Genomic DNA, 57,671 nt, shown 5'->3' with positions numbered 1-57,671 from the left:
GCATCCTAAGGCTATTGCTGAAGCCATGTCCAAAGCGGGGCTTTCATGTCTGTTAACTTCGCTAACAACAATGGTTGCGTTTTTGTCACTGTATTTGGTTAAACCGAATATCCATACGGCAATATTCGGTTTATTTACTACCTTGGGATTGGGTATAGCTTTCGTGCTTTCTGTCGTCTTGTTGCCGCTCCTGCTGGATATTTGGCGTCCCTCCTTTAAAAAGGTGCTGCTTAAAGATGTTGGCGACGACCAGCGTGGTAAGGGTTTTTACTCAGCGGTACCTGTTTGGGTCTGCAAAAGACCTATATTCACCTTATGTGTGTTTTTTAGTGTAGTAGTTCCAGTTTCAGCGGGTATCTATTTCCTGAAAGTTGATTCGAACCCGCTCGAATCGTTTGATGAATCCACCTATATCCGGCAAGCGGCAGAAGTGGCTGATCGCCATATGGGCGGCACACAAAATATTGATTTTATGGTAAACACGGGCAGCGTTGACGCGCTTTACGACGCCCGAGTACTGCATACTATTGATCGTCTGCAACTTCGCATGCGCGAGCATTTTTCGGATCTAGTGCTAACGGATACCTCAATTGTTAATGTACTCAAAAGAATTAATCAGCAGTTTCATGGAGACGATCCTGAATTTTATATTCTGCCGGAAAGTAACGCTGAGCTCGGTCAACTACTGTTTTTGTTCAATACAGCTTCACCTGAAGAACGCAGGAAATTGGTGAGCGAAGATTTTGATTCTGCGAAAATCATGTTCGGCCTCAAAAACGGCGGATCCACCGACTACATCGATCTGGTCAACACGGCCAATCTATGGGGCGCCGAGATGTTCGATGAACTAAAGCAGGAGTATCCTGATTTGGAAGTGATCACTGCCGGCGGCGTGGTCATGTTCATGACGTTATTCGAACGCATAGCTACATCTCAACTAGTATCATTTTTAATTACATTGTTCGTTGTTACCCTTACGTTGCTGTTCCTGTTTCGGTCAGTAAAAATTGGGCTTCTTGCTATGATTCCAAATGTGTTGCCGGTGGCAGTGACTTTTGGAGTTATGGGGTGGATGGGTATAACACTGAACAATGTGACCATGATAATTGCGCCGATAATCCTCGGAATTGCAGTAGACGATACTATCCATTTTATAAATCGTTTTAGAAACTTGCTTGACAAGGCCGATAGCGTGGATACGGCACTTAAACAAACCTTTATCACAGTGGGAAAGGCAATTACCTATACAACAGTTATTTTATCGGCCGGACTTTTAACGCTTCTTTACAGCTCAAATTCAGAATTTCAAGCATTTGCTTACCTAAGTGCTATTGCTTTCTCAACAGCTTTGGCTGCTGAATTCTTTGTTACCCCTGCGTTGTTAAAGCTTTTTTACAAAAATAAGCAAACCGTGCAGCAATACGAAGTGCAGTCGTATGAAACACCTGTGGAACTGGCAGGTAAGTAGCACCAAAAACGTACAGCGGATTATGCGTCTGCTGCCAAATAATACCTGCTTTGAGAACGACTGCTACTGGCATGGTAATTACTGAAAATAAAGTGTAAATATTTAAAGTTTTGTCCCAGTTTCAAAATAATAAAATTTATCCAGGTAATAGAGTTAGATAACCACACTTGGTTAACTTGCTTTTGACGGCGTAAAAGGATGATAGCTAATAACTGATACCTTACATCGTGTAGTTCGGTGGGCTTGGATACCACAGCTACATACTTATGTGAACCATATTCTCCCCAAATAACTGATATATCAAACAACAGACCTGTTTCTGCTCTCTTCAATAGTGCATCGAAACGTCAGGGAAATATACGGGCGACAACTATGAATGATATGACGTTAAGTAACCCTCTTCGAGATGTAGCATCTTCTATTGGTGACACCGCAGAGCGACATCGAATACGTTGTTCCTCAGCTTTGCTTGAATATGAACTAGCATTCTGCCTGGCTAGCTGGCACGCCTTACTGCATTCAGTTACTGCAAAAGCTGTGGTGATATCCACGCGTACAGAATTATTTGGTTCGAATGATATTGCAGAGAATAAGAACGAAACTGGCACGCCCGGAGAAGCCACAAAATCCTGCTTAAATTTAAGCAGTGAGCTAACCGGAGATTCGACTTTTAATAGTCTTTTACAAGACATCGAAAAGCAGTATCGGTGCTTATTACTTGGGGTTAATTCTGTATCGCCTCGGGAGAATAAGGAAAGTTTCGAAGCTGACGATGCTGCGGGTCATGTCATCTATCTTATCGATGATGACAGCAGCGATGCCAGGGCAGATTTAAGTAGTGTCGAAATCGCACTTATTCGCGAGCCGGATGGCTGGTATCTGGATTACGCATCGGCACTATACAGTCCTGAATATATTGCGAATATCGCGGCACTTTGGTTACGGATTGCTCGTCAGGTTGGTGAAGAACCTGAAATGCTGATCTCATCAATTTCAATGTTAGATCAAGATATTGAGTTTAGAGCTGAAATGGAGGGACCGACACAGCCTGTCAGTGGCAATCTGGTTAGTCGGTTCTGCGGCGTTGCGCGTTCATTTCCGAATAAAATTGCAGTAAAAGATGGTTCTCAAACGCTGACATACGAGTGCGTGGATAAGCTCAGCAATTATTATTCAGCGATACTGCTTGACGCAGGTATAGAAAAAGGTGACTGCGTAGGAGTGAGCTTTAATCGCAACGTGAAAATGATTGTTGCTCAGATTGCTGTGTTAAAGGCCGGTGGCGTTTTTGTCCCAATGGATGCTGAGCAACCATCGGAACGGTTACAGGCGATCACAGAAGACGCTTCAATTCGTTTAGTGCTAACAGAGAAAGATTGTGTTTCGCTGCTAAATCAATCTCTTTCGGATATCAAGCTGATCGAAATTAATTCGATAGATTACATCGGTACTGAATCGAGCGGACACAATAAGGATTTCTCGGATTTGCTCGATCAGAATGATATTGCCTACGTTATTTTTACTTCGGGTTCCACTGGTAGGCCTAAGGGCGTACGTGTCAGTCATGGAAACTTGCTGAATTTTATCGAACATATAGACGCGCATATCCAGTCCATTGATGTTGCAACCCAGTTTGCGCCATTCACTTTCGATGCGTCCGTTGCGGAAATCCACGTAACCTTATTACATGGCGGAACCTTGGTGTTACTGCCGAAATCGCTGATCGATGATCCTCTAGCTCTCCAGGCATACATGTGCGAGGAAAGGGTTAGTTTTGCTGCGTTTCCACCGCAATATGCGAAGCATCTCTCACCAGAAAATTTACCCTGTTTGAAAGTTTTGCTCACCGCCGGCTCTGCACCAGATCGTGAGCTAATTGCTCGGTGGCAGCCGCATGTGCGTTATTTAAATGCCTATGGCCCGACGGAAACCACGATTCTCTCAACCGCCTGGGAAGCGGATAGGGTACCGGGAGTAAACGAACCTATTGCTATGGGTTTGCCGATTCTTAACACTTCGGTAAGGGTGGTAAACCGGTTTGGTCAGGTACTTCCAGAGGGTATAGTCGGTGAATTGGTGATTGGAGGGGCAGGCGTTGCGCACGGATACTTAAAACAGGCGCAACTTTCTGCACGTAACTTTCTCGAGTTCGACAATAAGCGCTGGTATAAAAGCGGCGATTTATCTTGCCTCAACGCGAAAGATGGGCTTATTTTTGTCGGTCGTATAGACGATCAAATTAAATTGCGAGGTCATCGTCTTGAGCTCGGGGAGATAGAAACAGCGATCTTGACTCTCCCATTTGTTGATGGAGTTGCGGCGGTTGCCCATAAAGTCGAAGGTGACTATCGGCTTACAATCTTTTGTCAGGGAAGGCAGCAGGAAGAAACCGCTATGCGAGAATCTCTGCGTACTGTGATCCCGGCGTGGGCCATGCCAAACCGAATTCATTGGCTCGATTCACTCCCCACAACCACCAACGGGAAAACCGATTACAAATTACTCAAGCGGCAACTTCGGCAATTTGAGGAATCGCAGCTTCCCCAAGGTATCGATTGCGCTAATTCGGCTGATTCACTGGATGCATCTGTAGCTGCCGTTTGGCAAAAAGTGCTTAAATCTCAAAATCTGGACGTTGATGCGAATTTTATCCATCTGGGTGGTGATTCACTCACAGCTATGGTAGTTGCTTCTTCATTGCGTCAACTCGGCTTCAATATCAACTCTGCCCACGTGCTTAGCCGCCCGGTGCTAAGTGATTTTTGTCGTTGGCTATCAACTCAACCCCGCATACGTAACGCTAATTTCGAGCCGTGGGAGGGCGCTGCCGTAATTCATCCCATGCAAGCATGGTTTTTTAATCTCAACTTGTCGCAACCCAATCTGTTCTGCCAATCGCTTGTGTTCGATTGTGACGGCACCATAGACGCCGCGCGTTTAACTAGAGCGCTGGAGCGTTTAACGCATCACCACGACATGCTACGGGCATATTTTCCTGGGTGGGGATCGATAAAAGAGCTTACCCAGTTACGCCAGGTCATCGATGCGCCACACACTTTTGTCGTGTCGGTGGAAGAAAAAGATGTTGTGGCAGATAGACTTGCAGAAACAAGTGAATTAACCAGACAGTCGCTTGCAGCAGAACTGGATATTGCTACTGCGCCATTGTTTCGTTTAAGCATTCTTCGCACACCTGAGATGACCCGTGTCGTTTGGGTCTTACACCATCTTTTAACTGATACGATCAGCCACTCAATTTTATTGGAAGATCTGAATCTACTCTATGAAGCAGATGCACCGCCAGAGCAGGTGCTGACGGGAAAAAGCGGGGCTTACGCTGAGTGGGCTGAGCGGTTGCAACATCATATCGATACCAATGCCGAGCAACTCTTAAATTCATGGCTACCGGCGATAGAGGCATCAACGCATGCACAAGAACTCGTGGGGTTGAAAAGCGCTAACAAAAATATTGGCCTCAATGAGCACTATGTTTGCTTCGATCACAGCACGACCCAAAAACTACTCCGTGTTGCGCCGAATTGCTACCGCCACACGCCTGAAGATCTCGTTCTTGCTGCCGCCTATTTAGCGTTGGCAAAAACGTTCAACTTGAACCAGTTAGGTATTGATATTGAGTGGTATGGCCGCGATGAAAAATTTGCCGGAGACTTCTCGCTAACTCACAGTGTGGGATGGTTTACCAGTGTACACCCGTTGTTTCTTTCGTTGGAATCCGGGTTTACGTTGGAAGATTTCTTAATTTTGATTAAAGAGGCTCGAGCTCAGGTTCCGAGTCGGGGAAGAGACTTCTACGGTTTGCGGTACTTGTGCTCGGCGCCTAATGTTGTCGACGCTTTTCGCCAGTACCGCCAGCCTGAAGTTCTATTTAACTTTTCCGGTGTTACCGATAGACAACAAAATGCGTGGTCCATGGCACCGGTAACCGCTATCGAAATGGGCACGCGGGATAAAAACCCTTACAACCTGTCTATCGAGAGTGCCATTCAGGGCGGTGAATTGAAGGTCGGGCTTTTTGTCAGCGAAGCAATCTGGCCCGAAGAGCTGCTTCTCCAGTTTAAACACGTGTTAAGTGAAAGCCTGGTTGCCGTAATTGAACATTGTTGCGCACCTGAAAACAGACGCTGGACACCCAGTGACTTTCCTCTCTTGTGCACAGGTGAGAATGCGCTATCGCAAGAGGATATCGACGCAATTCCGCTTGATGCGGAGGCCGCATTTCCCCTCACCGATATGCAGCGCACCATGCTGCGACACGAACAAACCTACCAGGTTTGGATGCACTATGCATTTGATAAGCTCTTTAGCGAGACGGCCTTTTCTGAAGCGATCGATCAATGGGTAAGTCTGCACCCCTGTTTACGTACTGCGATTAAAACCTGGCAAGGCGGACAAGCCGCGCAGATTATTTTGCGGCAGCACTCGCCGGTGCTGGACGTCGAATACTGTGCAGTGCAAGAGCGTCAGCAGCGCGCAGAATCGGTGATCCAGCTTGGGCGCAAAACAGCAGTTGAGGTGGAAAAGCAACCACCTTATAGCGTCACTGTATTGCATGACGCAGAACCTGGTTTCTCGGTGATACTTTCCATACATCACATGATCCACGACGGCTGGTCCGTTGAGTTGCTCTTGGGTTCGCTCTACCGCTGTTATTGTCGTCAACTGGGTGAGTCCTTTGCACTAGAAGAAACGGTATCTGCTAATTTGGAGGAGCTCGTACGGGAACAGATCGCGTTATCGAGCGATAGTACCAGTAACGGTTACTGGTCATCGATAGTGTGGCGAGAGCAGTTCTGCCGCTTGCCAGAACTAAAACCAGAGATTCAAACAAACATTCCAACCGCACAGGAAGATGTTGCACTTTACCTGGACTGCCTTCCTCCTGAGGTGATCGGTAAGCTACGCGACGCCGCACAACACCGGGGTGTAACCTTAAATACATTGCTACTCACAGCGTACGTTTTGTTGCTTCGCTACCTTGGGGGCGCTAGTCAGGTTCGTTGTGGTGTTATTCAGAGCGGGCGCAGTGAAACTATCGCTGATGTCGCGCGCTTAACAGGATGTTGTGTTAATACCTTGCCGCTGGTGATGGACTTTAGCAGAGTAGATTCTCTGCAGAATATTCTAGAGCAGGTGAGCGAAAATCTGTCTGTTTTGCGTAGTAATGCTGCTTTCCCACTATCCAAGGTAGTGGAATATGCTCGTAAACAGGTGGATGGCGATATTTTTTCGAGCTTGTTTAACATCGAAAGTGATGCATACGGTAGCGACAAGGATTCATGCGGGTACCGCCTAGTGGGTGGCTATGAGTCCACCAACTACCCATTTATTTTCGGCGTTATTGAAACAGCAAATAGTGAACGTGCGGGTGGTTTTGACTACGGCTTGCGTATTGGCTACAACACGGCAAAGTATAACTTGGTGATGGTCCGCCAATGGGTGGAAATCTATACCAACATACTGATGCAGTTGGCTGGCGATTTAAACTTGCGCTGGGAGCAAATTCAACCATTACCGCAAATTGAGAAAGCTAAAGTCGCTGGATGGAACCATAGGTTTTCGGACTATCCGCGGGACGTTTGCATTGGTGAACATTTTAAGGCCGCAGCACACCGGGATCCGAATAAAGCTGCGCTGTGTATGAACGATAAGGTCTTAAGTTACGCGGCGCTGGACCAAGCGACAGATACCCTGGCTCGCTTATTGGTACACAACGGCGTGGGGCCTGAAATAATAGTCGGCCTGGTTGCAGAGCGCTCCATGGAGATGGTGCTTGGTATTCTCGCGATCCTGAAAGCCGGTGGAGCCTATGTGCCAATCGACCCAGAATATCCTGCTGGGAGAGTGGCTCATATTCTAGCGGAAACAGAAGCGAACGTCGTCTTACTGCAGCAGGCCCAAATGGCGAAGGTACTCCCCATTGATCACAATTTGGAAACGATTGTGCTCGATCAGTGGCAGAACCTGGACGCAAGTTCGTTACCCTCAATAAATGTACTTAACCACCATACAGGTCAGTTGGCCTACGTGCTCTACACCTCGGGTTCTACCGGGCAACCCAAAGGCGTTATGGTGGAACAACGTGCGATAGTTCGCTTAGTTAAAAACGCCACTGATCTTGTATTTTCCGGTGACGACATACTGATGATAACCAGTGCTCCTGGCTTCGATGTTACTACGTTTGAGATTTGGAGTGCTTTGCTCAATGGGCTGACGCTGGTTGTCGTCGATAAAGATACCTTGCTCAACCCCGAGAAACTCGCCGTACAGCTACATCAGCACAATGTGAGTTTCCTCTGGCTCGTTGCTCCGCTTTACAATCAATTGATCCAGGAAAAGCCAGACTTGTTTAGCGGTGTGAAACGATTGATGATTGGCGGCGATGCGCTGTCTCCGTACCACATTAAAATCGCGCTAGAAACCACGCCGGACCTACAGATAATAAACGGCTACGGGCCAACTGAAAATACAGCCTTTTCTACCTACCATTTTCTAACGGGTGAGGAGGGCGATTTCATACCAATTGGACGCCCGATCAATCAATCAACCGCTTATATTGCTAATGGTGATGGTCAGCTGCTTCCTCCGGGTGTGCGGGGTGAGCTGCTGGTGGGAGGTGACGGCGTTGCACGCGGCTACTTTAAAAAACAGGAGCTAACGGCATCACAATTTGTTGCGAACACCTTTGATAGCCATCCAGGTAGATTATACAGAACAGGTGATTTGGCAAGTTGGCGTGATGACGGGTTAATCGATTTTTACGGGCGTATCGATTTCCAAATTAAAATTCGTGGTTTTCGTGTCGAACTGGGTGAAATAGAAACGGTGCTCTTGGCTGAGCCGGGTGTAGCGCAGGCTTTAGTGTTATTACAGGAATATACGCAAAACGATTCGACTCTCAAGCGCCTGGTTGCCTTTGCTGTTTTAACGAGACAGGGAAGTAATAGCAGCAGTCAATTGCGACAAGCTTTGCAGGCCAGACTCCCTGACTACATGGTACCAGAGTTGATAACTGTGGTTGAAGAAATGCCGCTTAACGCAAACGGCAAAATTGATAGAGCAGCGCTCCTAGCATTGGCAGATGTGCCGCAATCAACGGTTTATGATCTACCAGTGACGGAGGGAGAAAAACTGTTGTATAGCGTGTGGCAAGATGTTTTAGGCCACAGTAATTTCGGTGTTACCAATAGCTTTTATAGTGTTGGTGGCGACTCAATTCTAGCGATACAAATCGTTGCCCGTGCGGCAAAGGCTGGCTTACAGCTCACCACACGCATTGTTATGCAGCAGCGCACCATCCGCGATACAGTTAAGCATGTGCGACCGGAGGAATTCGCCTCTATCGAGAGGAACTTCGCGTTGGTCACACTGAATGCGTCCGAACTGGCCGATGCTCACGCCCAGTTGGGCGAAATTGCAGATGTTTACCCTGCGACGGCGATGCAGGAATCTCTGATTCTCTACTCGCAACGCAGTACCGAACCTGGTGCGTACCTGACACAGGTGACTGTATCGATGGCAAACGCCAGCGCGGATTTAATGCGCAGAAGCTGGGAAATTCTGGCTCAACGGCACGATATATTACGCACTGCATTTTACGATCTAAATCAGTCGAGTTTGATGCAGGTTGTCGCAACGAGTGTGAGCTTACCATGGCAAGAAATTACTGAAAGTGATGCGACCGCCTTAGCTATTTTAGAACAAGAAAAACAAGCATCTTTTGATGCACAAAAAGCACCTTTGTGGCGACTGGTATACGTTCACCGTGACGAAGGCAAGGCTGACCTTATCTGGACTCACCATCATGCACTGCTGGATGGCTGGTCTATTTCGCTATTGCTGAAAGACTTATTGGATATTTATCGCTCCTTGGCAAAAGCTGAGAGGGGCTTCGACAATTGTGTGGAACAGGAAGCTTCAACTCAGCAATTCAATCGGTATATAGGTTGGCTGGCAGAGCAAGATGAGATTGTAGCTCTCGATCACTGGCGGCAACGTTTATCAGATGTTGAAGGAGCTTCGCGCTTATCTCGCAGGGATAATACCGGCCTCACTAACGGTCAGGCGTTATTAACCCGATATTTAAGCGCGGAACAAACAACGGCACTGCGTAACTTTGCCATCCAATCGGAAATAACGTTAAGTGCACTTTTGCGAACGGCGTGGGCTATGCTGCTCTCACGCTATACCGGCGAAACCCGGGTAATGTTTGGCTGTGCCGTTAGTGGCCGCCCCCCGTTATTGGATGGTGTAGAGTCCACTGCAGGTTTGTTCATCAATTCGCTGCCATGTGTTGTTTCGCTGGCAGCGGAGCAACCCATTGTTGACTTGCTTCAGCGAGTTATGGATGAGCAACTTCTTGACGAGGAATACGGCTTTTTGCCACTCCCGACTATACAGAAGTCGGTAGGTGGTCAGGCTGACGATACTTTATTTGAGAGTCTGTTAGTGGTGGAGAACTTTCCACTAAACAGCACGGCTTTCGAGTCGAGCGACGAGTTTACGCCTACAATCACTGATGTTCATGGGACAGGCACCAACAACATCCCACTCAACATCGTGGTGTACCCAGGCGCACAGCTCAAAATTGATCTGGCTTACCAAAACTCGTTATTTTCTGCCGAAGAGGCAGGTGATACCTTAGGTTACCTGTTAAACCTGCTTACTCAATTCGCTGAGCACCCTCGCTCCAGGGTGCGCGATTTTTCATTAATGGATGAATCGACGAAGCAAAAAATATTAGCAGATTGGAACGAAACCAGGCTCGATGTACCCGACACCGCTACGGTGTACGAGCGCTTTGCAAGCACGTTGCACCATACCAATGAGCTTACACCGGCCGTAATTTGTGGTGAGCAACGCCTTTCCCGGAGAGAGCTTAACGAGCGCGTGTGTAAGGTCGCGACCCAATTGCAACGGTTAGGCGTGAAAACAGGTGATTGTGTCGCGGTGACATTTGAAAAGGATCCTGCGTTTATTATCGTGGTATTAAGCTTGGCTAAAATTGGTGCGGCATACGTGCCTATCGCGACGGATTGTCCTCAAGCACGCCGTGATTTTATATGCGCAGACGCAAACATCCGCGTTACTCTAACGCAAGCTCACCTGCTGGAGCAGTTTGTCAATGAAGCTCATAAAGATACAGATCACCGTTATATTTCTATCGAGCAAATATTCGAGACGACGGAAAGGAATGAGTTCGACAGCAATGCAGCTGACACCCGAATTTCATCAGACTCTTCCCTCTATGTTATATATACCTCTGGAACCACCGGTGAGCCAAAAGGGGTAAAAGTCTCACACCAGAATATTATCAATTTTTGTGTTTGGTGCCGTGAAGCGAACTTGGTTACCGAGGGCTTAGCTATTACACAGTTCGCACCTTTTACGTTTGACGCCTCAGCTGCAGAAATATTTTCTGCGCTGTTAAACGGTGCGGAACTTCATCTACTCGATGATGGTTTAGTACACGACTATCGCAAGCTGATCGCGTATCTGCATCAGCACAACATAGGCTTCAGTGCATTTCCACCACCTTATTTGGAGCAGATGCCTATTGAATCCCTGCCGGCAGGGATGACGGTGCTTACTGCAGGGTCCGCTCCATCGCTGCCGTTGGTGAAAAAGCTTGCCTCTCAGGTGCGCTATATCAATGGGTATGGCCCTACCGAAACCACTGTTTTATCGACAGCCTGGGAATACAATCAACAACAGGTAGATGAGGGTAGCTTACCCATAGGCAAACCAATAACTAACACGCAGGTGTATATTCTGGATCATTACGACCAACTGTGCCCAGTGGGTATTGTTGGTGAAATATGTATCGCGGGCGCAGGAGTATGTCTTGGATATTTAAATCGAGACGATCTCAATACTTTTAGTTTTGTTGAGGATGTCGCCGACTCGACTAAGAAGATGTACCGTACCGGAGACCTCGGGCGATGGCTGCCCAATGGCGATATTGCGTTTGTGGGGCGAAGAGATAGCCAGATAAAAATTCGTGGCTATCGTATCGAGTTGAGTGAAATTGAATCGCAATTGTTGAATATCTCCGGTATCGGCGGTGCCGCGGTCGCAGTATTCGGCGACGAAGGTAGCGAGAAGCAGCTATTTGCTTGGGTCGTGCCAGAACAGGCCAATGCATCTGACGAGCGCAATGTGCTGCTAACAACGGTCAAACGACACCTACAGGAAAATTTACCGCCGTATATGATTCCGCAAGCTATTCAGATAATCGCCAGCTTGCCGTTAACAGCCAATGGCAAGGTTGATATCAAAGCACTGCCCAAGCCCGATGCAATCTTGGCGAGAAAACTTAACTATGAGCCACCGAAAACGCGGTGGGAAACGAGACTCGTCGATCTTTGGGCGGACACGCTTAAACTTGATGGAGCAAATATTGGTATATACGATAATTTTTTTGAGCTTGGCGGGCATTCGCTATTAGCGACACGCTTGTGTAGTGCCCTCATAGAAAAATATCAAATCGAAATACCCATCGCAGCTGTGTTTGAGTATGGCTCACTGAGCGCGCTGGCTGATTTTATACAAAATACAGTCGATTCTGATTCCTGTTCTGCAGGCGCGCAGGATACAAGTACCAGTGCGGTTACGAATCAATCAGCATGCAAAGTGTCCATCCCACAAGTAGCACGCACGCTTAGCCATTTGCCATTGAGTGATGCCCAAAGACGATTGTGGTTTCTGACTGAATTGGGTGGCGCAACAGAAGCCTACAATATGGCGGGAAGTATAGGAATTCACGGCGATTTGAATATCGACGCCTTGCGCCAATCGTTAAATTACGTCGTGGAACGACACGAAGTTTTGCGCTCCAATATTCGGCTAGCCAATGGACAACCAGTTCAAATCGTAAAAGCAACCGCGCTTTATCCGCTGTCGGTTATTGACTTGACAAATGTCGATAATCAAGACGCCGAAATCCAAAAACATCTGCAGCAAGAGCAAACAACACCTTTTAATCTCATCGAGGATTCTCTAATACGCGGACAACTACTTATTCTTGCGAAGAATCGGTTTGTGCTGATCAATACAGTTCACCACATTGTGGCTGATGGCTGGTCGATGGGAGTGTTGCTCCGCGAAATGTCGGAAGCATACGCTGCCAACCTTGCAGGCTCGTCACCGACGCTGACACCATTACCGATTCAATACGCAGACTACGCTCACTGGCAGCAACAAGCTGAGCAGCAAGCCAAACAATCGACGCATCTGGATTTTTGGAAGACGCAGCTGGAGCAGTTGCCCGCGTTGCATTCTGTTCCCTTGGATTTTGTTCGACCGGCGCAACAGGATCACACGGGCTCGCACTATTTTGCTGAATTGTCCCCGGCGTTGAGCGCGCAGTTACGCAGTGCCGCTCGTGAGCATCAGGTCTCAGTATTTATGGTGCTTTACGCGTGTTTTTCCGGCTTGTTAAGTCGCTACAGCAATGAGACCGATATTGTCGTTGGTACACCAACGGCAAATAGGGAACAGCCGGAATTGGCGGGCTTGATTGGCTTTTTTGCTAACACCTTGGTGCTTCGTGCAAATCTCGCAGACAATCCGTCGTTTAAAGTAATACTTGATAGAGCGAAAGCGATAGTCACCAATGCATATTTTCATCAGAGTTTGCCGTTTGAACGCCTGGTTGACGAATTACATCCAGAGCGCGAACAAAGTTACCACCCTTTATTTCAGATTATGATTTCTATGATCAGCAGCGATGAACTCAATAGTTTTTCGATGGCCGGTGTGGAATTGCAGAGGATGGATAACAGTGCGCGTACGACGTCGAAGTTCGATTTAACGCTAACAATTTCTGAAGAAGGCGAAAATTATGGCTTGCTTTGGAACTATGCGACTGCGTTGTTTAGCGCAGACCGGGTCCGTGCCATGCACGGCCATTTTCATGCGTTTTTAACCAGTGTACTCGCTGAGCCTAATTTGCCCTTAAGTGACGTCAATATATTGTCCGATGATGAACGCCTGCAGTTGCTTGAGGGCTGGAATCAGACCGCTAAGCCATTCCCAACAGATACGTGCATACACGAGTTAATAGCGTATCAAGCGAGTATCACGCCTGATAATATCGCCGCGCGATACCTGGATGAATCGATAAATTATGCGCAACTAAATCGATCTGCAAACCAGCTTGCCAGGCATTTAATCGCGTTGGGGATTGGCGAAGGTGATAGGGTGGGGATGCTTTGTCAGCGCGGTATTGCATCATTAATTGGCTTATTCGGCGCGCTTAAAGCCGGTGCGGCGTTTGTCCCTATGGATACTCGCGCTCCTACTCAGCGATTGGCTTATCTAATCGAAGATGCAGGTACAGCAGTGGTGATAACACAAGAGAGTCTGGCGGCAAATCTTGCCGCTACCGGTGCTAAAATTCTTGTACTTGATGGAGCTGAAGCACGCCAAACACTCGCCAGCTACGATGCGAGCAATCTGGAGTCGACCAATCCCATACAACCTCGTACATCGGCTTATGTGATTTATACATCGGGCTCAACCGGTCAGCCGAAAGGTGTTTGTGTAGACCACCGTGCAGTGGTGAACTATATAACTCATATGCACGATAAGTGTGGTAAGACTATCGCTGGTGCCGTGGTCAGTAACCCACTGTCTTTTGACGGCATAGGTACAACGCTATGGCAAATTCTGAAAGGGGTTATGCTCGAGCTACTACCTGAAGGTGAGGGGGAGCTAGAAGCGCTGGCACACCATCTTACTCAATCCGACCGACCGCTGCTGTTTAAAGTAACACCATCGCATTTAACGAGTCTTAAATCACTTGTTTCCGACTCAGCTATTAAGGGACAGCCTCACTGTATTGTGTCTGGAGGTGAGGGCTTTCCCGTTGCTCTAGCATATTTCTGGCAACAGAAGCTCCCGCAAGCACAGTTGGTTAACCATTATGGCCCGACAGAGGCGACTGTTGGCTGTTGTCACTACTTTGTCCCGACGTTGACGGATGAAGACCTCAAGCGTAGCGAGTTATTGCCGATCGGTCGGCCGATGTCCAACCGTCAGTTAACTATTTTGGACAGCAACCAGCATCCGGTGCCATTCGGGGTTATCGGCGAACTACATATCGGAGGTGAGGGGTTAGCAACGGGCTACCTGAATAGGGAAAGCCAAACGCGCGCGGCTTTTATTGTGAACCCCTTCGTAAACCCGGATGCCGTTGAGAAGCGTATGTACCGCACAGGCGATCTCGGCAGATACTTGAGCGATGGCAATATTGAGTATATTGGCCGGATTGACCATCAGGTTAAGATTCGAGGCTTCCGTATTGAGTGCGGCGAAATAGAAAATTGTATCCTGAATTATCCAGGTCTAGAAAAATGTGCGGTGTTGGTCGACAAACGGGATGGCAACTCGCCCGTATTGCTGGCTTTTGTCGTCCCGCAAAATAAACGAATCAATGCAGGAGAACGCGATTCGCTAAGTGTTCAGATCTCAGATTTCGTTGCTAAAAAACTACCGGACTATATGGTTCCGTCCGCTATTGCGATTATGGATTTCTTACCGCTGACGAGTAATGGAAAATTGGATAGAAAATCACTATTCAATGTACCAATTGTGAAGCCCGAGGTCCTGGCCGATGCGACACCACTTACTGCAACTGAACGGAAGCTAATGCCATTTTGGCAAAAAGTACTAAAACGGGACGACGTTGCCATTAGCGATGAATTTTTTCAGGTAGGCGGCCACTCGCTGATGGCTGCAGAACTCATTGGGTTGATTCGACAGAAGCTGAAATGGAACGTGCCCTTACGTGTATTATTCGACAAGCCAACATTAAAGGCGTTCGCGGAGCATTGCCAGGAGCTAGATATCGTAAAGTTCGACCTACCGATGTGGCTGGAAGATCATAAAATTGATTTTCGCGAGTACGTCTATAAAGATGAAGAAACACTTATAGACGACGGCAGAGGTAATCTAGAACAGCTGGAAAAAACCCCGGAGAAGCGCGTTTTAGTCATGAGTGAGCAGGCAAAAACCTGTATGGCGGATCTTAAAGCAATTATTAACAGCGGCCGTGGGCCAGATATGCCACAATATTTTGTATTCTCACAGCAGCCGGACGAAATGCTGAAAGCGTTAGAGCAACACGGGCTGAGTGCTATAGCCTCTGATTCTGTTAGCAGCGAGCTGACTATAGAATCCATGGCGCAATCCTTGGGGAATAGCTATATCTCCCAGCTGTTTGTGGGTGAGCCAGTGGACCACTTTCCGGCAACACCCATGCAGAAAACGATGCTGAACTGGAAACAGCGGCAGTTTCAACACGCCATTCTGGTGAACGGCTACTTTTCTGATATCGAGCTTGAGCAGGCGTTTTTGCAGGTGCAGCGCGAACAAGAACTGCTTACGGCTCGATACAATGGCGATCAATCCTGCTGGGATGTGTACTCTCCTCCGGGCAGGCCACTAGCCACTGTTGTTGATCTTCGATTTCTACCAATATCCGTGGCTACCAAGTTTCAAGAGACATTAGCGAAATCGCTTATTCAACATATTAACGAAGAAACATTGCCCTACATCGCTTACTGGGTGCGACTCTCAGATAGTCGACAGGTTTTGTACTTTATAAACGATCATCTTATCGCAGATAAAACCGCAATTGACGTATTAGGCAATCGGGTAGAAATGTACCTGACTGGTAAATGGCAAGCAATCTCACGCGCTTACCGTGACTATGCTGAATCGATTCAGGAAAAATTGAATAACACCAGCGCCCAGGCCATCGAAGCCGAAATCGACGGGCTATTTAGCCTCGATACCCTAATGTCAGTTGTGGCAAAGACTCGTGATGCTATAGAGAAAAATAAGAATACAGAGATGCACGTGCTCGATATGCGATTTACCACCATTGAAAACACGCCCATTGAGCACGCCTTTTCAGTTTTTCGGCGGATCGCTTTTGAGTTGTTGAAAACAAATGAATTCTGTATGACGCTGAACTACCACAGCCGTCAACAGCAGGGCAATAAAGACTACGATCAAGTTGGGCTATATCTCGATCGCGTTCCCTATTGTGTTAACGCTGGCTCCAGCGCAGGCGATATGAACGCGGTGTTGGATTTCGTTGCTGATACCGGCATTAGCTTTACTGGCATTGAAGAACGTAAATTGCTTGGTGAAAAGCATGTAATTCCGGAATTCGGCGCAGATATACTTTTCAATTTTCTTGGCGAAGATCGATTTGAAAAAATTGCCGCGGGAGTGGAGAGTAAAAACATCAGCAATCTACAAGATTTTCATGGCATTCTACTTGAGGCATATACAGTAGAAAATGCTCTTTATACGCGTCTTGTTTTTCACGCGGGCGATACGGACTACGCGGCCATAAAGTCGATTTACGAAGAAAATATAGTGGAGTTTTCTCGTAGCGAGGCCCCCATGCATTAAAACTCTTGGGATGTTAAATAGGGATACGAAGTAGGGGGGGTAAAAAAGAGAGATAAAAAGGCGAGATAAACGCGTTAGTGCCTTCCCTACCAGTACAGTGCGGATATACTCAAATCTAAATCACAGGTATGCAAATCTATGAGAATTGTGGATGGTGTAGAAACTTTTGTTGGTGATGAGGCTGGGTTCCCGCTGATTATCAAACAAATCAATAACGACGAGGCTGTCGACCTGGTCTCTTGGATTGAGCGTAACAGAGGCTTTGTAGACTCATCAATATTGGATTACGGCGCGCTGATTTTTCGTGGCTTCGATGTTGAAACTGTATCGGCCTTCGAAGCGGTTGCAACCGCGTGTACATCAGAAAACTGGGTGGACTATATCGAAGCGACGTCACCCCGCTCACAAGTCCAGAGTAAAACTTCAACATCAACCGACTACGATAGCAAATACAAAATATTCCCTCATAACGAAAAATCCTACTCCGCTGACTGGCCACGCTACGTCTTTTTCTATTGCGAGAATCCACCCAGTGCACAGGGGAGCACACCTTTGGTTGATTGTCGCAGGGTTTATATGGCCGTACCTGATGTAATAAAGTCACGTTTTAAGCGCGATAAACTGATGTACGTGCGTCAATTCAGCAACTATATGGGCATTCCATGGCAGAAGGCATTCAATGTGGAAAGTAAAGAAGAAATGGAAGCTTATTGCCAAGCTAACTATATCGATAAGATTGAATGGAAGGACGACGGCACGCCGAAAATTACCTATACCCGTAATGCAGCGCTAAAACACCCGATAACGGGGGACCCATGCTGGTTTAACCACGGTGTGTTTTTTAATGTTCACGCCATGGAACCTGCGTTGAAAGAAATTTTTCTAAGTGCCTTTGAGGAAGACGAACTACCGTACAACACCTACTACGGGACAGGGGCTAAAATAGAGAAAGAGACGGTGGCTAGTTTGAGTAAAATTTATTACGACAATGCGGTAAGCATTCCGTACGAGAAAAACGATATTATTTTCATGGATAACATTCTTATAGCCCACGGCAGAGAGCCTTTCGAAGGCGACAGGAAAATTTATGTAACCATGACTGAGCAGATGAGGCTTGAAGACGCAGAATACTGTTAGCAGAACCAGCACTGACACAGTGGTTTCAATATGGCGTCAAAAAATTATGGCGGTAAATAGTAAGTCTTGTAAAAATAAGTTTTGTTAAAGCGTAGCACCAGTAAGAACTAATTCAATTCGCTCGTCTGGAACCTGTTCTTTTAGGCTCCAGACGAGTACCTTCCGTGCGGTCTAAACGTTGCTCAGCGGCACCGCCGCTTGCAAGTCCTTCGCTCATTTTGCCTAAGCCAGTACGGGATTCCTACCAAAAGCAAGCCCTTCTGTTAGGTTTACTATCACACCGGTATAAATTTTACTGCTCGGTGCCAGGCGGAGTTCTAGGTGTGCTGTTTAAATTATTTCCCCATTAAAGCTGTGGTAATTGAAGCGTGATCTAAACTCAGGACGTAGAAGCTGAGATGAAAAAGAATAGGGGAGTTCGCAAGATTAGCTTTGTAAGGTCGGTCACCCCTGTAACTTTTCTGTTCTGTTCTGTTCTGCGTAGTAACGCTCATCCGGTTCGTTTTAAAGCAGGTTTGTAAAAATATGTCTTGATATGTACGGATTATCTGCAGATTAAGAATACCGAATTTTTGCAAATTTGTTACACCTGACAACACTATGTTTAATGCGATTTGTGTATACCTTACGCAAGCGATAACAAATGCGTTGCGTCGTCTTTATTTCTTAAAGGGCACAAATAAACTCAAAGCGAATTGTTTTCGTTAGTTAATACACTTTCCGTAAACACGAGAAATGTACTTCATTTATATGAACAGAGTGACCACTCGGAAATGTTTATAGTAGATATTCGTCTACTCAATCAGCCGCTTATTTACGAAATCCGTCCCCGTACTTTAAAAACAAGACCGCACCCTGGCCGGAATCGCAATTATTAATACGTATGTGTTTATTTACCTGTTATTGGCGCACACGTAGGCGCGAATAAATACATATGAATGCAATTTAATCGATTGGTATTTTAAAAATTAATTTTTTGTGGAAAATATTGACACTCGCAAGTACCGATTTTATGATTCGCGCCGTTTTTCAGGAAGATTAACGTGAAAACAGGCTGTCGGGATTGCTAGTGCGATCTCCAGTTCTCCTGTAATTGTTTTTGTTGAGTGTCGTGTGTTATCTGAACGGCAGGAGCGATGCTCTGAGGGGGCGCGATAAGATTTCGCTGACAAATAAAAAATACTAGCGAAGGGTATTTTATGAAGAGCTAATGCATTTGCAGTGAGTTTATAGGTGAACCATTAATTCTAGCTGTGTGCACCTGTTCAGCCAGCGTAAATTTTTCGGAAAAAATATTAGCCCACGAATTAGTCATGCGCTTGGTTCTATATTGCAATGTATAAAATCGAGAGCGATTGCAGAACAATTTGGGGCTGAATGGCTTCAAATACAGTTTGCTTGTAATTAGTTTGGTTTGTTTGAATAAATATTTATATTGTCCACAGATTCGACTTTAATTTGGTGCGTTTTCTGCGGAATATTTTGGGAAATGGTGGCATACATATAATAAATAATCGTTATGTGAAAGCTGATCGCGAATAGTGGTCTAGCTATTTCTATCTAATAATCTCGGTGGCAATCAATGGAGTCCAGATTGCCTAACAGGGAAGCATCTTTAATCATTAAGAATTTCTAACCCGACCCTCCACGAAAAATCTGTTGCGGGCACCTTCGCGTGCACCCTACAGTTGCGTTATGTTTTTCATTTTAAAGATATTTGCTGATACCTGCGCACAAAAAACGACTACGACGAATAGGCAAGTGTTAAATGTGCACAAAACGTGGATTTCTTTTCATTGCCTGAGAATTATTTCTCGAAAATCATAAATGGCATTACTGCTCAGATAATTATATATGTATAGTGCGTACGCATTTTTACATACCCAAGAATGTGGGTGTGATAAGTTTGTGCATTGAGTCGGATGTATTTATTTGTGATGTGCAAACAATTTGTTTTTATAATGAGAACGTTAAATGGAACTTATAGAGTTTAGCAGGGGACTTCCGCAAAATTTTTTTAGGCGTCACATCCTGGGTGGCGAGAACCCTTTGAAAGTATCGGGCTTTCTAGAGGCTAATGGGGTTGCGAAGCTCTGGGGCTTTGATTATTTCAGAGACTTGGGCGAATCTCTGTTAGTACCCGTTAAGACATTCGATTCAAATGGGGATATTCGTGTTAGCACTACGTCACTGTCAGATTATGTTCGGTCAATTGAACGATATGAGCTAGATCAGAAATCAAACCGACCGGCCTATTGCCACGACATACCTATTTTTCACCTTCTGCCCGATCTAATAGATGGTGTACGATCCATGCCATCTTCTATATTTCCATTGTGGTATCGCGATTCATGGTGGCAGTTTGCTCAATTTTTTATGAGTCCCTCCGGTAGCATTACGCCTTTACACTTCGATACTCTGATGACGCATAATCTTTTTTTTCAGGTCGCAGGTGTAAAAGAGTTTTATTTATTACCGTTTTCAGAGCGCTCAAATTGTTATCGTCGTGGCTGGCGTTGGTTTGATGTTGACCCATTAAATCCTTCTGAAGAAAAACACCCAAAATATCGGCCAGATCGTTGTTTAAAGGTTACCCTCAGGCCGGGAGATTTATTGTATATGCCACCAGGGATGTTACATCACGTGATTACTAAGCAGGCATCGATCTCCTTTAACGTGGATTTTCACACCAAACTCAGCGTGTGTCGAAGTTTCAGGTTTGTATCTGAGTCCATTCCCGCTCCCTCGCTTTATTACAACACTGTTGCCTTGGCTGGGCTGTTCTTGGGGTTTAATAAAAGGTACTTGTTCTCTTTGTATAAGTCCTACTTGAATTACATCTCCTAAACGAAAATAAATTTCGCGACCAAGGAATATAAGTTATGGATAATAAAATTAGCGCATTCAAAGCAGCTACGCTGCAGTTTCGATCTGCCCCTAGCGTTGAGTTTCAGCTTCCGTATGCCGTGGAGTCGAGTGCGCCCCTGTCTGAAGTACACAATGCGTTTAAACATATTATTGATGATCATATATGCCGTCATGGAGCTGTACTTCTGAGGGGCGCACAAGGAGTGGATTTGGATGCTTTCAAAAATATCGCCGCAGCAACAACTGGCCAGTCTCTGAGTTACGAATACGGGTCGACGCCGAGGTCTCAAGTTGGTGAGGGGATCTATACCGCTACTGAATATCCCTCGCACCAGACGATCCCCCTCCACAATGAGCAGTCCTACACCAACAACTGGGCTGACTATTTATGGTTTTTTTGTCAACAGGCAGCCTCAAGTGGCGGTGAAACAACGCTCGCTGATAGTCGAGAAGTCTTTAAAAAAATCCCAAAATCTATACGTAAACGGTTTGTTGATCGTGGCGTTATGTATGTTCGTAACTACGGCAGTGGATACGATCTCGACTGGCAGGACGTTTTTAATACATCTAATCGTTCGGATGTGGAACTGTTCTGTACAAAGCGGCATATCACTTGCGAATGGCTTGATGGCGACCAATTGCGTACTTCGCAAGTATGTCAGGCGCACGCGATTCACCAATCCACAGGTGAGTCTGTGTGGTTCAATCAGGCACACCTTTTCCACGTTTCGGCGCTTGATGCGAACGTACGTGGCGCTATGTTAGATCTATTCGGTTCGCAGGGCCTGCCGCGGAATGCTTTTTACGGTGATGGCAGCGATATAGAAGATGAGATTCTAGAGGAGATACGCGCTGTTTATGACGAGCTGTCTGTCGTATTTTCGTGGGAAAGTGGTGACATCATGGTCGTCGATAACTTGCTTGCAGCTCATGGTCGGCAAGCCTTCGAAGGCCCGCGAAAAGTTTACGTCACAATGACGTAGCAGGGCTTTTACGGGCTGTACTGGCAGTGGTTCGCCTGGGAGTGATTGTGGAATATGAACACCTTATTCAGCGGTATTCGATCGAAATTTATTTTTTAATATAGGTTAACAAATGGTATATCAGTTAATTCGCAAATTCCGCTGGCCGTTGGTGTTCGCGACTATGTTGAGTATTTTAAGTGCTGCTTTCAGCATCGGCGTTATGGTTTTTCTCAATCAACAGATATCCAAAGTTGGACTGGGAAGTGAAAATTACAATATCGATGTTCTTGTTTTTGCTTTTGCGTTGATGGGGCTGGGTGTGTTTGGCGTGTTATCGCAATATATCCTTTCCCGACTTAGCGCCGGGTTTACCGCTCAGTTACGTCGATTTATGGTGGGAAATGTGCTTAACACAAACTATGAAGGTATAGAGCGCGTGGGGGGGCATAGGATATACGCAAGTCTAACCTCCGATATACGTAGCTTAGCTTCTGCCTTTTCGTTGCTTCCTCACGTGGCCTATAACTCTGCAGCTGTAATATTGTGTTTGGCTTACCTTGCGTATAGCTCCTGGCAGCTATTTGTTTTCGTTTTTATATTTTTAACGTTAGCAATCGGCTTCGCCCAAGTGCTGATGAATAGAGGGATGAAACTTCTAAAAGGTCTACGTGAGACTGATGACAATCTATTCAATAGTTTTAAAGCGCTAGTGGAAGGCGGCAAAGAACTCAATATAAACACTAATCGAAAGCAGCATTTTTATAAAGACCTAGTGGTGCCGCATGTCGAGGAGATAAAAAGAAAGTCGGTCCATACGGAACTCAATTTCATTTTTATTCATAACTGGACCAACGTGGTTTTGTTTGGTGTTATGGGGTCGATTGTATTCCTGGCGCAAGCGGTATTTACCACTGTTCCGGTAGAGGTCGTCGTGGGCTTTTTACTGATAATGATTTATCTAGTTGGCCCTATCTCTTCGCTAATGGATATGTACTCCGTTGTCGCAGGGGGCGTGGTTGCGAGCAAAAAGATCAATTCATTGGAGCTTGGAACGCAAACGGGCCGACTTGCGGATCACGTCGACAGCAAGTCGAGTGAGCTTAATGACGATTGGCAGTCTCTTAGGGTGCGAGATCTGACTTACCAATATCCGAGTAGTGAAAATGAGATGTATCAATTTGGTGTAGGCCCAATAAATCTGGACATAAACAGAGGCGAGCTTGTATTCGTAACAGGTGGTAACGGAAGTGGTAAATCTACATTTATAAAAGCGTTGATTGGTTTGTATACGCCGAACTCTGGACAGATCTATTTCGATGGAAAATGTATCGATTTCGATTCAGACAGAGAGTGGTATGGTCAGCATTTTTCCGCAATTTTCTCAGATTTTTACTTGTTTCAACACGCGATCGGAAAGGACGGTCAGTTAGCTTCAGACGAGCTAATCCACCAATATCTTACAAAGTTACAGCTAGACAAAAAGGTGGATGCGCAGGACGGCGAGCTCACTAGCGTATCGCTATCTCACGGGCAAAAAAAGCGTTTAGCTTTACTGCTTTCATATATTGAAGATACCAGCATATACATTTTTGATGAATGGGCTGCGGACCAAGACCCGTACTTCAGAAAATACTTCTATATGACCCTATTGCCGGAGCTGAAATCGAAAGGCAAAACTGTTATTGCCATCACCCACGACGACGCCTACTTCCACACGGCAGACAGGGTCTTGAAATTCGAAAGTGGTCTCTTGGTAGAAGTTACCGAAAATGACGGCAAGTCGGTTGCCAACCCAAAAGTAGAAGTGGTTCTGTAGTTAAGTAACGAAAAGACCAGATTAGCAGGAAAACGTGATGGAAAATAAAGCTAACACAACAACGGAACGTCTTACGCACTCGCAGCAGGCGGTTTATCTGGATCAAATGATTCACCCGAACATAGCAAGCTATAACGTGGGAACATTGATTCACTGCCAATCACCTTTTGATGAAGCTCAGATACGACAAACGATACACGAGATATCTCGTCAGCATGACATGTTAAGGACGTGCCTGGTTCCGGATGGAGCCGGCGTTCGCCAATTAGTTAACGATCATGCGACAGTGGACATTCGCATAATTGACAGGTCCGAAGGATCGATAAGCGATGGCGATATCGAATCCCTCATCTCAGACAATCATCACGACTGCTTTAACCTTTTTTTGTTTACCTGGCGAGTTACCCTCATCAAGATCGGAGAAAACGATTGGAAAATTGCCTTTTCAGGTCACCATTTGTTCTTTGACGGGCTGTCAATTATATATATCTATGAAGCATTTATGGAGTTATTTCCCGATATAAGAAGGGGGAGAAAATTCAAAGATTCCAGTATTCAGAGCGATAGGGACTACTGGGCTTACGTAGATGAAGACAAGCAATATACGCAGTCACCGCGTTATGAAAACGACAAAACGTTTTGGCAGAACAAGTTCCGTACTGTGCCAGACTGTTTACTGCCAACACTAGTATCTGGCGTAAAAAACACGCACGAAAGTACCTTTGAGCGAGTTTTCATCCCGCGCGATATCTATAAAAGTATAGAAGATGCGGTGGAATCGATCGGCCTGTCAATGGCGCATTTTGCCGTTGCGGTCACGGCTGTATATTTTGCTCGCGTAAAAAGGCAAAAAGACATTGTAATAGGTATCCCAATACATAATCGAACCAAAGCGCGCTATCGTCGTACGATGGGAATGTTTGCTTCAATGATGCCGTTGCGTATTAGCTTGGATGCAAGCAGCAGTTTTCTTACGCTAATGACCCAAATTGCTAAAGAGATGCGTGCTTGTTTTAGACATCAACGCTATCCAATTGTAGATATCAACCGTTTATGTCAGTTAACCAGCCTGGGGCGGCCTCAGTTGTTCGACGTGAGTGTCTCTTATGAGAGAAAGCATGTGTCGGAGGAATACAACTTCGGTGTGTTTAAAGGTGCGACTATACCACTTCGCTACGAATCAACACCTGCGGCTCTCGCTTTTAAAGATATCTACGAGAGTGACGATGTCGGCCTGGAATTGAACTGTAACAACGCACATATTACTCCGGCAGAAACGCTACGAATTTGTTCAAGGTTAAGAAATATAATACTCGACCTGCATAATAACTTGGACGCAGCGATATCCACACTCCCGTTGATAGATGACGAAGAGGAACGATATCAAACCCATGAATTAAACAAGCTGTTTTTTACCGAACAAAGCCACCTTGATACATCAAACTCTCCGCTAGTACACGAACGAGTGGTTGCTCATGCTGCAACAGACAGTACCAAACTTGCCGTTATTTATCGCCCAATCAACGGTGCCCTGCAAACCTTCACCTATGGTGAGCTTGTGGAGGCATCAGCCAATGTTGCTAATTTCCTGCTCCAAAATAGCCACCAAGGCGGCGATCTGGTGGCTGTTTTTATGGAGCGGAATGCGCGTGTTTTGCCCATTATTTTAGGCGTTTTGAGAGCAGGTTGCGCTTTTTTACCTCTTGCTCCCGAAACCCCGTTAGATAGGGTCAACCAAATACTGAATGCTGGTAAATGCCGCGCGGTTATAGTCGATAACCTTGAAAAGAGGCATATGTCTCCTCCAGATTACTCTTGCCAATCCATAGAATCTGATGTTCTGTTGGGTTTTCAGAGTGTGATCACCACTCAGCTGCCGGTTGTTACCGGACAACAGCCTGCATACGTAACGTTTACTTCAGGCTCCACTGGAGAGCCTAAAGGCGTAAAAGTTTCACATTCTGCTATCGAAAGTATGTATAGAGCGTGGCACGCTGCTTATGCTTTGGACACATTCAAAGATCGTATGCTGCAAATGGCAAACATTAATTTTGACGTGTTTACCGGAGATTGGGTGAGGGCGCTGTGTTCTGGTAACACCCTGGTTCTCTGTGATCGAGAGCGCTTGTTTGAGCCCGAACTTTTGCTTGATGAACTTGTGGCGATGCAGGTTACATTTGCTGAATTTGTTCCAGCGGTTTTACGTACGCTCATCGACGAGTGTGTGGCGAAAAATACCGTTCTACCTGCTCTGCGAACAGTTATCGTGGGTTCGGATAGTTGGTACCAAACAGATTCTTTTAATTTCTTCAAAGTTGCAGCCCCGTCAACATCACTCATCAACTCATACGGAATTACCGAGACGACGGTAGATAGCACGTGGTTTCATGTGGATAGAAACAGCGCGGTTACTAGCGGAATGGCCCCCATTGGTAGGCCGTTTTCGAATACCTGTGTTTATATCCTTGACGAATTTGGTCAAACGATACCACAAGGTGAGGTCGGAGAACTCCACATTGGGGGAGCTGGGGTTAGTGATGGCTATATCAATCTGCCTGCCCAAACCGATGAAAAATTTATTCCAAATCGATTTTTAAATGATGGTAGCCGGTTATATCGAAGTGGCGATATGGTGCGGTATCTGCCAGATGGCTGTATTGAATACATTGGTCGTTCTGACTACCAAGTAAAGGTGAATGGATATCGTATCGAGCTTGCTGAAATTGAACGCGCCCTGTGTGAAATCCATGGAATTAAGCACGCTGTTGCGGTGGGATATAAGACGAATGAGAAAAAGATTCAACTCGTTGCTTACATTGAGTGGAATCCGGAGCTATCAGATACAGAGTATTCAATCGATTCGGTAAAATTGGAATTAGCTAATATTCTTCCAAAGTATATGGTTCCAACGCTATTTTTGGAGGTCGAGCACTGGCCGTTGTCTGCTAACGGTAAGGTCGACAGAAAGGCCCTGCCTGAACCTCAGGTCGAGACCATTTCCCAAAACTATGTGGCACCGACGACACCTGAAGAAAAGCAGCTAGCAAACCTCTGGGCTAATTTGTTTGGCGTTGCAGAGGACAAAGTTAGTGCTAATGCGAATTTTTTTGAAATGGGCGGCGACTCCATTTTATGCATTCAGCTCATCTCTCGTGCGGCTGCAAGTGGTTACAAATTAACGATTAAAAAGATATTCGAACACCAGACATTGTCCGAGCTGGCCAAGCACATTGAATTAGGTGAGCGTACAGAAATCAGCCAGGATGTGGTTGACGGCAGTTTGCAACTTACACCAATACAAACGCAGTTTTTCGACAATAAAACGGATCTTCATCATTACAACCAGTCTGCATTACTTCGTTTAGCAGGCCCTGTAAGCCACGAAAACTTACTGCAGGTTGTGCGCTCGCTCTATGTGAAACACGATAGCTTTCGTTTGAGATTCAATAAAACCACGGATGGCGATTGGCAGGGCCGATACAGCTTCGTGTCAGAAGAAGAAATTACAGCATGTGTTACGGCAACAACATTGACATCCTGCGAACAAGCCGAGCTTTTGGATGTTTGTAATAATTTACACCGATCGCTCGACTTAGAAACGGGGCCACTTATTCGATTCGCAGCAATCCAGCAGCCGAGAGACGGCCTGGACAAGGAGCTAAGCGGCTATCTGTTTATCGCGGCCCATCACTTAATTGTTGACGGCGTATCATGGCGTATCTTAATTGAGGAAATAGCCAGCTCAATTGCTGCGTGCGCGTCCGGACACGATATATTATTGCAGCCTAAAACTCATTCCTTTAAAGATTGGGGAGATTATCTCAATAGCACGTCGCTCGCCAATTTGGAATTCTGGGATTCATATGCGACAAACGAATTTACAGATTTGCTGAGCTATGTCGATAAGGATTGGCTTTCTTCCAATGAAACTCAATCAAAAAAATCGGTTATTCGCCAAAAACTATTTGAACTTTCTGAATCAAGTACAGAGCAATTGCTTAAAGACGCAGGCGCTTCGTACTCTATTTCCTCTACGGAAATATTGTTAGCAGCACTGCACTTATGTCTGTATAAGATGACCGGTGCCCCTGATATCGCTATCGATATTGAGCACCATGGTCGTGATCTTTTCGATCATAACTTTGATTTCAGCCAGACTGTTGGCTGGTTCACCTCTGTTTACCCTCACGTTTTTTCTGTTCCTGAGACACTCGATGAATTAGACCTGGAAAGTTGGATCTGTTTCGTTAAAGAAAGCCTGCGAAGTGTGCCTGATAAGGGTGCGGGTTACGGCGTTCGCCGTTATATTCACAATGATGCATCCATTGATGTAGTAAGCCGTATTGCTTTCAACTTTTTAGGACAGCTGGATCAGTCCTTGTCCTCGCCTATTGTTTTATCTTTAGATGAAAACTACGGTGAAGTGGTTGGTCCTATGCGGTCGCCGGACAATAGTTTTACTTTCAACTGCTGGATAAAAAAATCCCAGTTGCACGTTGTTTTAGATTATGACGCTCTTATTTTTAATGAACTGTTCGTAGAGAACTTCTATAACACTTATGTCAAGTGCTTGGAGTCAATTCTTGATTTCTGTGCGCAGAAACGAAATGTAAAACTCACCCCATCGGATCTGCCATTGTGTGATTTGAGTATTGCCGAACTAAATCAATGGCAATCAGCATACAGTTTCGACGAACAGTATATTCGTAACATATACCCGGCTACCAAGATGCAAGCGGGCATGCTGTTTCATCATCTGTTCGATGCTGCAAACTACCACACACAACTATTGGTAACACTCGAAGGTGCGCTTAGCACAAAGCACTTCAAAGCTGCATGGCAAACAGTTTTTGAGAGGCACGACGCATTGCGTACAGTGTTGAACTCAAGCAGGGGAGGTGAGTGGTATCAGGTTGTTTTGGAAGGGACACAAATTCCCTGGCATTATGAGGACTTATCCAGCTTATCTGCGCAGAAGCAACGAGAAGAAATCGAGCGATTTAAAAAAGAAGATAAACGGTTAGGCTTCGATCTGGAGCACGGGCCGTTGCTCCGCGTTGCTGTATGGAAGACCGCTGATGCCACACATGAAGTACTGTGGTCCCAACACCATATCGTCTCAGACGGGTGGAGCCTGCCGGTTATTCTTTCCGAATTGATGACGATATACGGGGGCTTCGTCTCTGGCAGTCCAACAGCGTTAGCGCCTGCTCCCGCATATGCTGATTTCATTAGCTGGCAACGGGCGAATGACTTTACCGCTGCACAGCAATACTGGCGTAATTCCCTCGTGGATCACAGCGGGCCTACCCAGCTTCCTGGTCAGCGCGCAACAAGTTTCGATCAACATCACGATGCTACAGATCTAACCCAACGTCGCGTCAGCTTATCCGTTGAACAAACTGCGAGGTTGGTGGCGTTCACTCGTGAAAAACAGATAACGATGAATACAGTGTTGCAGGCTGCGTGGGCTTATGTGCTCGCGGGGTACAGCAACGAATCCAGTGTGACTTTTGGATTAACCACATCCGGGCGCCCAGCAGAGTTACTGGCTGTGGAGCAGACTGTTGGTTTGTTTATCAACACCGTACCAGTGCGAATTGAAGTTGAAGCGAACTGTTCGTTGGAGCAATGGCTCGTGCAGTTACAGCAGCAGCAACTTGAGCGCCAACAACACAGCGATTTACCGTATATGGAAATCCGATCGCTCGCGCCAGATGGATCTCAGTCTGATTTATTTAACAGCTTGCTCGTGTTTGAGAACTATCCCTCGATCGCAGCTTTAGACGATATGTTTAAAGAGAGCGGGCTCAATGTAAGTGCTGCGTCAAACGATGAAGATACGAGTTTCCCGTTAACACTGGTAGTAACACTCGGAGACCAGCTGTCTATAGATATGCGGTATCTTCAAGCAGGATTTGATCATGAAATTCTCCTACAAGCTCAGGAAGCGCTGCTTAATCTGTTAATCCAGTGTGCGACTGGCGCCGCCGCTAAGGTCAGCGATTTGTCTCTCGTAACAGAACATGACAGACATAAACTGGTACATGATTTTAACTCGACTATATCGTCCTTTCCTGATTCAGTGACAGTTGTTAGCCTGTTCGAAGCCCAGGTAACCAAAAGCTACAACCACATCGCGATTATTGTTGGGCAGCAATCCTTAACTTATGGCGAATTGGACGAGCAATCAAACAGACTCGCGATTTGGTTAGTCGAGAAAGGCGTAGGGAAGGACACACCCGTAGGGCTTGCTTGCTACAGAAGTGTCGAGCTGGTTGTCGGTCTGTGGGCAATAATGAAAGCTGGCGGCGCGTACGTTCCACTGGAGCCGGATTTTCCCAAAGAGCGTTTGCAAGATGTTGTAGAAGTCAGTGGCTTGAGCCTTGTATTGACGCATAGTCAGGCCGCAGTACAACTACACGGAGTTGAGACTGTATGTTTAAACGAGATTTCATTTAAAGACTCTCTACGCAATTTCGACGCGCAATATAAGCTCTGCCGTACAGCCCCTGAAAATCTTGCCTACATTCTCTTTACTTCTGGATCAACGGGTAAACCTAAGGGTGTCATGATTGAACATCGGGCACTGGTAAATCGCATCGACTGGATGCAAAAACAATATCCGCTAGACCAAAATGATAGAGTTTTGCAAAAGACTCCCTTTAGCTTTGATGTGTCTGTCTGGGAGTTTGTGTGGCCAATGTTGACGGGCGCTGTACTTGTGGTAGCACGGCCCGACGGACATAAAGATCCTGCGTATATGGCGGCTCTGTGTCAGGAGCACCAGGTCACCACATTGCACTTTGTACCCTCTATGCTCCGAGTCATGCTGGAGAGCGGCTCCTGGGGAAGCTTTCGAAGCGTACGTCAGGTGTTTTGTAGTGGCGAAGCGTTAACCACGGATCTGGTAGACGCTCATTTTGAGCAACATCACGCCTTACTACATAATTTGTACGGGCCAACGGAAGCCGCTATCGATGTAAGCTTTTATGAGTGTAACACTGCGCACGCTGAGGGCGGAAAGCGAGCGGCCAACGTCCCGATCGGCAAACCAATTCAAAATATTCAACTCTACGTCTTGGGCAGGCAGTGTCAAATTTTGCCAGTGGGCGCGATTGGCGAACTCTACATAGGCGGTATAGGTCTCGCTCGAGGGTATGTAAATCGGGATGACTTAACCACTGAGCGGTTCGTAACTATTGAACTGCCCGATAAAGGGTATCAACGATTGTACCGAACCGGCGACCTGGCGACTGTTGGTGCGGATGGGGTTATTAATTATCTCGGTCGAACTGATGATCAAATTAAAATACGTGGGTTACGTATAGAGCTGTCCGAAATTGAAGCCAAGCTACAACACCTTGACGATGTGCTAACCAGCGCGGTTATCGTTACACACGACCCGCAAAATCAGCCTCGTATAGTTGCTTACGTCGTGACCGGTGTATCCGACTTTGATTCAGCGAGTATAAGAACCTCTCTGCTAAATACATTGCCGGAATATATGGTTCCGGAGCAGATTGTTGCCATAGAGGCGTTGCCACTTACACCTAACGGCAAGCTGGATCGTAAGGCGTTGCCTAAAGTCAGCTTTCAGAGAGACGCAAAGCATTACATCAAACCCAGCACTTCACTTGCTGCTGACATCGCAAATGTTTGGTCAGCATTGCTGAAAATAAACGCCGAGTTGATTAGCGCTGACGATGATTTTTTCAAATTAGGTGGCCATTCCTTACTCGCGATTCGTCTGTTAACTGAGCTGCGCACGCAGTTTTTTGCAGATATCTCTATTCGGGATATCTACGCCCAGCCAAAATTACAGCAGCTTGCGGATTGGATTGGCGAACGCACGGCAGGCGCGGAGTCACAAACACTAACCGTTCCATCGGCTAAAGACTGGAACGCGCATACCCGAATCCCTTCGTCATTTGCTCAGCAGCGGATCTGGTTTCTAAACCAATTGGGAAACAGTTCCAATCAGTATCATTTGTTGGCTGCCATTGATGTGCGTGGTCAGTTTAACCTGGATGCCGCTCAGTGGGCGCTAAATGAAATAGTCCAGCGGCATTCTATACTTCAAGCTCGCTATATTGGCGAAGCTGAAAATGTGTATCTAGAACTTCGGCAAGAAAACCCAGTACCTTTCGCTAAAATAGAAGCTGACGTCGATCTATCACCAGAAAGCTCCGAAATAACAAAAATAATAGATACTTTTGTAAATACGCCGTTCGATCTGTCCAGCGATATTCTTTTGCGGGCCGCCTGGATAACCTTTTCGGCAACGAGCGGCCTGATGTTACTGAATATGCACCACATCGCTTTTGATGGCTGGTCGATTACCGTCGTAGCTGAAGAATTTCAAGCGTTATACTCAGCCTATTTAGATGGATCCAAACCTAAACTACCCGATTTACCGATCTCTTATTTTGATTTTGCGGCGTGGCAACGGGAGTTTTTGAATAACAATAACCCGTCAACATTAAGCCAATTGGATTACTGGAAAACGGCTCTTGCCGGCATTCCAGATGTCCACGGTGTACCCACGGATTTCGCTCGTGAGCCGAACCAGCAACATAAGCTTGGTACTGAATCCTTACTGGTCAAAAATTCTGTACTCGAAACCCTTGAAACTGTTGCTAAGCAGCAGGAAATTTCCTTATACATGCTGTTGCATGCCGCATTTTCCCTGGTGCTGGCTCGTTATTCCAACGAAAAAGATATTGTCATCGGCATGCCTGTTGCCGGTCGTGTACACCCAGGTCTGGATTCGCTTATCGGTATGTTCGTCAATACTTTGGTATTGCGAACACAATATGTGCCAGAGCAGGACTTTATCGACTACTTAAAGTCGGTGAAAGAAGTACACATTGCGGCGCAGGAAAATCAAGACATTCCTTTCGAATGGCTGGTTGAAGAGTTAAATCCAACACGAAGTGCTTTTTATAGCCCCGTTGTTCAAATCATGCTGAGCATGAATACTAATCAACCCTTCGATATACAGCTGCCGAACCTGGATGTAACACTGCACGACGGCTTTCGATATGTTTCTAATAACTCCACTGGCCCAAGCTCACTGGATTTAGACGCGAAATTTGAACTCTTATTGAACGCTGAGGTAACCGAAAAAGGACTGCTGTTTAATTTTGAATACAGTCGCGCACTTTGGGACCAACACACAATTCAAAACATTTTGGCTAGTCTTTCTATAGTCCTTGAAAGTGTAGAAAATCATATTGAGCAGCCAAACTTTACTTTGCCTTTGGTAGCGTTCAGCAACGTCGAACAAGAAAAGATTACATCCCAGATTAAGGCTGGTGACACGAGTGCGCCGTCTACATTAAGCAGTATGGTTTCAGTAGGAAATATAGTTTCGCGATTCGAACTAATGGTTTCACGACACCCGGATAACGTTGCTTTAAGCTGTGGCGAAAATCAGCTTAGTTATTACGAATTAAACACACGTGCAAACTGCTTGGCACACTACCTGTTGGCCAAAGGTGTTGGGCCAGGTGTAAAGGTCGGCATATCAATGTATCGATCTTGTGAACTCTATATCGCAATGTTAGCTGTGCTAAAAGCCGGGGCTGCCTATGTGCCACTGGATAAAAATTATCCTGCTGACCGATTAGCATACATGATCGAAGATAGCGGTATATTTTTACTGCTTCACAACGGCGGCGTGTTCAATCCAGAAGGGATGTCTCTGGCGGGGCTAACGCAAGTGGATTACAACATAATCTTAAATGAGCTGGATTCGCAGCCAGAAGTCAATCCAAGTATCACAGTCGAACCAGAGGATCTCGCTTACATTAACTATACCTCGGGTTCCACAGGCAACCCGAAAGGCGTAATGACCCCCCATCGCGGCATTTATCGGCTGGTCGTTGACTGTGATTTTATGCCGTTGAATGCGGCAACGCGATTTTTACAAATTTCTTCGGTATCGTTTGACGCGGCTACGCTCGAGATATGGGGGCCATTATTAAACGGCGGCTGTCTAGTCGCATACCCAGATCCAAAACTGGATATAGATAATTTAAACGCCTTGCTCAAAACCGAACGCATCAATTCTCTGTGGTTAACGTCAGCATTATTCGATGTGTGGAGTTTCGCTTCTTCAAGTGCATCTGTCGATAATCTTAGATGGCTGCTTGCGGGTGGCGACGTGCTCAACCCCCGGTCGGTTGCGCGCGCTTATTCGTTGATGCCGGAGCTCATCATTATTAATGGCTATGGACCAACCGAAAATACAACGTTTACCTGCTGCTATAGTGTGCCGCGAAACCACCCGGACAACCGGGCGGTACCACTGGGATTTCCGATTAATGGCACTGAAGTATTTGTCTTAGACAACTATCGCCAGCAAGTACCGATTGGCGCTATTGGTGAACTCTACACCGCTGGTGCAGGGGTCGCGCTGGGGTATCTCAATAAACCTGATCTCACAAGCCTGAGTTTTATCGAAGACCCTAATGTATCGAATTTCCGCTTATACCGTACCGGTGACCTGGTTCGGTACAACGCGAAGGGTGAAATTGAATTTATCGGGCGCGTTGACAACCAGGTAAAAATACGTGGTTATCGGATCGAGCCTGGTGAAATTCAGAGAGCCCTTGAAGAGTCCGATCTGGTTAAATCTGCAGTAGTACTTATTCATGGCAAAGATAGCGCAGAAAAAGAATTAGCAGCTTACTTTGTCAATTCTGATCCTGTAGGCGAAAAAGATTCAAGCGATCAAGTACGCACCTATTTGCGAAAAAAACTGCCCGAACACATGGTGCCTACTTACTTTATTTCTGTGGATAAAATTCCCGTCAATATCAACGGGAAAGTGGACAGATCTGCGTTGCCTTCCATTTCCGCTGCGAATGCAGCAACCAAGGGCGAAGCGCCGACAACAACAACAGAACTTGCTCTTGCAGAATTGTGGAGTCGTTTATTAAAAGTTCCGCTAGCCAGCATACATACAGAGAACGATTTTTTCGATCTCGGTGGGCACTCACTACTTTCGATTAAATTGCAATCGGAGATTCGAGAAACATTCGATGTAGAAATTCCAATCGTCACCGTATTTGAGGCTAGTCGTTTTAGAACAATGGCAGCGAATATTGAAATTTTGAAATCTCAGCACAGCCCAGAAGATCTGGAAAGCTGCGAAGAAGATATGGAAAGGGAAATTTTTGAGCTATGAGCATGTTTGATTTATTGGCGAGTCTGCACGAAAAAAATATTCGCGTTACAGCAAGTAATGGTCAGCTAAAAATTGACGCGCCAAAAGGCGCCGTAGATCAGGCTACGCTGGAAGCGTTAAAGAAATATAAGTATGAACTTGTTGAGTATTTCGAGTCGACGAACAAAAGTAATACGATAATTACTGCTCGTGACAGAAATCAAAATGCTGTTCTTTCATACGCACAGCAACGTCTTTGGCTGGTAGACAAAATGGAGGGTGGCAGCACCCATTACAATGTTTCCAGCGCATTTAATGTCGAAGGTGATTACAATCTGGAGTTTGCCGAAAGGGCGTTTACAACAATCGTGCAGCGTCACGAGGCGCTCCGCACCGTCTTCATAGATGATAGCGAGCACGGTGCTTTGCAAAAAGTCGTCGAGTGCGATTCTTTCAATATCCAGCTATTAGATTTCTCTGCACACAATAGAGCGGAGAGCGACAAAATCATCGGCGAGTGTGCCACCCGAGAAGCACAAACCCCGTTCGATTTGTCCCGCGACTTAATGCTAAGGGTTTCGTACTTGCGCTTTGCACAAAAGCGCGGCGTACTGCTATTCAGTATTCACCATATCGCTACAGATGCATGGTCGCTTGGTATTCTGGTCAACGAATTTGCCGAGTGTTATCGTGCAATTTCAGGTAATGTACAACCAACACTCTCTCAGCTTCCAATTCAATATGCCGATTATGCCGCGTGGCAAAGGTCGTGGCTTTCTGGGGAGCGCCTACAACAGCAGTTCGATTATTGGCAGCGACAGCTAGCTGATCTACCCAAAGAGCATAAATTGCCGCTGGACTACCCACGGCCAGAACAGCAGAGCTATGCTGGCGTCAGCTATGTTCATAGCGTGTCAGAAGTGATGCATCAAAAACTTTCGAGCCTGGCTAACGATACCAAAAGTTCGCTGTTTATGGTGTTACACGCCGCATTCAGCTTGTTGGTCTATCGCCACAGCAATTCCGCCGACGTCGTTATAGGGACTCCAGTAGCGAACCGCACGCAAAAAGCCCTCGAAGATATCATTGGTTGTTTTGTTAATAACTTGGTGCTACGCCTGGACTGTGGTGAGAGTGAGTCATTTGTGGAGCTGCTTGGTCGCGCCAAGAAAGTCAATTTAGAAGCGCAAAGCCATCAGGATATACAGTTCGACCAAGTGGTGGAGCGGATAAATCCTGTCCGTTCCACTCAGCATGCTCCGCTATTCCAGATCATGCTGAGCATGAATACCAACGAGAGCTTCTCACTATCATTTTCGGGCTGCGTGCTGTCACAGCGAAAGCAGACCGAACTCGAAACCAGGTACGATTTAATTTTGTACGCAATAATGGACGAAAGCGGGCTGTCGTTCAATTGGGTCTATAACAAAGCACTGTTTGTGCATGAAACTATCGAGCGGCTGGCGGGCCACTGGGTACGTCTGCTGGGGAACATAGCCGAAAATCCACAGGAAAATATTCAAAAAATCAGTATTTTATCTGATGAAGAAAAATCAAATATTTTGTCGCTGAACGATATTACTCAAACATCCAAAGAGGATAGTCGAGAAGTCACGCATTTCTTGAGTACATTTGCGCAACAGGTGGCGATGCGTCCTGATGCCTGCGCAGTCGTGTGTGGACCGAACACGCTTAGTTACCAGGAGTTAGATAAGCGCTCGAATCAAATCGCAAATTATCTGATAGAACGTGGCATTGCTCCGGGGGATCGAGTAGGCATTTACCTAGAGCGGACTAACGACATGGTCTCGTCCGTAGTCGGTGTATTCAAAGCGTCAGCAGCATTTGTTGCCCTCGACCCAAGCTACCCGGTAAAGCGGCTTGAATACATGCTTGCAGACAGTGACTGCAAATGCGTTTTAACCAGTAAAAATTTGAAGCGTAATATCGCAGAAATTATCACTATACCCATGTGCGAGGTTGATCAGTGCGCAAACCTCATTGCAGTCGCGGCAGATGCACCGGCAATATCGAACGTCGATCCAGCTTTGCCCGCATATATGGTGTATACCTCGGGTACTACAGGTACGCCAAAAGGGGTACCGGTAAGTCACTGTAATCTAGCGGCATATCTTTCCGGTCTGCTCAGCACCTATAAGATTGAGGAGGGTTTACGCTATGGCGTGCTTGCGACTATTGCCACTGATTTGGGGCATACAGCGTTATTTACCGGGCTGGCAACGGGCGGTGAGCTGCACTTGATTGATGAAGATTGCGCACGCAACGCAGAAGCCTTTATGGCGTACGTTCAGAGCAAAAAACTAGAATTTTTTAAGCTTACACCGAATCATTTCAATGCATTGTTTCCAACTGAATGTCTTGCTCAGCTGTCTTTTTTGAAATGGTTAGTGATTGGCGGCGAATCGGCGTCGACAGAAACGGTACAAAAATTATCGCAGTTAGTGAAGCACGGGACTAGTGTGGTTAATCACTACGGCCCCACTGAAGGTACTATCGGGTCGACAACCTGGCAGCTGGGTGCGACGTATACCGGACAAACAATGCCCGTAGGTCGACCATTACCCCATGTACAGACTTACATTTTAAATCGATATATGGAACTGGTGCCAGACGGAACTGAAGGTGAGCTTCACATAGGCGGGCAAGGTGTTGTTAACGGATATCATAATCGCAGTGAACTGACTTGCGAACGTTTTTTGACAAACCCATTCGGTGAGGGCCGACTGTATAAAACCGGCGACCGGGTGCGGCGAGCCAAAGACGGAAATATTGTATTTCTTGGCCGAGTTGATAATCAGGTCAAATTAAGGGGCTATCGCATAGAATTGCAAGAGGTTGAGAGCTGCCTGGCTTCTCTGGAAGGTATCTCCGCTGCAGCAGTTAAGATTACCGAAGATCAAGCGACCGGCAGTGAGCGGATTTCTGCTTACGTCGTATTTGCGGAAAACACAGAGAGCAAAACTACGGAATTTCTTCTGCAAGAGCTTGCCCTGCTTTTACCAGAATATATGGTGCCTGCTACGTTAGCCGTAGTTGACACAATGCCGCTCACCGCAAACGGTAAAATTGATCGCACAGCCTTACCAGACCCCGAAGCGTCAACCGACACAAACAGCTATGTAGCACCAGTCAACCACATTGAAAAACTTTTGGTAGAGATCTGGGCGAAAATTCTCAAAGTAGAGGCTTCCACCTTAAGTACCACTGCGAATTTCTTTGAGTCTGGTGGCGATTCTATTCTTTCCATTTTAATGATTTCACAGGCAGCTAAAACCGGCCTTTCTATAACCCCGAAATCAATGATGGCCCACCAGACCATCCAGTCCCTGGCGCCCCACGTTGTTGAAAAAAACGTTAACCGTTTGTCGGCTACAAGTGAGCCTGCAAAAGGGAGCCAGATATTGTTACCGGTTCAGCATCGATTCTTCGAGCACCGTACGGATATGAGTCACTATAATCAATCGGTGCTATTGAGTGCGGCCAAGGAATTCTCCTTAGACCAGTTGACGGCCATTGTGAGTGAACTACTACAAAAACACGATGTTTTCCGTTTGAGATTTAATGTTACTTACGAAGCAGTAAGTGCGGAATATGTACCGTTTACTAACGTGATACTGAGTGAGTGCGTAGAAAATATTCACGTCAACGGGTTTGGAGATGCGGCGTTTTCCGAACACTTGGATACCGTTCAACGTAGTCTTTCTATTAGTGATGGCCCTCTGATCCGTTTCGTTCTGTTCTCGGCGGAGAGTGAGGCTCACTCGCGAATTTTAATTGCATGTAACCACCTCGCTATTGACGGCGTATCCTGGCGTATTCTGTTGAGTGATTTAGCCCACCTGCAGCAAATTCAAGGTAATGATGCCGCAGTGGCTCAATGGCGAAGTCTCCGCACAGAAACTTATCAGGCGTGGGGCAAAAAATTATCCGATTTTGCTACAACCAAAAAGATCACCGCGTCAGCAGCGAATTGGCAGCACCTCGCCGAGACTAAGGCACCAGAAACGCTCAATCCCAGTGTTGCAGAGCGAGCCTACCATAAAGATGCGGTTGAAATTCAATTCGAACTGGATGAGCCTCTAACGCAAGCGCTACTAAAAACAGCGCCAAATTTATATCGCGCCAGCGTGCAAGAGCTGCTCCTTACAGCGTTGACCCACACATTATCAAATATTTTTCATACAGCGGAACTGCAAATCGATCTGGAAGGCCACGGCCGGGAGCCTGCATTGATTAGCGGCACGCCGATGGATGTCAGTAATACTATTGGTTGGTTCACGTCCGTCTATCCTGTTCTGATAAGCCAGCAAAACACCTCTATTTTTGAAGCGCTTGCAGGAGTCAAGGACGCTGTACGCGCAATCGAACATGGTGGCGTTGCTTTCGGGGTTTATAAATACCTTTCACATGATGAATCACGTATTCGCTTCAACACATCCCCAGTAATTTTTAATTATCTGGGCCAGTTCGATCAGGTCAGCGATGAAAATGGCTATTTTAATTTAGCAGAGGAGCAGAGCGGGGTAGAGATTAGTCCGAATCGTCCATTGGCGTACGAGTTAAATGCTAGCGCAATTATTTCCAACAACCGCCTCCGATTCTCACTGTTGTACGATAGCTTGAGATTGTCTTCTGAGCTCATGGGCAAGTTAAATGTGCAGCTGAAAGCATCATTGTTCAACTTGGTTGAGCAATGTAGCAGGGCCGCCAATATTCATTGTTCACCGTCGGATTTCCCCCTTGCCTACCGCCAAACCGAGCATCGCCTTCAGTCACATCAGCTGCAAACTCTGCGCGCAGCAGGCTATCTATTTGCTGTGGAGGGTGCAAATGATGCTTCGACTAAGGTTATCGAGGATATTTACCCGGCCACAGCCATGCAGCGCGGGCTACTCTTTCACAGCGCAATTAATCAGGGCAGCTATGTGTCTCAGCTGGCGATGGATTTCTCAGGCCCACTCGAACTACAGCATTTTAAAGCAGCATGGGAACAAGTCGTTGCGAGGCACGCAATATTTCGCACGTTTTTTATTGGTCTAGATGGCGATGCGGCGTTTCAAGTTGTTAAATCGCGAGTGTCGCTTCCGTTTTATCACGAAGACTTAACAGCGCTGAGCGAAGCCGCGCAAATTACCACGCTCAACACCAAAACACGCGTGGATAAAGAGCAGGGGTTCGATCCTGAACAGGCCCCCCTGATGCGAGTTACGGTCTTTACCCTGGCCAAAGACCGACATCGGGTGTTGTGGAGCCGGCATCACGCATTGAGCGATGGTTGGAGTTCTCAACAGGTCTTTGGCGAGGTGACCCAAGCTTATTTGTCCTTATGCGCTGGGCAGGCTGAGTCCCTGCAAGAGGTGCATCACTATTCCGACTATATTGCGTGGTTGCAAAAACAGGATAAATCAGCAGCGGTAGCATTTTGGTCTGAGATGCTGAGTGAGGTTCACTCACCTACTCAAATTGGTGTTGCAGGAGTGGAAACCGAAGTGCAGTCGGACGGGCATAAGCGAGAAGTATTACGCCTCAATGAGTCGAGCAGCGCAGCGCTCAACAAACTCGCTAAATCGTCAAAAACAACCTTGGCAACTGTTGTGCAAGCTGCATGGGGTTATTTATTAAGTCGCTACAGTGGCGATGAAACGGTGTTGTTCGGTGAGACGGTATCAGGTCGGCCTTCGGACCTCGAAGGTGTGGAAACTATGGTGGGGCTTTTTATCAACAGCCTGCCTGTACTCGTAAAAATCGATAACGCGTTGACAGTCGATGCCTGGTTGAAGCAATTGCATCGCGCGGCGATGGACCGCGCCGAACACGGATTTCTACCCCTTGGCGAAATCCAGCAACTGGCCAGTCTATACGACAATCGAGAAATGTTTTCGTCATTGATTGTGTTCGAGAGCCATACAGGTAATTCCGGTAGTAACCTGAGCCCGGCTCACGACGAACTTCATCTGCAAAGTTATGAAAGTGACGAATATACGCACTATGACCTTACCCTGTGTGTTGAGCCCGGGGACAACATTGAGTTCCGGCTTGAATTTAATACTCGCCTGTATTCAAGTTTAATAATTAATCAAATGCTAAGCCATTTGTCGCATCTACTGCATAGCTTCGCCGAAGACAGATTCCAAGAGCTAGCTGATGTAGAGCTCTTAACTGACCAGGAAAGCCATCAACTTTTGGCAGAATGGAGCAGCCCCTCGGTCGAATACTGCCCCTCGCCAACCATTCATCAAAGATTTATCGATCAGGTTGCACGTACACCAGAGGCTATTGCGGTTACCCATAATGGCACATCCCTAACCTACGCAGCGCTGGATAGCTACTCAGATAAAATTGCTGGCTACCTGCATGAACACGGGGTAGGTCGCGGGACTCTGGTCGCAATCTATGCTTATCGATCTGCCGACTTTTTAGCGGCAATCTTGGGCATTATGAAAGCTGGCGGCGCATACGTTCCCCTTGATCCAATCAACCCGCCAGAACGCATTACCTACATGATAGAAAACTCCTGTGCTGCGGTGGTCATTACCGAGTATGCGCTGGCAGCCAATCTTTCGCTGGGTGAGAGCGTCACGATGTTGCAACTGGATAAAGACGCTGAAGCCATCCAAGCGTATGGCCGTCAAGGCCGGCCCGATCTTGAAACCTCCAGTGACGATCTCGCATACATGATCTATACGTCGGGTTCGACCGGATTACCAAAAGGTGCACTGGTGCATCATGCGGGCGCACTCAATCATATTGACGCTGAATTTGATGTACTGGGCTTTATGGATAACAGCGGTCATCTTTTACCGCGCAATTTCTTGCAGAGTGCGGCATCCAGTTCCGATGTTTCTGTTTGGCAGTTTCTCGCCCCGGTTGTTTGCGGTGGTAAAACGGTTGTGTTGGATGATATGACCGATCTGGACAATTTAACCAACCGGTTGCAAACGGAAGAGGTGCATCTTATCCAGTGCGCCCCCGTTGTTTTACAGCTACTCGTGGAATATCTCGCCGAACGTCCTCCAGAGCAACGGGCCTTGCCTGAATTAAAATGGATGATGTGTATTGCGGAAGCTTCGTCGGTAAAACTAGTCAACCGGTGGCTATCTCTTTACCCCCATGTACCCATTATGAATGGCTATGGCCCGTCCGAGGCGTCGGACGACGTAACCTATTACATCGTCGATAAACCTCTACCGGACTCAGAGCGCAATATTTTAATTGGTAAGCCGTTGCCTAATCTCTCTGCCCTTGTGGTGGACAAATCACTGCGCCTGCAACCAATGGGCGTGCCGGGCGAACTTTGTATTTCTGGGGTTGGTGTGGGGCCTGGCTATTGGAACAATCCAGAGAAAACCGCAAGCGCTTTTGTAAAAAACCCGTTTTTTGGCTTAAACGGCGTCCATGGGGAGCGGATGTATCGCACCGGCGACCTCGCACGCTGGCTACCTGATGGCAATCTGGAGTTTATGGGTCGACTGGATAACCAGACAAAGGTGCGGGGTTTTCGTATCGAATTGGGCGAGGTAGAGGCGAGCCTGGCTAAATTGCCAGGTGTTGGTGAGGTCGCCGTGCTCGTGTACCAAGACAGGCAAGGTAAAAATGCACTTGCTGCCTATGTGGTCTGGCGAGGTAGTCAGGATTTTAGCGCGCAAGACCTACGCCGGCAGTTGGCGGCTAGCTTACCCGATTACATGATTCCTTCCACGTTTACGCTGATGGAAAAAATGCCGCTCACACCGGCAGATAAAATAGACCGTAAAGCGTTGCCGAAACCGCAACATGAAAGTCACGATACATACACAGCACCCCAAAATGACTTGGAGCGTAAACTGGCTTCTCTTTGGGAGGATCTACTTGGTGTGCCACAAGTCGGTCGCGAAGACAATTTCTTTGCTTGTGGCGGCGACTCAATACTGACAATACAACTGGTTTCCAGAGCGAGAAAGGCGGGCATTCATTTACGTCCGAAACAAATTCTCGAATCAGCCTCCTTGGCCGAACTGGCCTCCGTCGCCAGTGATAAAGCAGTTGTGGATGCGCCGCAATACCCGATAACGGGCCAACAGACCTGGCTACCGCTGCAGGCGCGCTGGCTCGCATCCGATCAAGTGGACCGGCATCATTACAATCAGTCCGTGTTGCTCACCATTCCTGAGACGTTTAATTCGAGCATGTTGCGCGAGTTTGTGATTGCGCTATACAGAAAACATGACGTTTTGCGGCTTTCATTAAATTTTAGTGAGCAGCACAACCCAAATGGTGAATACAGTCCCTACCAAACATCAATGGTCGATGCGGCAGTCTCTGTTGTATCGCTAAGCGAAATCGCCGAGGAGCGGAAACAGGAACAGTTAGTTGGCCTATGTGAGCAGGCCCAGACTTCACTTTCTTTGACCGACGGACACTTACTAAAAGCGCTCTTAATCGACGACGCAAGTCCGGAAAACCGTCGATTGTTGCTGGTGATACACCACCTTGTCGTCGATGGGGTTTCGTGGCGGATACTGAAAGCCGATTTGGAACGTGCTTACTTGCAGATGGCAGAGGGGTTAGAAATCAATCTTGGCAACAAGACATCCTCCTTCCAGCGCTGGTCACAAGATTTAAAGCAGTTTGCTCTCGACAGTTTGGCTGCGCGGGAACAAGCGTACTGGGCGAACCAGGATAGCATTGAAGTTCCAGCTCTGCCGTTCGATCACAGTGTTGCTGCCCCCAAAAATGTATCCGTTGAGTCACAAACGTTCCGTATATCGGAGTCCGTAAGTCAAGCGTTGGCGAGCTCCTGCCATCACGCCTACCAAACCTCAGACGATCACCTATTTCTGTCTGCAATCAGCGAGGCACTTAACGAGTGGAGCGGAAATAAGCGGTTTCGCATTGAGTTCGAAAGTCACGGACGCACACCCTTGTTAGATTACCTGGACGTGAGCGAAACCCTCGGTTGGTTTACTTCCACATACCCGCTGGTGATTGAGTTACCAGAACTTAACAATGACGAGACATTGTTGGTAGCAGTCAAGGAGCAGGTTAACGCGGTACCCAACCTGGGTATTGGCTACGGATTTCTGGCGGCGTCGCCGGCTAAACCGGCCCCAATTGCCTATAACAATTTGGGTCGTATTACAGACGGTGGAGCCTCAGAAAACTTTAGCCTAGCGTCGGAAAGTTACGGCAACGAGGTGAGCGCGAGCCGAACGCGCGAATTTCCATTGTCATTCACGCTGCAGCAAAAACAAGGCGTTTGGGAAATTACGCTGCGTTACAGTGCGTCAGAATTCAATGAATCGACAATAGCGCAACTTGGCGAACGTACCATAGCCGCGCTATCTCGCTTGGTTGATCATTGTCAGTCCCGCGATAGCAGACGGCATACACCCAGTGATTATTCATTAGCCCAGGCAACCCAGGGCCAACTGGATAATTGGTCGAGCAATTACAAAAATTTTCGAAACCTCTATCCATCGACACCAATGCAGCAGGGTATGTTGTTCCACAGTGCGCTGGATAGTTCCGCCTATTGCTCCCAGTTGGTTTTGGATCTGGTTGGGAATCTTGATTTACCCGCATTTCGTGCGGCCTGGCAACGTGTGGTAGCGCGGCACGATATCTTTCGCACAGCGTTCGTCGGTTCTGAATACCTCCAGTTGGTTGTTGAGGAAGTTTCCCTTCCATGGAACGAACTGGATTACCGAGACATGGACGATGCAGCCCGCGCGCAGGCTTTTAGTGAGTTTCAGCAGGCAGACAAAAGTGAAGGGTTTGACTTTACTCAGCCGCCACTAATGCGCGTGACGATAATTCGCTTTGAGGAAACCAGATACAGAGTGCTTTGGACGAACCATCATACTCTAATGGATGGCTGGTCATTGCCGATCGTTTTTAGCGAGGTTATCCGAAACTATCAAGTAATAACCCAGACGAGCAGCATAGATCAACAAAACCATCCTGACAAAGGCGTCCAGTTCTTGCTTGATAGCAATGCTACACCGCAATACGGGCGCTATATCGAATGGCTCGCATCGCGCAGCTTTTCTGAGGCTAAAACATTTTGGAACGACTATCTCGCGGGTATAGATGCGCCCACATCACTCGACCTTTTGGCTCGAGAGGTCATGCCTGAAAACGCTAAACCTGGTGATCAACAGGAGTATCGAGCTGAACTCGACAACACGCTTATCGAGCAGCTTAATGCGTGTGCGAAAGCATCGAAAACAACAGTCAATGTTCTCTTGCAGGCGGCATGGGCTTATCTGTTGCACGCATACAGCGGTGAAAAACGTGTTGTATTTGGTGAGACAATCTCTGGTCGGCCGGGAGAACTTTCCGGCGTAGAAGATATCGTTGGTTTGTTCATTAACAGCCTCCCGGTAAGTGTTTCTTTTGAGACCGACATGGATATTCAAACCTGGCTTTCGCACCTGCATCGCGATGCCTCGTGTCGGTCAGATCACGGTTACCTTTCCCTCTCCGAAATACAAGCCTCGACCGGCGTTGCAGCAGGCCAGGATTTATTTAATACACTACTGGTGGTAGAAAATTTCCCGGTTTCGGATCAATTGACAAGCGTTGAAGGACTCAATATTGAGAACGTACTTGCCGATGAACAAACAAATTTCGACCTAACGCTAGTTGTCTACACCGGCGAGCGAATATCGTTGAATTTACGCTATTCTTCCGGTCAGTACAGCGAGTCTACTTTAGAGCGTTTGTTGCGGCACTTTACACAGATCCTCACCAGTTTAACGCATCCGTCATCACGGAAAATCAGTGATATTCAAATCCTCACCAACGGAGAAGCGCAAACGCTAATCGAGTCAACGCCACAGATTCCAGGCAGAAACCTGGATTATGTTGATCCATTAAAACACGTTATGCAAATTCAGCAGATGTTCGAAGCTCGGGCACGAACATCACCTGGAGCGGTTGCACTGCGATTCCAAGATGATGAGACCGGCAGCTTGAGAGAGTTAACCTACCGAGAACTCGATGAGCAAGCGAACAGACTTGCTCATTTCCTTCGTGGCTATTCCATACAACCTGACGTGTTGGTAGGTATTTCTCTGGAACGTTCACCGCAAATGGTCATATCCATCATCGCGGTGCTTAAATCGGGTGCCGCTTATGTGCCTCTTGACCCCGACTACCCGCAGGAACGGCTCGACCATATTGTTGCTGACAGTAAGCTTAAATTATTAATTACCACAAGTGACATAATCGAGCGGGGAAGGCTTCCCAAGTGCGAGACCACAGTATCGTTAAACGATGAGTGTACGATTAACCGTCTGGAATCGATGCCTGTAACGACACCCGAACTGTTGCCGGGGAGTGGAGAGAATAATCTCGCCTACATAATTTATACCTCTGGTTCGACCGGCAAACCCAAAGGGGTTATGGTTGAACACCGCAATATTATTGCGCTCATGCAGAGCGCTGATCATGACTTCCAGTTTACCGCACAGGATGTCTGGACGTTGTTCCACTCTTTCGCATTTGACTTTTCGGTGTGGGAAATTTGGGGAGCACTTGCCAATGGCGGACGATTGTTGGTTGTTCCGAAACGTGTAGCGCAGTCCACTGATGATTTTTACCAGCTTATAGTTGATGAGCGAGTCACGGTTCTCAACCAAACGCCAGGCGCGTTTGAACAATTGAGTCGAATTGATCAGAGCCAACGGCAAGCTCTCTCTCTGCGCTACGTTGTGTTTGGTGGCGAAGCACTGAAGCTTGAATCTTTACGGGCTTGGGTTAACAACCACGGCGACGATTCTCCCGCAATCATAAATATGTACGGTATAACCGAAACTACTGTACACGTGACTTTTCGTCGAATATTGCGCGCAGATATCGAGCAGGGCTTGGGAAGCCCCATTGGATTCCCTATGTCGGATATGCGCGTGTATGTCCTAAACAACTATCTGCAACCAGTACCTGAAGGTTGTTGCGGAGAAATTTTTGTTAGTGGAAGAGGGGTAACGCGTGGCTATCTGCATCGCGATGATCTCACTGCTGAACGATTTGTTAAGTCGCCATTCGAAGCCGACCAAACGCTCTATCGCACTGGAGATATCGGGCGCATTCGGGCTGACGGTGAAGTGGACTATGTAGGGCGTTGCGATAATCAAGTAAAAGTTCGTGGGTATCGCATTGAGCTTGGCGAAATAGAACATCAATTAATGGCGTTGCGTACAGTAAGTTCAGCGGTTGCAGTGGTACACAATCAATCAGTGCTTCTTGCGTATATCGTACCGAGCATGGGTGCAACTACCGACGTTGATCGTCATGTAGGTTTTATCGAAGAGATAAAAACGGAAATACGCCGTCGTTTGCCTGAACATATGCAGCCAGCCCGCTATTTGGTGATTCCGGAACTGCCACTCACTGCACACGGCAAGATCGATTTACGTGCTCTGCCTTCACCTGAATCGTTTATGTCCCGTACCGAGCTGCTTCCATTAACAACGGAAACCGAACGTGACGTGGCCAATATCTGGGCAGAATTATTGGGTATTGATTGCGCATTAATTAGTGCTAACGCAAGCTTTTTCGAGCTTGGCGGGCATTCGTTACTGCTTTTGAAAACAGTTGCCACGATAAATGATGCCTTCGGTATTGAATTGGCCCTGCGAGAAATGCTCGAAACACCCAAACTGATGGACCTGGCGAAGAAAATCGAAACTCGCTTGTTATCACAACGAATTACCTTACAAAATAATGACGAACTACAGGAAGATGAGGTGGAGTCAGTAATATGAATACAGAGTCTTTATTAGTAGAGCTCCACGAAAAGGGCATTAAGCTACATCTGGATGCGGATAAGAATATTCGCGTACGGGGAAAAAAAGATAATCTTACACCGGAATTACTGAGTGAGATTAAGAACTTAAAGAGCGAGCTAATCGCTCTTCTCGATAGCGGATCTAAAATTGACCGCACGGAAATCGCAACTGTTCCCCGCGATCAACCTATCCCCGCGTCGTTTTCACAGCAGCGTTTTTGGTTTATCGATCAGATGGAATCTGGCAGTACCCACTACCACATTCCCGGGGCCATGCGCATCAGAGGTGAATTTTCCGTTAAAACAGCGGAAATTTCGTTACAGCGATTGGTCGAGCGTCACGAGCCTTTACGCACTGTGTTTTCGGCTGGAAACCCGTTACCGCTGCAGCATGTTAAAACCGACTATACGTTTGTCTTGGCTAGCCACGACCTGCGCGCTTTATCTGAGAACGAGCGTCAGCAACAACTTTTAGCCATCATAGAAGCAGACCTAAGCACACCGTTCGATCTGGCCAATGATCTTATGTTGCGCGCGGTTTGTATTTTCCTGAGTGACCATGAGAGTGTATTGTTTTTTAATATGCACCACATCGCGGCAGATGGTTGGTCGATGGGAATTATTTTTAATGAATTTGCATCTATATATAAAGCAGTTAACAGTTCATCGACAATTGAACTTGAACCACTACCTTTTCAATATGCCGATTACGCGCTGTGGCAACAGGAAACCTTGGCCAAATCAGCTGGTTACAGAACGCAAATAGAATACTGGGGACGACAGCTGCAGAACCTCCCACAGTTACACAGCCTGCCAACAGACTTCCCGCGCCCACCAAATCAAACTTTTGATGGCGAAATCAAGGGGTTTGAGTGGAATGCAGACAAAAAGAAGGCCTTAGAAGCTTTCGCTGGTGAGCGTGAAATTACGCCCTTTGTGGTTCTTTACGGCGTATTTTCCTGGCTACTGAATATCTATTCCGACGAGTCTGATATCGTTATTGGTACGCCGGTCGCGAACCGCCTAAGTCCCGAGCTTGAATCTTTGGTAGGTTGCTTCGTCAATACGCTTGTATTGCGTTTGAATGCTGAATTTAGCGGCACATTCGATGAGTACCTGGCAATAGCAAGACAGGTCTATGTTGACGCGCAAGCAAACCAGGATGTTCCTTTTGAGCAGTTGGTCGAGCGTTTAAATCCGGTTCGTAGTACCAGCCATTCGCCACTGTTCCAGATTTTATTTAACATGCAATATGTTTCTGAAGGGGGCGATCAGGCGGAAGCGCTCCAGTTCGAACCTATTACATTAAATCAGCTCTCCGATAAATCTATGGTCGCACAATACGATCTTAGCTTAAACGTTGTTGACTCCCAGCAGGCACTAGGTTTCGAAATAGAGTACAACCGTGACCTTTTTTCAGCTGAACGTATAGAAAGATTCTTGTTACATTTCGAACAGCTCCTGGACAATGTGTTATTGAATTCCGGTAGCAATATATACGATATCAGCGTGCTGTCTGATGAAGAGCAAAATGCCTGCCTACAGCGATTTAATCACCGGAGTACAGTACCGCCGTTAGCTTCCAGTTTACCCGACTGGTTTGCAACTAATGCCGCCCAAACCCCGAACGCTGTCGCGCTGCGATTCAATGACGACACCTTAACCTATGCGGAACTCCACTACGAAGTTAATCAACTGGCCGCCTATTTGATTGAACAGGGAGTGAATAAAGGGGACAGGGTAGGGGTGTGTTTAGATCCCTGCTTTAATTTAATATCCTCGCTATTAGCCGTATGGAAAGCTGGGGCCGCCTATGTGCCTATCGATCCAAATTACCCGGCAAATCGCATAGAACATGTTTTAAACGATAGTGGTATTTCTATACTGATATCGCAATCCAAGATCTGCCCGCAAAGCAGAAAAAACTATCATACGATCAATCTTGATACATTTGCCAATGGCGTACCTGAAACATCGATTTCAAGCTATCCAAACGTGGCGGCAGGAGACTTGGCCTATGTAATCTACACGTCTGGCTCCACGGGGATGCCTAAAGGTGTAATGGTCGAGCATGGCGCGGTGATAAATTTCATTGACGGTTTGCGCAGTGCGCTGCCCTGTGTTGAAAACAGCCGTTGGCTACTGGTTACCAGCTTTTCATTTGATATTGCGCTTTTTGAATGGTTTGGTGCGCTAACCAGTGGCGCCGAGTGCTTAATCGCATCAGCTGAAGAACAAAAAGACCCGTTTCTATTAAAACAATTAGTGGAGCAGTCACAACCGGGCCTGATACAAACCACTCCTTCGCGCTGGTCCCAGCTAATTGATGCCGGTTGGCAGCCATATGACCAGCTCATTGCACTCACGGGCGGCGAACCACTCTCGGACAAAGTTGAGCGTGCTCTAACAGGCAAGGTAAAGAGCTTTTGGAATTGCTACGGCCCCACAGAAGTAACCATATGGTCGTTGGTTAATGAAATTATTAGCGGCGAGAACAGAGCGAAACGTTTTTCACTGGGCCAGAGCCTTGCAAACTACCAACACTTGGCGTTGAGCCCACAATTGAAGCTGGTGCCGAACGGAGCTATCGGTGAGCTTTATATCGGGGGAGATTCACTCGCTCGGGGATATTTAAACCGCGCTGAGCTCACAAATGAACGGTTCATTCCAAATCCATACACCATAGATACTTTAAACCCTCGCCTGTACAAAACAGGTGACCTTGTTCGAATTCACGATAATGGCGTGATTGAATATATAGGCCGCACCGACGATCAAGTGAAAGTTCATGGTTTCCGTATTGAGTTAGGTGAAATCGAGCAGCAACTGAATAAAATAGCGGATATTGATGCAGCAGTGGTTACCGCACGAGCTGGCGCTGATGGTGATAAGCAGTTGATCGGTTATGTGGTTGCCCGGGAATCACTGGAAGAGAAAAATATCCGCCTTGCACTAAGCAAGGTACTACCAGACTATATGATTCCGCATCGGTTTGTATTTCTGGATGCTATGCCACTTACGCCCAACGGTAAAGTGGATAAAAAAGCCCTGCCAGAGCCGGAGGCTGTGCCTGGAAACGACCGATTTTTTCCGCCTGAAACCGATTTACAAAAACAGGTCGCGTCTTTGTGGGCGGAGTTGCTTCAGTTACCCGAGAACCAGATTTCGTTAACGCAGAATTTCTTCTCGTCAGGCGGGCATTCGCTCCTGTCGGTACGCCTGGTTGCCGCGTTGAGAGATGCGCTAAAAACCAATATCACGGTCAAGGATGTTTTTCAACACCCGATCCTGGAGGATTTCGTTGCCTACATTGAAGGCATGTCTACTGAATATACAGCAAACGCTATATTGCCTTTGCCCGAATCGGTAACCGATTATGTTGCATCCTTCGCGCAACAGCGACTCTGGATCATCGACCAGATGTCCGCCAATAGCGCGCATTACAACATGCCTGGAGGTCTTCGCGTCAATGGAGATTTCAACGTTGCAGCCGCAGAGCAAGCGCTCAAAATGCTTGTTCAGCGGCACGAGGCGTTGCGTACCAGTTTTATAGATCGCGATAGCCGTGTATTCCAGATTATTCACAACGATATAGAGTTTAAATTAAAGTGTCTGGATGTAAGTACATTCGACCAAGCCGAACAGGAATCAGCCATAAAAAGCTGTGCGATCGAACAAGTAGAAAAGCCGTTTGATTTAGCGGCAGGACTACTGATTCGTGTCATTTATATTCGTCAGGAATCAGACAAAGGCGTACTCATTTTCAACCTTCACCATATCGCGGCTGATGGTTGGTCGATGAATATTCTAATGGACGAATTTATACGGCTCTACGACGCTGTAATATCCAATCGTGGACTGCCGTTACCGCCTCTGGCTATCCAGTATAAGGATTTTGCGGCATGGCAAACAGACTTCCTTTTTGGCGAGACCGAAAGCCTTAAGCATGCGCGCGATAAGCAATTGTCCTACTGGCAGGGTCAGCTTGATAAACTTCCTTTGGTTCACGATCTCCCAACCGATTTTAAGCGTCCTCAGGAACAGGACTTTGCGGGAAAACACCACAATTTTACTCTTGATAGTGAAGTCGTTCTCCGCTTGAAAAAAATCGCACACGAAAATGGCGCGACCTTGTTTATGGTATTGCACGCGGCGTTTTCTATGTTGCTAGCGCGCTATTCCAACCAAACTGATATTGTGGTTGGTACATTCGTATCTAATCGCACGCAAAAATCCCTGGAGGATCTCGTTGGGTTTTTCGTCAATACACTAGTGTTACGCACTAAATATGACGGAGAATTGAATTTTTCTGATTACTTGAAGCACGTCTCCCAGGTTAACGTTGACGCTCAGTCAAATCAGGAATTACCGTTTGACTATCTCGTTGAAAAAATCAATCCGCAACGTAACAACGCCTATTCGCCGCTGGTACAAATTGTATTCAATATGAATACGCAGCAGATGGAGCGTAAAGACATCGACGGGCTGTCTTTCAGCCCTCTGGAAAATTACGAATCCACTGCGCAATTTGATTTGGCATTGGATGTCAGCGAAACCGAAAACGGTTTATGGCTCGATTTTGAATATGCCACTGCACTGTTTAAAACAGCCTCGATTGAACGTATGGCGCAACATTTTTATACCCTGTTACTGGAGATTTCTGAGCAGGCTAACGCACCACTTAAGTCTTTAAATATACTCGCCCCCCAGGAAGCGGATCACCTAGTACGGGTGCTCGGAGGAACTCAGCAGACATATCCCCAGCACACAAATGTCCAAACCCTGTTTGAGACCCATGCGGTAAGTGCGCCCGACGCGGTGGCCATTGAAAACGATGATGAGACGCTGACTTACGACGCGCTAAACCAGCGTGCGAATCGTTTGGCTCATTATCTGGTCGAAATGGGAATCACGCCCGGCAGTCTGGTTGGTCTGAGCGTAAGCCGTTCACCTCATATGGTGGTTGGCATGCTCGCTGTGCTTAAAATTGGCGGCGCATATGTACCGCTAGACCCCAGTTATCCGCCGGAGCGTTTATCGTTTATGGCAGAAGACAGTGGCATAACCTGTTTATTGTGTGAGGAGGGGCTCGCCAACTTTGGTGCAATCCAATCAGTTGCGCTGGATGACACCACAATCCAGGCGAAAATTGAAGAATACCCAAGTATTAATCTTGAATTGGATGTCTCTGCCAGGGATCTGGCGTATGTGATTTACACATCCGGTTCTACGGGCCAGCCGAAAGGAGTCATGGTTGAACACCGCAGTATTGTGCGGCTGGTGCAACAGGCGGACTTTGTCCAAATCACACCGCAAGACCATGTTGCCCAGGCGTCCAACAATTCATTTGATGCTGCAACGTTCGAAATATGGGGCGCCCTCACCAACGGTGCGCGGCTGGTCTTCGTGACTAAAAATGAATTGTTACATCCGCCAACGCTCAAGCGATGTTTATTCGAGCGCGAAATATCTGTGCTTTTTGTGACTACGGCGTTGCTAAATCAAGTGGCTCAGGCCGCACCAGACACATTCTCCCGTTTGAAACATTGCTTATTCGGCGGCGAAGCTGTCGATAAATCCAGCGTTGACCGCATTCTCGCCGTCGGTAAGCCCGAGCGATTTCTCCACGTTTATGGCCCCACCGAAAACACGACGTTTAGTACCTGGTACGAGATTACCCAGGCCGCCGGAAACTACCCCATCGGTAAACCAGTAAATCAAACGCAGTGTTTTATTCTGGACGAGTTTCAAAGTTTGTTACCCAAAGGCGCAGTCGGTGAGCTTTGCCTTGCCGGCGATGGTTTGGCTCGTGGTTATTTACACCGACCCGATCTTACTGAGCAGCGCTTCGTACCAAATCCCTTTGACACCTTGGAAAATACACGTCTGTACCGTACGGGGGATCTGGTGCGCCTGAACGGATCTGACCAAATCGAATATGTGGGACGGGTTGACGAACAGGTGAAAATACGCGGGTTCCGTATTGAGCTTGGTGAAATAGAGCAACATCTTGCGAAGATGTCGGAGATTAAAGATGTTTTTGTCACCGCCCGCGAAGACGTCCCCGGACAAAAGCGGCTGGTCGCTTACATCGTAATTAATTACGACATTTTTGATGAGGAGGACGAAGAGGACGAAACTTTTGAAGCGGACCTGATAAAAGATATTCGCAATCGACTGTCACAGGCAATGCCCGACTACATGGTTCCCTCGTTTTATGTTCCGCTTGAGCGAGTTCCCCTCACGGTGAATGGTAAAACCGATGTTGCCAAGCTTCCGGTTCCGGACGGTATAACTTCGATGGGCGAATATGTTGCCCCAGAAACAGATACTGAACGAGCCCTGGTTGCTATCTGGAGTGAATTATTACAATTTAATGCCGAGGACATTAGCGTTCAGGGCAACTTTTTTGAACTGGGTGGGCACTCGTTACTCGCGATTAAACAATTGGTCTTGATCAAAAAAGAGCTCGGGCTCGATCTGGATATTAAGGTACTTTTTGAATCAGCCTCTATCCGAGAATTATCAAATTACATCGACGGTCTGGCTGCTCAACGTAATCTTTCCGCGTCGCTAGCTGCGATGGACGAAGACAGTATTGAGGAAATGGAATTTTAAAATGAGCGCGCAGAATCACGTTTTGAATGTAATAAAGCAGCTTAATACGCAAGGCGTCGAGCTGGCCCTCGATGGCGACAAGCTGAAAGCACGTAGCCAAAAAGGCAACTTAACGCCACCGATCGTGGCATTGATAAAGCAGCACAAAGCCGATCTTTTGGATCATCTTAAAGCCGCATCGCATGCAGCGAGTACGGCTCAGCGACTTCCGTTGGAGGCTGTACCAAGAGACGGAACAACAATCCCGCTCTCCTACGCGCAGCAGCGTTTATGGTTTGTAGACCGGTTGTCGGGAGGTAGTGCGCACTACAATATTCCGTCGGCACTGCGGTTATCGGGTGCGTTTGATGTGGTGTCGGCGGAGCAGGCGCTGCAGCGGATCGTTGCGCGTCACGAGCCGCTGCGCACGGTGTTTCGCGAGAGCGGGGAGGGCGCCGAGCAGGTGATCCGGGAACAGGTTGAGTTCACGCTTCGTCGCACCGATTTGCGCGAACGGCCTGCAGCCGAACAAACCGCAGCGGTACAGGCCGCGGTGGATGCCGATGCATTGACCGCGTTTGACCTGGAGCGCGACGTGTTATTGCGCGCGCATTTTCTCGATTTGGGCGTGGACGATGGCGTACTGCTGTTTACCATGCACCACATTGTGTCCGATGGCTGGTCCATGGGCGTACTGGTCGATGAGTTCATCACCCAGTATCAGGCGGTTCAGGCTGGCGAGCCTGATCCACTGCCACCCTTGACCATTCAATACGCCGACTTCGCCCACTGGCAGCGCCAGTACCTGCAAGGTGAACTGCGTGACCAGCAGCTGGACTTCTGGCGCACGACCCTCGCCGACCTGCCGCCGGTGCACAGCCTGCCGCTGGACCGCCCGCGCCCGGCTGAACCGGGACACACCGGTGGCCACGCCAATGTCACCGTTGCACCGGCCACCACCGCCGCCCTTAAACAGCTGGCGCAAGCGCACAACGCCACCGTGTTTATGGTCCTGCACGCCGCCGCCACCTTGTGGTTGAGCCGCCACAGTCACAGCCGTGACATCGTGCTGGGCACCCCGGTCGCCAACCGCCTCGACGCCCAGCTGCAACCGCTGGTGGGCTTCTTTGTTAACTCGCTGGTGCTGCGCACCCAGGTGCCTGACAGCGACAGCCGCTTTAGCGACTACCTGGCCCAGGTCCGCAACGTCAACCTCGACGCCCAGGCCCATCAGGATATTCCGTTCGAACTGCTGGTCGACGACCTCAAGCCCGAGCGCACCCCGCAGTACGCACCGCTGTTCCAGATCATGTTCAGCATGAACACCAACACCGCAAGCGGCCGCAGCCTGCCAGGCTTAACCCTGAGCCCCCTGGCCAGCGATGCCATTACCGCCAAGTTCGACCTGATCATTGCGGTAGAAGAACATGACGATGAGGCGCTCACCGTCACCCTCGAGTACAACTGCGATCTCTGGCACGCCGCCACGGTTGAGGCGATGGCCGCCCGCTATGGCACCTTGTTGCAAGGCTTGGCCGCCAACCCCAACAGCCGGCTCAGCGACCTGCCGCTACTGACCGACAGCGAACACCAGTGGCTGCAACAGCACAACGCCACCCACAGCGACTATCCCCGCGATACCGATCTGACCGCACTGGTTGCCGCCCGCGCCGCCCAGCACCCGCAGCGCATCGCCGCCCGCTACGGCGACGCCAGTCTGACCTACGCCGCCCTTGATCAGCGCGCCAATGGTGTCGCCCATCACCTGGTGGATCATGGCGTGCGCCCCGGTGATCACGTGGGGCTGTATGTGGAGCGTTCGCTGGACATGCTGGTCGGCATGCTGGGTATCCTTAAAGCCGGTGGTGCCTATGTGCCGCTGGATACCACATACCCCGCCGACCGTCTCGCGTACATGGTGCAAGACGCCGGTGTGCACTGCGTGTTGACCCAATCACACCTGCCGCCACTGGCGTCAGTTAATCCGGTGGCGCTGGACCAGTGGCAGCGCAGTACAGACCACCCGCCCGCCGTGACCATTGCGCCCACCGATCGCGCCTACGTGATTTACACCTCCGGCTCCACCGGCCAACCCAAAGGCGTCGCGGTAACCCATCGCAACGTCGTGCGCCTGGTACACCCGGGCAGCGCGGCGCGCAACGACTACCCGGTGGTTGAGACCGATATCGTCGCCCAGGCCTCCAACCACGCCTTCGATGCCGCCACCTTTGAAGTCTGGGGCGCCTTAACCCAGGGCGCCCAGCTGGTGGGGATTAGCAAAGACGACCTGCTTGACCCGGTAACCCTGCGCCAGCAACTGCGCGATCAGCACGTCAGCGTCCTGTTTGTCACCACCGCACTGTTTAACCAGATCGCCCAGGCCGCCCCCGACAGCTTTGCCCATGTGCGGGTGCTTCGCTTCGGCGGTGAAGCGGTCGATAACCAGTGGGTGCGCACCATCCTCCACCATGGTCGGCCTGCGCACCTGCTTCACGTGTACGGTCCCACCGAGAACACCACCTTCAGCACCGCTTACGAGGTCACAGAGGCCGAGACCGCGAGTTATCCCATCGGCTTTCCGCTGGCACAGTCCAGTGTCCATGTCCTGGACCCGTGGCAACAGCCGGTCCCGCAGGGCAGTGAAGGGGAACTCTACGTGGGTGGCGATGGGGTTGCCGACGGCTATTGGCAGCGACCGGAACTCAACGCCGAGCGCTTTGTACGCGATCCGTTCAACTCCGACCCGGGCGCGCGGCTGTACCGCACCGGTGACCTGGTGCGCATGCGCGCTGACGGCGCACTGGTGTTTGTCGGCCGTGTCGACCACCAGATTAAGCTGCGCGGCTTCCGCATTGAACTGGGCGAGATCGAGCAGGCCTTGCTGGCACAGCCCGGTATCCGCTCAGCCATTGTGATCCTGCGCGAAGACAGCCCCGGGCAAAAAGCCCTCTGTGCCTATGTCGTCAGTGATGAGCATCCCAGTCTGGATGCCGCGACCGCCGATGCCCTGCGCACCCGCCTGCGCGACGCCTTACAACAGGACCTGCCGGACTACATGGTGCCCGCCGCCATTGAACCCCTGGCCGCCTTGCCGCTCACCGCCAACGGCAAGATCGACCGCAACGCCTTACCGGTACCCACCCTGAGCGAGTCCGCCGGGGCCGACTACCAGCCCCCGGCCAACGCCATCGAACAGCAACTGGTCAACCTCTGGGCGGAGCTGCTGGGTCGCGATCCCGCCACCTTGAGTGTCAACGCCAACTTCTTCGAACTGGGCGGCGACTCGATACTGTCGATCCAACTGGTCTCGCGGGCATTGCAACAGGGCTTGCAGCTGAGTGTGAAACAGCTTTTTGCCCACCAGACCATCCGCCGCCTCGCGCCGTGCGTGACGCAAGGGCAGGGTATCGCTA

10 protein-coding genes (2 of these 10 only partly in view) are annotated in these 57,671 nt (G+C 47.8%); all 10 read left to right on the top strand.

Annotated elements, in window-relative coordinates; all coding sequences use genetic code 11:
- A protein-coding gene (locus TERTU_RS10365; RefSeq protein ID WP_015817881.1) for an efflux RND transporter permease subunit crosses the window boundary here: on the top strand, positions 1-1,468 show its 3' portion. The gene continues 1,121 nt to the left of window position 1, outside the view; only the last 1,468 of its 2,589 coding nucleotides appear in the window; the start codon falls outside the window, past its left edge; the stop codon is at positions 1,466-1,468.
- 372 nt (positions 1,469-1,840) lie between these two features.
- Positions 1,841-16,912 carry a non-ribosomal peptide synthetase gene (locus tag TERTU_RS10360; RefSeq protein ID WP_041590193.1) on the top strand — a complete coding sequence of 5,024 codons (15,072 nt, stop codon included), beginning with the start codon at positions 1,841-1,843 and terminating at the stop codon, positions 16,910-16,912.
- 138 nt (positions 16,913-17,050) lie between these two features.
- Positions 17,051-18,049, top strand: coding sequence for a TauD/TfdA family dioxygenase (locus TERTU_RS10355; RefSeq protein WP_015817276.1), 999 nt, complete (start codon positions 17,051-17,053; stop codon positions 18,047-18,049).
- A 1,974-nt stretch (positions 18,050-20,023) separates the two neighbouring features.
- Complete coding sequence (locus TERTU_RS10350) at positions 20,024-20,896, top strand: cupin-like domain-containing protein (protein ID WP_015819004.1); 873 nt, start codon at positions 20,024-20,026, stop codon at positions 20,894-20,896.
- Between the two features lie 35 nt (positions 20,897-20,931).
- On the top strand, positions 20,932-21,900 hold the full coding sequence (locus TERTU_RS10345) for a TauD/TfdA family dioxygenase (protein ID WP_015816888.1): 969 nt from the start codon (positions 20,932-20,934) through the stop codon (positions 21,898-21,900).
- 112 nt (positions 21,901-22,012) lie between these two features.
- The gene (locus TERTU_RS10340; protein WP_015820486.1) at positions 22,013-23,698 is read left to right on the top strand and encodes a cyclic peptide export ABC transporter; all 1,686 of its coding nucleotides are present in this window, start codon (positions 22,013-22,015) and stop codon (positions 23,696-23,698) included.
- A gap of 37 nt (positions 23,699-23,735) precedes the next feature.
- Positions 23,736-34,892, top strand: coding sequence for a non-ribosomal peptide synthetase (locus tag TERTU_RS10335; RefSeq protein ID WP_015817776.1), 11,157 nt, complete (start codon positions 23,736-23,738; stop codon positions 34,890-34,892).
- Positions 34,889-47,638 carry a non-ribosomal peptide synthetase gene (locus tag TERTU_RS10330; RefSeq protein ID WP_015817303.1) on the top strand — a complete coding sequence of 4,250 codons (12,750 nt, stop codon included), beginning with the start codon at positions 34,889-34,891 and terminating at the stop codon, positions 47,636-47,638. Before TERTU_RS10335 ends, TERTU_RS10330 begins: the two co-directional genes overlap by 4 nt.
- Positions 47,635-54,279, top strand: a complete 6,645-nt coding sequence (locus TERTU_RS10325; RefSeq protein ID WP_015820954.1) for a non-ribosomal peptide synthetase — start codon at positions 47,635-47,637, stop codon at positions 54,277-54,279. The genes TERTU_RS10330 and TERTU_RS10325 overlap by 4 nt, the downstream gene beginning before the upstream one ends.
- Position 54,280: 1 nt before the next feature.
- A protein-coding gene (locus TERTU_RS10320) for a non-ribosomal peptide synthetase (protein ID WP_015818373.1) crosses the window boundary here: on the top strand, positions 54,281-57,671 show its 5' portion. It continues 4,667 nt past the right edge of the window; 3,391 of the gene's 8,058 nt are visible here — the first part of the coding sequence; its start codon is at positions 54,281-54,283; its stop codon lies beyond the right edge, outside the window.

It is taken from the genome of Teredinibacter turnerae T7901 (genome assembly GCF_000023025.1).
GTDB classification, from domain to species: Bacteria; Pseudomonadota; Gammaproteobacteria; order Pseudomonadales; family Cellvibrionaceae; genus Teredinibacter; species Teredinibacter turnerae_B.
The sequence above is the reverse complement of the archived record's forward strand: the minus strand, read 5'-3'. Positions and strand labels throughout refer to the sequence as shown.

Bases quoted from the DNA above. Each gene is read 5' to 3' on its own strand.
- TERTU_RS10360 (WP_041590193.1), top strand. From the start codon at position 1,841: ATGAATGATATGACGTTAAGTAACCCTCTTCGAGATGTAGCATCTTCT.
- TERTU_RS10355 (WP_015817276.1), top strand. From the start codon at position 17,051: ATGAGAATTGTGGATGGTGTAGAAACTTTTGTTGGTGATGAGGCTGGG.
- TERTU_RS10350 (WP_015819004.1), top strand. From the start codon at position 20,024: ATGGAACTTATAGAGTTTAGCAGGGGACTTCCGCAAAATTTTTTTAGG.
- TERTU_RS10345 (WP_015816888.1), top strand. From the start codon at position 20,932: ATGGATAATAAAATTAGCGCATTCAAAGCAGCTACGCTGCAGTTTCGA.
- TERTU_RS10340 (WP_015820486.1), top strand. From the start codon at position 22,013: ATGGTATATCAGTTAATTCGCAAATTCCGCTGGCCGTTGGTGTTCGCG.
- TERTU_RS10335 (WP_015817776.1), top strand. From the start codon at position 23,736: ATGGAAAATAAAGCTAACACAACAACGGAACGTCTTACGCACTCGCAG.
- TERTU_RS10330 (WP_015817303.1), top strand. From the start codon at position 34,889: ATGAGCATGTTTGATTTATTGGCGAGTCTGCACGAAAAAAATATTCGC.
- TERTU_RS10325 (WP_015820954.1), top strand. From the start codon at position 47,635: ATGAATACAGAGTCTTTATTAGTAGAGCTCCACGAAAAGGGCATTAAG.